Origin of the sequence: Sphingomonas qilianensis (assembly GCF_039614825.1) — a bacterium.
Classification (GTDB): Bacteria; Pseudomonadota; Alphaproteobacteria; order Sphingomonadales; family Sphingomonadaceae; genus Sphingomonas; species Sphingomonas qilianensis.
This window is the reverse complement of record NZ_JBDIMF010000006.1, coordinates 1-55959: the sequence shown is the minus strand read 5'-3', so window position 1 is coordinate 55959 and position 55959 is coordinate 1. Positions and strand designations below refer to the sequence as shown.

Below are 55959 nucleotides of genomic sequence, written 5' to 3'. Positions count from 1 at the left end.
CGCGCATCGGGGCTGAGCCGCCCGGGGCTGATCCGCTCAGGGCTGAGCCGCCCCACACGCCGTCACCCCGGACCTGTTGCGGGGTCTGCCGAGCCGGCATGCACTAGCGGTGAGGAGGGCAATCCGCCCACCGGACCATTCCATACACTGTAGCGCAGGCGTCCGCTCGATCATCAGCCGCCATTTTTGCCGCGCGGCAGACCCCGGACCAAGTCCGGGGTGACAATGTGGCTGCAGGTGACCGGCGTAAATTGAAGGCGACCGCGATTCGCCCGACCGACCACTTGGGGATCGGCGAATGTTGACAAAGTTGACCCGCTGACGCGGGTTTTTGCCGTATGCGCCGGTGACGCGCCTGCGACGCATCACTAAAGCACCACCTTCGCGACAGTGACGCTCCAGCGGCGCACGGCTCCGCGCGGTCTGCTACACTTGCCCTGCAACGTGCGCCACGATGCACCGCAACAGCGAGCGCCGTGCGTGGCGGTCCGGCGGCAGGAGCCGACAGAGCTGACGATATCAAAGACCGCCTAAGAACATTTCAGACGAAATCCAACATTGCAAGCAATGTCGTGTTCTGGGTGGACTGCGGACTGGCGGTTTCGGAAGGCGATTGGCTGGAAAGCAGACCTTGTCGCCCTATCGATCAGACGCGATGGCGACAACATAGCCCTGCTGTGGAACGACGATCAGCGTGCGCCCTCCTGCTGTCTGGTAAAAGCCACCCGCCCGCTGAACAGCCTCTGGTATACCTGTTGGCCACCTCCAGCTTCGATCCATTGCGCAGTGCATGAGGTACAAAGATCCATCAGGCTTAATCGCGTCTGAAATCGGTGTCTTCTGCCACTTGCCCCCAAAGTATTTGTGACGCGCACGGTTGGCAGGTGTGTCGATGTCGTCGAAGAAGCTTAACCCTCTAGATTTCAGGGCGGCAACTGTGCGTGCCTTCAAACTGAAGACCTGAGCTCCTTGATAGCTTAGGATGTCCCCGCAGCTACCTTCCGCATAGAACAGCCCCGTCTCAAGCTTGGCAGGGATCGCCCTGCGTTGCCATTCCATGTTGGCAATCGCACAACCGCCACGGGCAAGAAGAACACAGGCGATTGACGCGCCTATGACTTTCACGACGCGGTTCATTCACTTAGCTCCTCAACGCCATCATGTCTTAGCAGGCGGCAGCTTACGAAGAGTGAAGAAGAAGCCAAAACGGCGACAAATGGGCGATTTGCGACCGGCAGCTTTACCGCCTGATAGCGGCCAGTCGGCTTTCAGGCGCTCCGCGCGCCTTGGCCGGTCGTGAACGGCGATAGAAGGTGAAAACCGGAATAGCCCTTTTTGGCACTCGATTGGCGAAAGGGGACGCTCCTTAGGTTAGATCACGACGGCAGCTACGAATCTACGACGAACTTCCACGGCGATAACACAGGAAAGTCAGCGATGGAGAATGCCCGATAGGGCGCAACCGCTTCCACCTCCGGCCCGAACGGTCGACCCAACTGATCCGAGATTTCCGCAAGCAGCGGGTCTGCACCGTTCTCGGCAGTGATCCCGTAAATTGTCATGGCCTCGTGCATACGGAGCCGGACTGCCATAGTGCCTTGGTCGCGTAGTGCTTGGTACTTGAGGTTCATTTGATCGCGGAGGTCTTCGCCGCCATGATAAACAGGTTCAGCCTTGATACCGACACCTTCGAACATCGCATCCCATTCTGGATCATGATGCCCGTTCGGAACCAGCCATGCGAGCAATCGGCCAAATGGTCCAAGCGGGCGCCCCATGAAGCGATAGTGCATCGCCAGCGTTAGTTTCAGCGCCAGCATGGTAAAGTGTGGACTCCAAACATTGGGGTCCAGCGTGATAAAGTCCTCGCCGGTATAGCCGGGAGGTGGCGCGCTGATCTGCGAACGAAGCCCAGCAGCCAATTCCTCGCTGGGAACGACATCAGAGAGCAGGGCGGGACGGTTGGCGTTGGCGGAATTCACACGGGTGAGCCATGCAGCATGATCGGCTTCCATCATCGCAACGGGCAGAACAACCAACGACATCGCTTCCTCCGCTGACCGCGATATATCTTGGCAAGATTCACAGGATGGAAACAGTGAATCGTCGGGCATCCGCTTGCCGCGAAAAAATACACGCGCCGGCTGATGATCGATCGATGTGGACGCCTCCCTGCCACCACAGAAGCAGCACAAGGGATGGGCTCTAAGAAACGCAGCTCTTGTTTTGGCCTTCACGTCCTACGTCCTGTTGTTGGTCCTACTCCAAATAAGCAAAGGCGATCGAGGCGTGCGCGCCTGCACCTTGGATGGCGCCCCCCCCCTCTCATGGTAGGGAACGATTTAATATCCGGGATCGGGCGTCGTGGTTCAACCTTTCACCCCCTCACACAAAAGCGCGCCGCACGGCGAGCGCACCCGCGCTTACCTTGCCAATTCTCCCTCCTTGCGCTACCAACGCCTCCGTCCGGCGGGCTTTGCTCTCGGAGGAAGGCGCCGAGTCTCGTCTCGTGCGCCCTTTTCGCATAGGCTGCGATCTCCTCCCTCATCGTCCGAACGGATGCTGCGATCGGCACTCGGCCGCCGTGGCGCTTTGGCCAAGACCGCCGGACACAACCGGCTGGCCGGAAACTGAACTTAGGACGATCCCTCTTTATGGCCACTCAGGCACATCCTACCCGCGACGATTTCGCCGCCATGCTCGATGAACAGTTCGGCGGCGCCGACAGCTTCGAAGGCCGCGTCGTCAAGGGCACCGTTACCGGCATCGAAAACGACCTCGCCGTCATCGACGTCGGCCTCAAGTCCGAAGGCCGCGTGCCGCTGCGCGAATTCGCCGCGCCGGGCCAGAAGGCCGATCTCAAGATCGGTGACGAAGTCGAAGTCTATGTCGACCGCGTCGAGAACATCCACGGCGAAGCGATGCTGTCGCGCGATCGCGCGCGCCGCGAAGCCGCCTGGGACAAGCTGGAAACCGAATTCGCCAAGACCGCGCGCGTCGAAGGCACGATCTTCGGCCGCGTGAAGGGTGGCTTCACCGTCGACCTCAACGGTGCCGTGGCCTTCCTGCCCGGTTCGCAGGTCGATATCCGCCCGGTGCGCGACGTGACCCCGCTGATGGACATCCCGCAGCCGTTCCAGATCCTCAAGATGGACCGCAAGCGCGGCAACATCGTCGTCTCGCGTCGTGCGATCCTCGAAGAGACGCGCGCCGAGCAGCGTTCGGGCCTGATCCTGAGCCTCGCTGAAGGCCAGATCATCGACGGCGTGGTCAAGAACATCACCGATTATGGTGCGTTCGTTGATCTGGGCGGCATCGATGGCCTGCTGCACGTCACCGATCTCAGCTACAAGCGCGTCGGTCATCCGAGCGAAGTGCTGAACATCGGCGATGTCGTGAAGGTGCAGATCATCCGCATCAACAAGGACACGCAGCGTATCTCGCTCGGCATGAAGCAGCTCGAGAGCGATCCGTGGGATGGCGCGATGGCCAAATATCCGATCGGCGCCAAGCTGTCGGGCCGCGTGACCAACATCACCGAATATGGTGCGTTCGTCGAACTGGAGCCGGGCATCGAAGGCCTGGTGCACGTGTCCGAAATGTCCTGGACCAAGAAGAACGTCCATCCGGGCAAGATCGTGTCGACCTCGCAGGAAGTCGAAGTCATCGTGCTGGAAGTCGATTCGGACAAGCGCCGCATCAGCCTCGGCCTCAAACAGGCACAGGCCAATCCGTGGGATGCCTTCCTGGAAGCGCATCCGATCGGCTCGACCGTCGAAGGCGAAGTCAAGAACGCGACCGAATTCGGTCTGTTCATCGGCCTCGACAACGATGTCGACGGCATGGTCCACATGTCCGACATCGCCTGGGGCGTATCGGGCGAGGACGCGCTCAACCTGCATCGCAAGGGTGAGACGGTTCAGGCCATCGTGCTCGATATCGATGCCGAGAAGGAGCGGATCTCGCTGGGCATGAAGCAGCTCGAGCGTGGCGCTCCGGCGGCCGGCGGCGTTGCCGCAGGCGGCACGGCAGCGGCGGGTTCGGGTCTCAACAAGAACCAGATCGTCACGGTCACCGTGCTCGAAGTCCGCGATGCGGGTCTCGAAGTGCAGGTCGGCGACGATGGCGCGACGGGCTTCATCAAGCGCACCGATCTCGGCCGCGATCGCGACGAGCAGCGCCCCGAGCGCTTCCAGGTCGCGCAGAAGTTCGATGCGATGGTCACCGGCTTCGATCGCTCGAAGAAGCCGACCTTCTCGATCAAGGCGATGCAGATCTCGGAAGAGAAGCAGGCCGTGGCACAATATGGCTCGTCCGATTCGGGCGCATCGCTGGGCGACATCCTGGGCGCAGCGCTGAAAGCACAGGGCGGCGACGCCAAGAAATAAGGGTCTGGTCGACTGACCGGCCCATCGGGGCGGGAGGGGCAACCCTCCCGCCCTTTTTTTTGTGCCAAAACGGCCCTACACTGCTGCTATCACATTGACCCTGATCAAGTTATCGTTACGCATACTCTATATTCCGCCAGATATTCTGGTGTTCCCGGGCCGCATGTAAGCGGGCCGGTTGCCAGAAATGGGGGGCGCATCATGATCCGATCCGAGCTTGTCGAAACGCTGTCACAGGACAATCCCGATCTCGCGCTGCGCGACATCGAGGCGATCGTCAGCACGTTCTTCGATGAAATCGTCAAACGACTGGCGCAGGACGGTCGTGTCGAGCTGCGCGGGTTCGGCGCTTTCTCGACCCGCGCGCGCGATGCGCGCACCGGTCGCAACCCGCGGACCGGCGAGACCGTCGAAGTCGAGGCGAAACGCGTGCCCTATTTCAAGCCGGGCAAGGAGATGCGCGCGCGGCTCAACGTCGAGTAGCGCCAAGCACGGTTGACGGCGCCCCCCTGTCCGCGCCACGAGGCGCGCAGTGCGGACGTGGCGGAATGGTAGACGCCGGAGACTTAAAATCTTCTGCCCTTCGAGGCGTGCGGGTTCGAGTCCCGCCGTCCGCACCACGGTCTGCCCGCTGCCCGCTGCCCGCGATATTGATCAACTTTATCAATCCGTCAGGCCGGCAGCGGTGGCGCCCCCGGGCTGCGGGTGGCAGGATGCGCCGATGATGCGCGCCGCCCCATTCGACCGACCGTGATCCCCCGCGCCGCCCTGCTGATCGCCGCGCTGCTGCTGGCAGCGTGCGACGCGCGACGCGACGCCGGACAGATCGTGGTCAGCGCGATCGGCGGTGATCTGCGCGTCGACCAGCCGGAGCCTAAAGATCCGGACTTCGCCCGGCGGGTAATGCTCGACGCCACCGCGCAAGGGCTGGTGCGCTTCGACGCCGCAGGGCAGGTCGAACCCGGCATCGCCGAGCGCTGGATCGTGATCGACAACGGCATGAGCTATATCTTCCGGCTGCGCGACGCGACCTGGCAGGATGGCAAGCCGGTCACCGCGGCGCAGGTGGTGACGCTGTTGCGCCGACGCCTGGCGGGATCGGGCAATGCACTGCGCCCGTTCCTCAGCGCGATCGACGAGATCGTCGAGATGACGCCGCAAGTGATCGAGGTGCGGCTGAACCGGCCGCGTCCCGATCTGCTCAAGCTGTTCGCGCAACCCGACATGGCCATCTTCCGCGCCCGCCCGCCCGGCGGCAGCGGCCCGCTGCGGGTGATCAGCATGGCGCGCCAGCAGACGGTGCTGCGCGCCGACGTGGATCTCACGCGCTCGCCCGACGATGTTGCCCCGCCCGATGCCCGCAACGACGTCCGGCTGAGGGCCGAGCGGGCGGCGCTGGCGGTGGCGCGCTTTGCCGCGGGCAAATCCGATCTCGTCAGCGGGGGGAGCTTTGCCGATTGGCCGCTGCTCGCCACCGTCGATATCGCGCCGATCAACCGCCGGCTCGATCCCGCGGCGGGGTTGTTCGGGCTGGCGGTGACCGAGCGCAGCGGTTTTCTGGCCGAGGCGGCGCACCGCGCGGTGATCGCCGCGGCGATCGATCGGCCGGCGGTGTTGGCGGCGTTCACCCCGGCCTGGCTGCCCGTCAACCAGTTGCTCCCCGAACAGCTCGACTCCGCCGCGCTGCCGGTGGCGCCGGCCTGGGCCAGCATCCCCGCCGACGCGCGGCTGGCCAATGCGCGGCGCATGGTGGCGGCGTGGCAAGCAACGCATCCGGGCCAGTTGACGTTGCGCATCGCGCTGCCCAGCGGGCCAGGCGCGACATTGTTATACGGCCGGATCGGCGCCAGCCTTCGCGCGATGGGCATCCAGCCGGCGCGCGTCGGGCACAAGGATCCGGCCGACTTGCGGCTGATCGACGCAGTGGCGCCGTATGACAGCGCGCGCTGGTATCTCGCCACGGCCTGCGCGCCCTGCGGCACGGAGGCGAGCGACGCGATCGAGTCGGCGCGCCTGGCCCCCGATGCCGCCACGCGGGCGCTGCGCATCGCCGCAGCAGACAGCGCTTTGGCCGCCGACAGCGCCTTTATTCCGCTCGCCCGACCGTTGCGCTGGTCGCTCGTCGCGGTGCGGCTTGACCGCTGGCAAGGGAACGCCCGCGCCTGGCATCCGTTGAATCACCTGCGTAACGACACCAAGTGAGTTCCATGGCCAACACAACCCGCATCAATTCCGACCCCGCCAGCAAGATCGCCGGCATGATTCCCTTTGGCACCGATGCCGCGTCGGTCCGTCAGCGTGTCGTGGCGCTGGAACATCTGCTGGAAGGCCTGTTCACCATTCCCGGCACCAACCGCAAGGTGGGGCTCGACGTGATTCTCAATCTGATCCCGATCGGCGGCGGCGCGATCGCCTCGGCGATGGGCGCCTATATGGTGTGGGAAGCACGCAATCTGGGCATGTCGAAAATGCAGATCAGCCGCATGTTCGGCAATGTCGGGGTCGATTTCATGCTCGGCTTGGTGCCGTTTATCGGCGCCGTGCCCGATTTCTTCTTCCGCTCCAACACGCGCAACCTGCGCATCATCAAGAAGCATCTCGACAAGCATCACCCGGCCACCGCGACGATCGAGAACTGAGCAAGCGCGCTAGCGCCGCCCGCGCCAGATCTTCAGCGCGGCGTTGCGGCTCAGCCCGCCCGAATTGGCGCGGCAGCGATCATAGCGATAGGCTTTGTCGAGACACAGCCACAACTCGTCGAGCCAGCCCTGTTTGGTCGCGGTGACACGGATCGAGCTCGCCGGCAGGCCGGGATTGGCCCGCGCCATCGCGGCGGCGAATTGCCCCGCGGTCAGCGGCTGGCGCGACAGGGCATCCATGTCGGGATAGCGCAATTTGGCGAACAGCCGCGTCGAGGCGCGGAAATAGGCCGCCGGCGTGGTGCGCATGCAGGTGCCGTGCTTGGCCCATTCATGCTGGATCAGTTGCGCCGACGGCGTCGAACAGATCGTGTCACGGATCACCTTGCGCGGCACGATCGGCGTCGCGGCGCAATATTGCGGCCACTGCGCCCCCACCCCGTCGGGCCACAGGCCGTGCAGCGTAAAACCGAAGCGATTGCCGCCGCCGCACTGGAACCGCGCCGAGCGCTCGCCGGCATTGCCGCGGCAATATTCCGGCGCCCAGGTGATCGCCAGCGTATAGCTGCCGATCGGCAACACGCGCCTGGGCTGACTCGCCGAGGGCAGATCCGGGCGCGGCGTGGGCAGATTGCGCGGGATGGCGCATTGATAGGCCTGCGCGTCCGCCTCGGACGCCGCGCCTGCCGCGATCAGCGCCGCCGCGATCCATGTCCGTTTCATCCCCAACGCCTCCCCTATGCCGTCACGCCCACCATCCTAACGATTACGCCGCAGCGAAATCCAGCCCGATATCGGCGGCCGGCGCCGACTGCGTCAGCCGCCCGACGCTGACATAGGTGACGCCCGTCTCGGCGATGGCGCGGATCGTATCGAGGCGGACACCACCCGAGGCTTCGGTCGGCACGCGCCCGCCGACCAGGGTAACCGCGCCGCGCAGCATCGGCGGCGCCATATTATCGAGCAACAGATGCGTCGCGCCCGCCGCCAGCGCCGGCTCGATCTGGTCGATCGAATCGACCTCGACGATGATCTGCGCGATTCCCGCCGCCTTGGCGCGCGCCACCGCTTCGCCCACGCCGCCGGCCACCGCGACGTGATTGTCCTTGATCATCGCCGCATCCCACAGCCCCATGCGGTGATTGGTCGCGCCGCCCATCTGCGTGGCATATTTCTCGAGCAAGCGGAGCCCTGGAATAGTCTTGCGCGTGTCGAGCAGGGTGGCGCCCGTGCCGAGGATCTTATCGACATAGCCGCGCGTCATTGTGGCGATGCCGGAAAGATGTTGCACAGTGTTGAGCGCCGAGCGTTCGGCGGTGAGCATGGCGCGCGCGCTGCCCTCCAGCCGCATCAGATCGTTGCCGGCGGCGACCCGCTGCCCGTCCTCGACCAGCAGGTCGATCCGCACGTCCGGATCGAGCGCGCGGAAGAAGGCTTCGGCGATGCCCAGCCCGGCGACGACGATCGCATCGCGGCTGTCCATCGCGCCGGTAAAGCGTGCGTCCGCCGGGATGACGGCGGCGGAGGTGATGTCGCCGATCGTGCCGAGATCCTCGGCCAGGGTGGCGGCGACGAAGGCATCGAGATCGAAGCCGGGGAGCGAAAAGGTCATGCGACGCCCCCGAAAGTCGCAAAAGTCGCACGCTCACGCGCGCGCGCGCGGAGCGCGGCGGTTCGGGCGGTGGGCGACGGGCGGGCGGCAGCAAAGGGGCGGTTCGGCATAAGTGGGCTGTTGCACAAATCCGGGTTTGTAGGACAGCGCGAATCGACGCGCGGTGGCCTGCTTATCTGTTCTTCCTCCCGGCTCAGATAGCGCAGGGCGGGCTAGCGATTTGATCTGCTGAAAACCCCGTCTAGGGTACCGCAAACCCTGATTGCGAGACAAACCGATGCGCCTGATCCCTGCCCTGCTGCTTGCCACCGTAGCGCTGCCCACCCTGCCCGTCTTCGCCACCGCGAAAACCGCCGCCGCGGCGCCGCGCGGCACCAACGAGCAGCGCTTCGCGGCGCTGTCGCAGCGTTATATCGACGGCATTGCCCGGTTCGCGCCGACCTATGGCACGGCGCTTGGCGATCATCGCTTCGACGATCGCATCGGCGATGTCTCCGCCGCCGGCCGCGCCGCGGCGGTGGCGCATGATCGCGCGCTGCTCGCCGAATTGGCGACGATCGACCGCAAACAGCTGGGCCGCGAGGCGCAGGTGGATGCCGCGTTGCTCGATAACGCGCTGCGCTATGAGCTGTGGCAGATCGAGGTGCTGAAGAACTGGCGCTGGGATATCCAGATCTACAACGATCAGGCCGGCGGCGCGCTGTACGGCCTGGCGGCACGCGATTTCGCGCCCTGGCCGCAGCGGCGAAGGCGGCAACCGCGCGGATGGAGCGCATGCCCGCCTTCCTCGCGCAGGCGCGCGCCGAGATCGTGCCGGCTTTGGTGCCGCAAATCTACGCCACCACCGTCGCCAAGCAGAATGGCGGTATGATCGAGATCGCCCAGGGCATGCTCGCGCCGCATCGCGGCGAACTGAGCGCCGCCGACGCGAAGCGCTTCGATGCCGCGCTCGTCACGCTAAAGGCTGCCGTCGCCGAGCATCAGCAATGGCTCGACACGGTGCTGGTGCCGCAGGCCAAGGGCGATTTCCGGCTCGGTGCCACGCTGTACGACCAGAAGATGAAATATGCGCTCGTCTCGGATCTGACGCGCCCGCAGATCAAGGCGCGCGCCACCACGGCGCTCACCGAGACGCGCGCGCAGATGTATACGCTGGCGCGCCAGGTGCTGGCCGGCAAGCCGGGCGCGCCCGCGCTGCCCGAACGGCCCAGCGCAGCACAGCAGCAGGCAGCGATCGAAGCCGCGCTGCAGCTCAGCTACGCGCAGCGCCCGGCGCGCGACGGGCTGATGGCCAAGGCCAGACAGACGCTGACGCAGGCGACCGATTTCGTCCGCGCGAAGAACCTCATTTCGATGCCCGATGCGCCGGTGAAGATCATCACCATGCCCAAATTCCAGCAGGGCGTGGCGGTGGCCTATTGCGACAGCCCCGGGCCGCTGGAGACCTCGCTGCCCACCTTCTACGCCATCTCGCCCATCCCCGACGAGTGGACCGACGCGCAGGCGACCTCGTTCCTCAACGAATATAACGATTACATGATCCAGGATCTGAGCATCCACGAAGCGATGCCGGGCCATTATCTGCAGATCGCGCATGGCAACCAGTACAAATCCGTGCTGCGCGCGGTGCTGTCCTCCGGCCCGTTCGTCGAAGGCTGGGCAGTGTATGCCGAGGGCATGATGATGGATGCCGATTACATGAACGGCGATCCGCTGTTCAAGCTGACCGTGCTGAAAATGCGGCTGCGCTCGATCACCAACTCGCTGCTCGATATCGGCATCCAGACCGAGGGGCTGAGCCGCGAGCAGGCGATGCAGATGATGATGCAGGGCGCGTTCCAGCAGGAGCGCGAGGCGGCGGGAAAATGGGTCCGCGCCAGCCTGGGCTCGACGCAGTTGCTGAGCTATTTCACCGGCTATGCCGAGCATGTCGCGATGCGCGACGAAGCGCGCACGCGGCAGGGCGCGGCGTTCGACCTCAAGGCCTATAACGACGCGGTGCTGGCGCATGGCTCGCCACCGGCGCGATTCGTGCGCCAGTTGATGTTCGGCCTGCCGATCGCGTGATGGCGCGGCGCCCGGGCTCAGCGCAGCCCGAGCGACCGGCGCAGATCCAGGGTGATCGTCGGCAGCGGCGGCAATTGCCGGGCGGCGCGATACGCCAGGATGGCCGCGCGCGTACGCGGGCCGACGATGCCGTCGGGCGCGCCGCTGTCGAAGCCCGCGGCGATCAGCGCGGCTTGCACCTGCCAAGCGGTGGCGTTTTCGGCGGGCGGCGCACCGATCACCAGCCGCCAGACGCGGGCGAACCAGCGCTGGCGATCCTCCAGCCCGATCTGGCCGCCGTTGATACAGCGTGTGACGCGCGCGATATCGTTGTGATCGGCGGCCTCGTTGCACTTCTTGTCCTGCCATTCACCCAGCGCTGGCTTCAGCGCATGAGCGGGCGCACGCACCAGATCCGGCTCCTGCTCGAAGGGCACGCCCCATCGTTCACCAAAGCGGCGATAGGCGCCGCGCCCCGTGGTCTGCAGCAGCCCGCGGCCGCGATAGGTCCAGCCGTCACGCGTCTCCGGCGGGCCATTGCCCATGCGGTTGCCGTAGACGAGGCTGAACAGCGCCACGCCGTGATCGATCCGGCATTGCCCGGCCATCGCCACGCAAGCGGCGCGATCGGCGAAATAGCGCCGCCAGTTGCCGCTGTCCCACATCCGGCCCAGCGCCTTGGCGCTATAACGCCCGCTTTCGATGCTGAGCGTGAGGCCTGCAGTTTCGTGCAGCACCTGCGCCATGAAATGCGCCACCCGCAGCGGCGTGCTGACGCCTGCCGCCGCCAGCAGCGCCTCCGGATCGGCGAACGCCGCGACATAAGCATCGTCGGCATCCGGCGCTGCTCGAAGCACGATATCGTGTGGCGTAACCATGATCTGCCCCCCGGCCTGGTGGTCCCAAGACGGATGTGAGGGCGATCATGATCAGAACAAGTGGAGAACGATGGGCCGCGGTCGATTGTTGGATCGGCTATCGTCCGCGCCGGGATCAGTCGCAGGTCACGCGCAGCGGCCCCAGATCCCCCATCCCGACGGTGCCACTGGCCATGGCCAGCATCGCATCGAGGCTCTTCTTGGCCTGCAGCCGCAAGCCTTCTTCGATCTCGATGCGGGGCTGCAGATCGCGCAGTGCGACGTACAGTTTCTCCAGCGTATTGAGCGCCATGTACGGGCAGATATTGCAGTTGCAATTGCCGTCGGCGCCGGGCGCGCCGATGAAATTCTTGAGCGGCGCGGCCTTCTGCATCTGGTGCATGATGTGCGGCTCGGTGGCCACGATCAGCGTGTCGCCCGCCATCGCATCGGCATACGCAAGAATGCCGCTGGTCGAGCCGACATAATCGGCATGATCGAGGATATAGGGTGGGCATTCGGGATGCGCGGCGACCGGCGCGCCGGGATGCTGCAGCTGCAGCTTGAGCAATTCCGTTTCGCTGAACGCCTCGTGGACGATGCACACGCCGGGCCATAGCAGCATCTCGCGCCCGGTCTTGCGCGCCAGATAGCCACCGAGATTCTTGTCCGGCCCGAAGATGATCGGCTGATCGAGCGGGATCTGGGCGAGGATCTTTTCTGCCGAGCTGCTGGTCACGATCACGTCGCTGAGCGCCTTCACCTCGGTCGAGCAATTGATATAGGTCAGCGCGATGTGATCGGGATGCGCCTCGCGGAACGCCTTGAACTGCGCGGGCGGGCAACTGTCCTCCAGCGAGCAACCGGCATTCATATCGGGCAGCACGACGATCTTGTCGGGGCTGAGGATCTTCGCCGTCTCGGCCATGAAGCGCACGCCGCAAAAGGCGATGACATCGGCATCGGTCGCCGCCGCCTTCTTGGACAGATCGAGGCTGTCGCCGACGAAATCGGCGAGATCCTGAATCTCGGGCTTCTGATAATAATGCGCGAGGATCACCGCGTTCTTCTCGGTGCGCAGCCGATCGATTTCGGCACGCAGGTCCAACCCCGTCAGCGTGCCGCCGATACCGTTTCGTGCGTCCATCATGCGTTCCTTGTCGCGACCGTTGCCGGTCACATGGACGCGTGCCGCCCGGTGATCAAGGGCGTGCCGGGAAACGGGGGATACACATCGGGCGCGACGCTGGCACCCGGCGAGCCCGCCGCGACGACGCGATAGATGGCCGTGCCGACAGGCGAATAGGTGATCGCTTGCGTCAACAGCGCGGAGCCGAGCACCAGGCTGGTGCCCCAGGCAAAGCCCGGATGAACCGATCCGCGCTGGCGCACATCGCGGAGGATCCCCAGGAGCGGAAAGATCAGTACGGCGAGGAACGTCGTCTCATAGGCATAAGGGATCAGCAACGGCATCGGCAGCAGCCGCCCGAAGGCCGGCTCCAGCAGCACCGCCATACCGCAATAATGCAGCCGCCGGTGCCACTCCGTCTGCCGCCGCTTGGCGATCGCCGCCGCCGTCAGCGCGGCAAAGGTAAATACGCTGAGCGGATTGAAGATGAGGAAATGCACCGGTGTGAAAAAGAACGGCGCGTTGCCGGCACGCACCATCCGCACCGTGACCACACACCCCATCACCACCATCGCAAGGGCCCAGCCGGCGGCGATCCAGCCGAGCCGGCGATGCAGCGCCATCGACTGCGTGGCGACGAAGACGTTCTGCAGCACGTAGATCGCCACCCAGCCCATGAACACCACCGCATGGACGTGCACGATCGGCGGTGCACCGAACGAAGATCGCCCCATGGCGAATTGCAGCGAGAAGCCGGCCAACACGACCGCGGCCATGGCGATGCTGGTGGTAAGAAAAAACCGCTCCGGCTGGATGCCGCGTGGTACCGGCGCGACTAACGTGGCCAATGTTCATCCCCCGATGACATTAATCATGCACCGGAACGATGTATCACAGCCGGAGCGGAGAATCCAGTTCAGTAGCGATTGGCGAGCACGTCTTGCGGCCTATTGCTGGTATCCCAGCGATCATTTGAGCCTTGCCGCTCGAACGGAAAGACGATTGCCACGCGGACATCACCGATGCCTGCCGCCTGCAGCGGCCCGCCGAGCAATCTGGCCAGCGCCCGCCTGGCATTTTCGCGCGCCGCGGCGATCCGTTCGGGCTTGCGCGCCTCGGTCTGCGCGGTGCGACGCGCGCCGATCGACACCTGCCGCGCCAGCGCCTCGGCGGCCGCGCGCGTCACGAACAGCCCGCGCGTTTCGCTGACGCTGGTCGCGCCTTCATTGACATTGGGTGCGGCGACCGTCACATCGGGCGTCATGATGGTCAGCACGCGCGCCTGTTCGTCCCAGCGATAATCGCGCCCGCCGAGCGCGGACACATCGACGAAATAATCGACGCTGAACGGTGCCTTCACCACCTTGTCCGACGCCAGCATGCCGAACCCGCGCACATCGGACGCGGTGCTCTGCACCGTGCCGGTCAGCGATCCGACCTTCAGCGCGCTCGCGCCCGTAAACGTCGCGCGCACCACGCGATCGACCGCGGCACCATCATCGCGACGCTCGACGACATATTTCTCGTTATATTTGTCATAGCCGATCTTGGCGATGACCAGCGCGACGAGGATCGCGATCACTGCCGCGACGATCGAGGCAATCGGGCGATTGGGTTGCGGCTGGGGTGCCAGTTCGGCCATCAGACGTTCGCCTCCGCCAGCGGCGACCAGATATCGCCCTCAGCCATTGCCAGCCCGCGCTGCGCCAGATCGATCAGATGCGCCAGCACCGATCGTTCCGCCGCCGGGAACAGCCGCGGATCGATGCCGACATACATGCGCTCGACCATCGCCGGGACTCCGCGCGGCTTCTCGCGCAGCAACCGCAGGATCTGCCCCTCGCGCTGCTTGCGATGCCCGATCATGCCACGCACCAGCCGCTTGGGATTGTCCACCGGATCGCCATGCCCGGGATAATAGATGCGGTCGTCGCGCGACTGCAGCTTCTCCAGGCTGCGGATATAATCCCCCATGTCGCCGTCGGGCGGGGAGACGATGCTGGTCGACCAGCCCATCACGTGATCACCGCTGAACAGCGCCCCCGTCTCGGGCAGCGCGAAGCAGAGATGGTTGGAGGTATGGCCCGGCGTTGCGATCGCGGTCAGCGTCCATCCGACGCCGCTGATGAACTCTCCATCCGCCAGTATGCGGTCGGGCGCATAATCGTGATCGAACGACGCATCGGCGCGCGGCGCGTTGTCGTCGAGCGCGAGCGGCGCGCAACCGATGATCGGCGCGCCCGTCGCGGCGTGCAGCGCGCGCGCGCCGGGGCTGTGATCGCGGTGCGTGTGCGTGATGACGATCGCGCGCAGCGGCCGGCCGGCAATCACCGCCAGCATTGCCTGCAGGTGGGCCGCATCCTCCGGGCCGGGGTCGATCACCGCGAGGTCGCTGGCACCAACCAGATAGGTCTGCGTGCCGGTATAGGTGTAGGGCGAGGCATTGCCCGCAAGCACCCGCACGACCAGCGGCTCAAGCGTTTCAGGCACGCCGGGAAGTTGCTCGCTCATACCGTCGAAATGGCGTGTTGGTCCGCGCGACGCAACCCATTCCGCCACCCCGCGTCCCTCGCCCGCCTGCGCGCGCGGGCCGGACACGAGGCTCATTCAGGCTTGGCGATCTCGCTTTCCACCTCGGCCATGCCCTTGGCAATCCCGTCCAGTGCGTGGCGCCGTGCCGTTGCCGTCATTTCGCGATTGGCCTCGATCCCGGCACGCGCGGCATGCAGCCCAACGAGCGCGGCGTTTAGCGCGTTGCGCTGGATCGCGCGCTCATCGAATGCCATCGCCCGCGCCTGTGCCGCCATCGCGCGGCCGTGCGCCGCCATCACCCGCCCCTGCGTCGCCATCGCCGTGGCATGCGCCACCGCCGCATCGATGCGGTCGCGGCAGATGGTCAGCCGGCGCTTGCCGTGCTTCACATCCTCGACCACCATGTTCTTGCCGCTGGCCGCGCCCGGGCAGGTCCCGCGGGATATTTCGGCGATGTCGGCGGGTTCGTCCCATTGGTCGGTGCGGACCGCGCCGTTCTTGTCGCGCACCACGACCTTGATCCGGGTCACGGTCTTACCATCGTCACCCGTCACGCGCGTGGTCGTGACGTCGCGGCGCTCACCGTGATGGACGGACGGCACGGCCGGCGCAGGGGGCGCGGGGGGCGCCGGTGGCTCGGGGAGTTCAGCCACTTCCGCCGCGCTGATCGGAGCGGGAATCGCAGGAGGCGCGGGAGGCACCGGAGCGGCCGGCGGGATGACGTCCAGCGCGGCGAGATCGACGCCGGTGGTCGCCTCGACCCGGTCCCGCACCGTTTCCGCCGCCAGCGTACCGGAGGCAGTGAGCCCCAGTCCGACGATGGTCAGCGCGGCGACAGCGACACCGCCGCCGATGAGACGCGAGCGGCTGGTCCGGTCCGTGGTCAGCATCCTCAATCTCCCTTTCAGATCATCGATCGTGTGCAGATGGCAGGCGGCGGAGACGGCACCGCCATGCGCTGATTTGACGATCGCGCAGGCATAGGAATGCCGCGCCACCGGGCCAAGCCCGGCGAGCACGCGCGCGTCGTTGGCGATTTCCTGATCGGCGCGAAACGCGCGGAAGGCGCGCCAGGCGATCGGATTGAACCAGTGCAAAGCGAGCACCGCGAGCGCCAGCCAATTGGCGATCAGATCGCCGCGATCGTGATGGCCAATCTCGTGCGCCAGCGCGAGATCGCGCTCCTCCTGATCGTAGCGCTCGACGAAATCGCGCGGGAAGGCGACATATTTGCGCAGGATGCCAAAGGCGAGCGGGCCGCTTGCCGCCTTGGTTTCGATCAGATGGATGCCACCCTCGATCTCGCTGCCGCGAATCTGGTGTCGCAACATGCGGCGGCAGAAGCGCATATGATGGGTCGTATGCCAGATCAGGAAGGCGGCCGCGCCGGCGGCCCACAGGCCGGTTACGATCAGTGCAAGCGGCAAGCTCCCGTCGATCGGGGCTGCCGCGGCGCTGCCACCCAGCGGCTGCACGACATACAATGTGATCGTCTCGCCTGCCGCGCTGATCGGGGCGACGGCGATCTCGCGCCAGGCCGCCGGCAGCGGCGGCAGCAACAGCCGCAATACCGGTAACGCCCACAGCGCATAGGCGACGTCCGGCCCGAAGGCCCGGCGCACCGGGCCGCGCAGCGCAAGCACCAGCGCCATCAGCATGGTGGAGGCGACCAGCGCCTCGACCAGCCAGCCGACGAAACCGGCGCTCACGCCTTGAGTCCTTTGAGCAGCGCCTCGATCTCGGCAATGTCGCTATCGGTCAGCTCATCGCGCTCGGCGAGATGCGCGACAAGCGGCGTGAGTTTGCCGCCGAACAGCCGATCCATCAGCTTGCGCGATTCGCCTGTGACATAATCGCCGCGTTCGACCAGCGGGCGATACAGATAGCGCCGCCCCTCTTCCTGATGCGCGATGATATTCTTGGCCAGCAGCCGGCCAAGCAGGGTCTTCACCGTATTGGCGCTCCAGTCGCGCTCCGGAATACGGTCGCCGACATCCTGCGCGGAGAGCGGGCTCTCATCCCACAGCACCTCCATCACGGCATGCTCTGCATCACTGATCCGCTCGGCCATTTCGAATCGCTCCCGTACTGACTACGGATGTAATCGCCTTGATTACGGCTGTAGTCAATAGCGTCTCCGCGCCGCCCGCGGCGACGGGGCGCAAGTTGCGGTTGAGCAACGACGCGAGCCGTATAACCTGCCCATAAAAACAGGAGAGGCCCGTGACTGAATTCACTACCATCGCCAGCGGTTTGCGCTTCCCGGAAGGCCCCGTCGTCCTGCCCGACGGCAGCATCATTCTGGTGGAAATCGAAGCCGGCCGTATTACCCGCGTGGCCCCCGACGGCGCGGTGGACATCGTCGCGCAGCCGGGCGGCGGACCCAACGGGCTGGCGATCGGGCCGGATGGCAAATTGTATTGCTGCAATAATGGCGGCTTCGCCTATCACGATCATGGCGGCTTGCTGGTGCCAGGGGGGCAACCGGACGATTATTCAGGCGGGCGGATCGAGCGGATCGATCTGGTCACCGGTGCGGTCGAAATCCTTTACCAGAGCGGCGATTTCGGCTGCAGCTTGCGCGGCCCCAACGACATCGTGTTCGACGCGCACGGCGGTTTCTGGTTCACCGATCACGGCAAGACGCGACCGCGCGAACGCGATGTTACCGGGATTTTCTACGCCAAGGCCGATGGCAGTTATCTTGAAGAAGTGATTTTCCCGAGCGAGAATCCCAACGGAATCGGCCTCTCGCCCGACGGCTGCACGTTGTATGCGGCGGAGACCTACACCTGCCGGCTGATGGCGTTCCGCATTACCGCGCCGGGCAAGATCGATGCCACTGCCGGGCTCGGCGGCGCGGGCATTCCGCTCTATCGGCCGGCGGGATACAAATTCTTCGATTCACTGGGTGTGGAAGCGGGCGGCAATATTTGTGTCGCGACGATCGGGGAGTGCGGGATTTCGGTGATCTCGCCCGCCGGCGAGCTGATCGACTTCGTCGCCACCGACGATCCCTTCACGACCAATATCTGCTGGGGCGGCGCCGATATGATGGACGCCTATATCACCCTTTCCGGCACTGGCCGGCTGGTGAAGACGCGCTGGCCGCGACCGGGGCTGGCGCTCGCTTACTGACGCCCGCGCGCGGCCGCGGCGGGACGTTGTCGTTGACCCAAACCCCGCCGCCCGCGTATTCGCTCGCCACCACCGCCGGAGGATGCGCCATGAAAAAGATCTTTCCCGATGCCGCTGCGGCGCTGGAGGGGGTGCTGTTCGATGGCATGACGATCTGCGCGGGCGGGTTCGGCCTCAGCGGGATTCCCGAGCGCCTGATCGATGCGATCCAGGCGGCGGGCACCAAGGATCTGACCATTGCCAGCAACAATGCCGGCATCGACGGCGAGGGCCTCGGCAAGCTGCTGCGCACGCGCCAGGTGAAGAAGATGATCTCGTCCTATGTCGGCGAGAACAAGGAATTCGAGCGGCAATATCTGAGCGGTGAACTGGAGGTGGAATTCTGCCCGCAAGGCACGCTGGCCGAGCGGTGCCGCGCGGGCGGCGCGGGGATCCCCGGCTTCTACACCAAGACCGGCGTCGGCACGCTTGTCGCCGAGGGCAAGGAAGTGAAGCAGTTCGACGGGGAAGACTATATCCTCGAACGCGGCATCCGCGCCGATCTGGCCATCATCAAGGGCTGGAAAGCCGATGAGAGCGGCAATCTGATCTTTCGCAAGACCGCGCGCAATTTCAATGCGCCGATGGCCACGGCGGGCAAGATCTGCGTGGCGGAGGTGGAGGAGATCGTGCCCGTCGGATCGCTCGATCCGGACTGCATTCATCTGCCCGGCGTGTACGTCAACCGGCTGATCCTCGGCAGCCCTTACGACAAGAAAATCGAATTCCGCACCGTGCGCGAGCGGCCCTTATGACCATGTTCGCGCGGCGATATTCCTGCGCAAGCATGGGCCGAGCGGACCAGGCGGCGCGCCTGGCCCCCGCCGCCCGCCGCGCCGCAACGCTCGCACCGGAGATCGCCATCAAATGGGGCGCCGGCTGGTTCGTCCTGCCCAACCCCGTTTATGGCAGCGGCCTCAAGGGCAGCTTCGACGACGTCTTCCCGACCGACAAACGCTGGGCGCCCGCCCTTCCGGAGAAATAACATGCCCTGGACCCGTGACGAAATGGCCGCGCGCGCCGCGCAGGAGCTGCAGGACGGCTTCTACGTCAATCTCGGGATCGGCATTCCCACGCTGGTCGCCAATCATATCCCGGACGGCGTGAGCGTTACGCTGCAATCGGAAAACGGCATGCTCGGCATCGGTCCGTTTCCCTATGAGGGGGAAGAAGACGCCGATCTGATCAATGCCGGCAAGCAGACGATCAGCGAATTGCCGCAAAGCGCCTATTTCGGTTCCGATCAAAGCTTCGCGATGATCCGCGGCGGGCATATCGATCTGACCGTGCTGGGCGCGATGGAGGTGAGCGAGAATGGCGACATCGCCAACTGGATGATCCCGGGCAAGATGATCAAGGGCATGGGCGGGGCGATGGATCTGGTCGCCGGGGTCAAGAAGATCATCGTCGTGATGGAGCACAATTCCAAAGCCGGCGACCCCAAATTCATTCCCGCATGCACGCTGCCGCTGACCGGCCGGAACGTGGTCGACATGGTGATCACCGATCTGTGCGTGTTCCAGCGCCCCGATCACGACAGCCCGTTCAAGCTGATCGAATGCGCGCCCGGGGTGACACCCGCGGATGTCGCGGCGAAAACCACCGGGCATTATGTAAACTGAGCCTCGCGCCACACCCGTCATCCCGGACTTGGTCCGGAATCCACCAAGCGGCTGGAGAAGCGACAAGCACTTTGCGCGCTGCATGCGCGGCGCAGTGGACCCCGGACCAAATCCGGAGTGACGATTAGGACAAAATGAATGACCCTCACCCTGATCACCGCCAACCGCAATTACTCGAGCTGGTCGCTGCGCCCCTGGGTATTGATGAAAGCGCTCGCCATCCCCTTTGACGAGCGCATCGAGCCGTTCACCACGCCCGACAATTACGATGCTTTCCGCGCTTTCTCCCCCACCGGCCAAGTGCCGGTGCTGATCGACGGCGAGCGCACGATCTGGGATTCGCTGGGCATCGTCCTGTACCTCGCCGAGCGCTTTCCGGGCGTTTGGCCCGCGGACGAGGCCGCGCGCGCCTGGGCGATGAGCGCCACCTGCGAGATGCATGGCGGGTTCGCCGCGCTGCGCAACGATTGCACGATGAACGTCGGCGTCCGCGTCCAGCCGCGCCCCGCCTCGCCGGCGCTGGAGCGCAACCTCGCCCGCCTGGCGGAACTGTGGGCCGAAGGGGTCGACCGCTTCGGCGGGCCATGGCTCGCCGGCCCCGACTTCACCGCCGTCGACGCCTTCTACGCGCCGGTTGCCTTCCGCATCCGCACCTATGGCCTCGATGTCGGCGCTGCCGGGCAGGCGTGGGTCGAGCGCATGCTTGATCACCCGGCGATGCGCGACTGGCAAGCGACCGCGCTCACCGAAACGTGGCGCGAAGATGCCCACGAAGCCGAGCTCGCCGCCGCCGGCACGATCACGGCGGATTACCGCGCCGGCTGATGCGCGTCCTGCTCACCGGATCGAGTGGCTGGCTCGGCCGGTTTCTCGCGCCGCGATTGCGCGGGGCCGGCCATATGGTGACCGGGCTGGATATCGCCCCCGGCGCGGACACCGATGTGATCGGCAGCGTCGCTGACCGCGCGCTGATCGACCGCGTGTTTGGCGCGCACGGCATCGAGGCGGTGATCCACGCGGGGGCGCTGCACAAGCCCGATATCGTGCGGTATCCGCGGCAGACGTTCATCGACGTCAACACCAGCGGCACGCTGGGCCTGCTGGAGGCGGCGGTGGCGGCGAAGGCCAGCCGCTTCGTCTTCACCTCGACCACCTCGCTGATGATCTCGCAGTCGATCCGCGCGGGGGCCAGCGACGAAGCGGCCTGGATCGATGAGACGCTGGCGCCACTCGAACCGCGCAACATTTACGGCGTGACCAAGCTGGCGGCGGAGCAAATATGCCGGCTGATCCATGCTGAACACGGCCTGCCGGTGGTCATCCTGCGCACGTCGCGTTTCTTCCCCGAGGACGACGACACGCACGCCCAGCCATCGGGCGAGAACATGAAGGCCAATGAACTGCTGCACCGCCGGCTGACGGTGCACGATGCAGCTGCCGCGCATCTCGTCGCGCTGGAGCGCGCCCCCGCGCTCGGCTTCGGCACCTTCATCGTCTCCGCCGCGACGCCGTTTGCACGCGACGAGACGGCCGAGCTCAAGCGCGATGCGCCCGCGGTGATCGCCCGCCACTTCCCCGATGCGGCGGCGCTCTACGCCACAGCCGGCTGGACGCTGCCCGCCAGCATCGACCGGGTCTATGATGCCGCGCTGGCCGAGCACGTACTGGGTTTCCGCTGCACCACCGGCTTTGGCGACGTGCTCGCCGCGCTGCGCGATGGCCGCCCGCTGCCGGCGGCGCACGATCCAACCTACGTCTCGCCGAAGGAATAACGCCCACCCCAGGGAGACCCCGGCCTGCGCTGGGGCGACGGCAACGGCGATACGCCACCCTTGCCCCGCTCCGCAAACAGCGTAAATGCGCAACTATCATGGCCCATAACCCCCAAACCCTGTACGAAAAGATCTGGGCGAACCACGTCGTCGAGCGGCGCGATGATGGCACGTGCCTGATCTATATCGATCGTCACCTCGTCCACGAAGTGACCAGCCCGCAGGCGTTCGAAGGGCTGCGCGTCGCCAACCGCCGGGTGCGTCGCCCAGATTTGACGCTTGCCGTGCCCGATCACAATCTGCCCACCAGCGCGCGCGTCGATGCGCAGGGCCGCGAGCTGCCGATCGCCGACAAGGAAAGCGCTGCGCAGCTCGATGCGCTGCGCCGCAACACCGCCGAGTTCGGCATCGACTATATCGATGCCACCGCCGCAGCGCAGGGCATTGTCCATGTCGTCGGCCCCGAACAGGGCTTCACATTGCCCGGTACCACGCTCGTCTGCGGCGACAGCCATACGTCGGCGCACGGCGCGCTGGGCGCGCTGGCGTTCGGCATCGGCACCAGCGAGGTCGAGCATGTGCTTGCCACGCAGACGCTGCTGCTCACCCCGGCCAAGACGATGGAGATCCGCGTCGATGGCACGCTCGGCTTCGGCGTGTCGGCCAAGGACGTGATCCTCAGCATCATCGGCAAGATCGGCGCGGCGGGCGGCACGGGCCACGTCATCGAATTCACCGGCGAGGTGATCCGCAACCTCTCGATCGAGGGCCGGCTGACCATCGCCAACATGTCGATCGAGGCGGGCGCGCGCGCCGGGCTGATCGCGCCCGATGACAAGACCTTCGCCTACTTGAAGGACCGCCCCATGGCCCCCAAGGGGGTGGATTGGGATGCGGCGGTAGCGTATTGGCGCACGCTGCCGAGCGATGCCGGTGCAGCGTACGACCGCGTCGTCACGCTCGACGCCAGCCAGATCGCGCCCGCGCTGACCTGGGGCACCAGCCCCGAAGACGTCGTGCCGATCACCGGGCATGTCCCAGATCCGCAAAGCTTCGCCGATCCCGCCAAGCGCGTCGCGGCGCAAAAGTCGCTCGATTACATGGGGCTGACTCCCGGCACCGCGATGCAGGATATCGGCGTCGATTATGTGTTCATCGGCAGTTGCACCAACAGCCGGATCGAGGATATGCGCGCCGCCGCCGCCGTCGCCCAGGGACGCTCGGTGGCGGAAGGCGTGCGCGCCCTGGTCGTCCCCGGCTCGGGGCTGGTCAAGCGCCAGGCCGAGGCCGAGGGCCTCGATCGCATCTTCACCGCCGCCGGATTTGAATGGCGCGAGCCCGGCTGCTCGATGTGCCTGGCGATGAACCCCGATAAAGTACCGCCCGGTCTCCGCTGCGCTTCCACATCCAACCGCAATTTCGTAGGTCGGCAGGGGCCAGGTGCGCGGACGCATCTGGTATCGCCCGCCATGGCCGCCGCCGCCGCGGTGACCGGGCGGTTGATCGACGTTCGCGATCTGATGGGAAATGCCGCATGAAACGTGTTTTGGTTGTTCTGATCGCCGGCACCGTGATCAGTGGCGTCGCCGCTTATGCTGCGACCGCTTATGCGCCGGCACCGACAGTAGCCGCGACGCGCTAGATCATGCAGCCGGTCAAACAGGTTTCCGGGCGCGCCTATCCGTGGGGCGCGAAGAATATCGATACCGATGTGATCATCCCGGCACATTGGCTGAAGACGATCACGCGCACCGGGCTGGGCAAAGGCGCGTTCGAGACGGTACGCGCCGATCCCGGCAACATCTTCGATGATCCGCGCTACGCTGGTGCCCCCGTGCTGATCGCGGGCGACAATTTCGGTTGCGGATCGAGCCGCGAACATGCCGCCTGGGCGCTCGCCGATATGGGCATCACCGCGGTGATCGCACCGAGCTTTTCCGACATCTTCTCGGGCAATGCATTCAAGAACGGCATCATCCCCGTGGTGCTGCCGCAGGACGCGGTCGACCGGCTGGTGGAGGTCGCCAAGACGGACACCGTGACCGTCGATCTCGAGACGATGACCGTCACCACCCCGTTCCAGGACCGCTTCCCGTTCGAACTCGACGCCTTTCGCCGCCAATGCCTGATGGAAGGGCTGGACGAGATCGGCCTGACGCTGGCAAGAGATACCCAGATTTCGAAATACGAAGCCGGGGTAAACGAGCACCGGCCGTGGATGAGCGGAGAACGGGCACATGCGAGCACTTTTGTCGACGGCGCCGGGCGGACCTGAAACTCTAGTTCTGGATGAGCTGCCCGATCCGGTGGCCGGGCCGGGCCAGGTGCTGGTCACCGTGAAGGCCTGCTCGATCAATTATCCCGATGTGCTGATCATCGAGGACAAATATCAGTTCAAGCCGCAGCGCCCGTTTGCGCCCGGCGGCGAGATTGCCGGCGTGGTCGCGGCGCTTGGCGAAGGCGTAACGCAGTGGCAGATCGGTGATCGCGTGATCGGCATGGTCGGCCATGGCGGGCTGGTCGAGAAAGTGGTCGTCCAGGCCGACAAGCTTTATGCGCTGCCCGAAGGCCGCAGCTTTGCCGAGGGCGCGGCGCTGATCCTCACCTATGGCACGACGATCCACGCGCTGCTCGATCGCGGGCATCTGAAAGAGGGCCAGACGCTGCTCGTGCTGGGCGCCGCCGGCGGCGTCGGGCTGGCGGCGATCGAGCTCGGCAAGGCATTCGGCGCGCGCGTCGTCGCCGCGGTGTCCTCGGACGAGAAAGCAGCGGTCGCGAAGGACGCCGGTGCCGACGAGACGATCGTCTATGCCCGCGCGCCGTTTGACCGCGATCAATCCAAGGCGCTGGCCGAGCAATTCAAGGCCGCCTGCGGCAAGACCGGTTATAACGTGATCTACGATCCGGTCGGCGGCGATTATGCCGAGCCGGCGTTGCGCTCGATCGGCTGGGAAGGCCGCTATCTCGTCGTTGGCTTCCCCGCCGGCATTCCCAAATTGCCGCTCAACCTGACCCTGCTCAAGAGCTGCGATGTCTGCGGCGTGTTCTGGGGCGCCTTCGCCGCGCGTGATCCGCATGCCAACGCCGCGCATATCGACACGCTGTTCCGCCTGTGGGCCGAGGGCAAGATCGCGCCGCGCGTGACGGAGACCTTTGCGTTCGAGGATGGCGGCAAGGCCATCGCCAAGATGGCGGCACGCGCGGCGATTGGGAAATTGGTTGTGACGGTCGCCGACTGAGCGAACTGTCGCTTCGCATCTGGTCCGAGGTAGCGGACTGGGGGTGGCACATGCCCGCGGCCTTTAGGTTGCGCCTCCGGCCGCCCCGCCCTATCTCCAGCAGCAGAGCTTGAGACCCAGGGGACGCACCACATGACCACGTTCGATGATCGCGAGCGCGCGTTCGAAACCAAATATGCCCGTGATGAGGAAATGCATTTCCGAGTCACGGCGCGGCGCAATCGTTTGCTTGGGCAATGGGCCGCGGAGCAGATGAAGCTCACCGCGGAAGAAACCGACGCCTATGCCAAGGCGGTCGTGCAGGCCGATTTCGAGGAAGCCGGCGACGAGGATGTGATACGCAAGCTGATCAGCGATCTGACCGCCGCCGGGGTCGAGATTGACGAAGGCGCGGTGCGCCTGGCGATCGACGAAAAGACCGTCGATGCGCGTCGCCAGCTCATGCAGTCGGAATAGCATCATGACGATGGCGGCAGCAGAAATCGAAGCGTTGATCGTCGGCGGCATCCCCGATGCGCAGGTGGTGATCACCGATCTCGCCGGCGACGGCGATCATTATGCCGCGCGCGTGACGGCAGAGAGCTTCCGCGGCACCTCACGCATCAAGCAACACCAGGCGGTCTATGCCGCGCTGGGCGGCCGGATGGGTGGCGTGCTCCATGCGCTGCAGCTCACCACCGCCCTCCCTGAATAGTTGGAGTTTCCCACATGACCCCCGTACCGAACGATGACGCTCAAGCCCGTATCGCCGCCCTGGTCGCGCAGAGCGATGTCCTGCTGTTCATGAAGGGCAGCCCGCTGTTCCCGCAGTGCGGCTTCAGCAGCCGCGCGATCGCGATCCTCGATCATCTGAACGCCAAATATGACAGCGTGGACGTATTGCAGGATCAGGGCGTGCGCCAGGGCATCAAGGAATTCTCCGACTGGCCGACCATCCCGCAGCTCTATGTGAAGGGCGAATTCGTCGGCGGATCGGACATCATGATGGAAATGTACGAGAGCGGCGAGCTTGCGCAGCTGTTCAAGGATCAGGGTATCAGCGCGGCGTAAGGCCGGCTGCGCTCCTGACCCCATCGTCATCCCAGCGAAAGCTGGGATCTCGTGCACCCGGCGCGGGACACGAGTCACTTGAGACTCCCCCGGCGTGACGTAAACTGCATGCTTGCAAGGCATGCCTGAGTTCGGTGCGCGTTGGTATTGGTATATCGCAAAGAAGCCGGGTGCGGGCGGGTCTGCTCGACACCGTGGTGAAGCTGGCCCGCCCTGCTGAAGCGTGGAAACGCTCGGCTGCTCAGTACCTTGCAGATCACATGCCAATTATCAAGCGGCACGGGTTTGCAGCGTTCACAATGGTTAACGTAGCGGCTCGTCTTCACGATATGTAAAATATCCCGACATTCCGCTCCCCTACCCAAGCGCCGATCGTGCGACTAACATCGCCGCATGAACACTCCCCGTACCGGCGGCCGCATCCTGGTCGATCAGCTCGTCGCACAAGGCTGCGATCGCCTCTTCACCGTGCCGGGGGAAAGCTTCCTCGCCGTGCTCGATGCACTGCATGACACGCCCGCGATCGATCTCGTCGTGTGCCGCCAGGAAGGCGGCGTCGGTTTCATGGCGTGCGCGGATGGCGCGCTGACCGGGCGCCCGGGCATCGCTTTCGTCACGCGCGGCCCGGGCGCGACCAACGCCTCGATCGGCGTGCATGTCGCCATGCAGGACAGTCAGCCGATGATCCTGTTTATCGGCGATGTCGATCGCGGCACCAAGGATCGCGAAGCCTTTCAGGAAATCGATTTTCCCGCGATGTTCGCGCCGATCGCTAAATGGGCCGCCAAGGTCGATGACGCGGCGCGCATCCCCGAATATGTCGCGCGCGCTTATGCCACCGCGATGAACGGGCGGCCTGGCCCCGTCGTGCTGGCGTTGCCCGAAGACATGTTGCTCGACGTGGTCGAAGCGATCGACCGCCCGCGCGTCAACCGCGTCGAGCAGGACGCACTGATCGAAGCAGCCAGTACCGCCAACGATATGCTGAAGGCGGCCAGGCGCCCCGTCGCCATCATCGGCGGCGCCGGCTGGAGCGCGCATACCGCCACGGCGGTCGAAGCCTTTGGTGTAGGGTCGGGTATCCCGCTGGTCGCCGCGTTCCGGCGCCAGGACGCCGTCGCCAACGATTGCCCGGTTTATGCCGGCAATCTTGGCTATGGCCCCAATCCCCAGTTGGCGGCGCGGGTGCGCGAGGCGGACCTGCTGATCGTGCTCGGCGCGCGCCTGGGCGAAGCGACCACCGATGGCTATACGCTGGTCACGCCCGATCATCCCGGCCAGTCGCTGATCCACGTCCATCCCGATCCGGTTGAGCTCAACAGCACGTTCCGCGCCGATCTGTCGATCTGCGCCGATATCGAGCGCTTTACCAATCTGATGGAAATGCTGGGGGCCGAGCACCCCGCGATCACCGCGGGCGACGAAGCGCACGCCGAGTATCGCGCCTGGTCCACCCCCGCCCCGCGGGACCTGACGCTCGATCTCGGCCCGTGCGTCGCCGCGATGCGCGAGATGCTTCCCGCCGACAGCATCATCTGCAACGGCGCGGGCAATTATAGCGGTTGGTGGCATCGTTATTGGCGCTATGCCGGCCCCGGCACGCAACTTGCACCCACCGCCGGCGCGATGGGCTATGGCGTCCCCGCCGCCACTGCCGCCGCGCTGCGCCACCCCGGCCGCACCGTCGTTGCGCTGGCCGGCGACGGTTGCTTCCTGATGAACGGGCAGGAACTCGCCACCGCGGTCGCGCACGGCGCGGACATGCTCGTCCTGGTGATCGACAATGGCTGGTACGGCACGATCCGCATGCACCAGGAACGCGAATTCCCCGGCCGGGTCAGTGGCACGCGGCTGCACAATCCCGATTTCGCGGCGCTCGCCCGCGCCTATGGTTGCTGGGCCGATACCGTCGAAACCACCGCCGCCTTCGCCCCCGCGCTCGATCGCGCGATGACGGAGAAAGGCGTGCGTCTGCTGCATCTCAAGACCGACGTGGAGGCGATCACTGCGGGCATGACACTGAGCAAGGTGCGAGGTGTCTAAAGGCTAAAGGCATTCGCAGATCCGTTACAACATTGTGGTAACGGATCAGGTGTGATAGGCGAGAGCCATGCAGACAGCGCTCCGCAAAATGGGTAACTCGACCGGCATGATCGTGCCGCGCTCCATCCTCGGCGAGATCGGGGTAGCGGCCGGTGCCGCGATGGATCTGCGCGTAGAGGACGGGCGGCTGATCGTCACCCCGATCACGACGCCAACGCGCGCCGGTTGGGCCACCAGCGCAGCAGCAATGGCACTCTCGGACGGTTCGGAAGAAGCGGACTGGCAGGCGTTCGGCAATCAAGGTGACCACGATCTGCAATGGTGAGGCGCGGCGAGATCTGGCTGGCCGCGCTTGACCCTACCGTGGGCGGCGAAATTCAGAAAACCAGACCCTGCCTGATCATCTCCCCGGACGAGCTCAACGCCCATCTGCGGACGGCAATCGTTGCACCGCTCACTACCGGCAGTCACCCAGCCCCATTCCGCCTCGCGGTCAATTTCAAAGGCAAAGACGGGCTGATCCTGCCGGATCAGATGCGCACGATCGACCGCGCACGGCTTGTCAAGCGCATGGGCAAGGTAAACAATCCTACCCTTGGTGAAGTTCTACGCGTCCTGACCGAGATGTTCGCCGCCTGACTAGAAACCCGGCAGCGAACATCACTCGATCAATAAACCCGCTTCTTCGGCTTGATATACTCGACATCGTCGGTGAGCGTGTAGTCGTGCACCGGGCGCAGCCCGAGCGTCGAGGTGCCGCCCTTCCCGCCCCAGCCATCGAACGTCACCGTCGAATGCTTCATCCAGTTCGCATCGTCGCGATCGGGGAAATCCTCGTTGACGTGCGCGCCGCGAGATTCCTGGCGATTGGCGGCCGACTCCATCGTCACCACCGACTGGGCGACCAGGTTATCGAGCTCAAGCGTTTCGACCAGATCGGTGTTCCAGATCAGCGAGCGATCGACGATCCCGACATCGCCGAGCTGCTGATAGATCGCCGCAATCTTGCTCTGCCCTTCGGCGAGCAAGGCATTGTCGCGGAACACCGCGCAATGCTTCTGCATCGTGCGCTGCATCTCCAGGCGGATCCCCGCCGTCGGCGAACCGCCCTTGGCGTTGCGGAAATGATCGAGCCGGCCGAGCGCGAACTCGTCCGCGGCCTTCACCACAGGATCATGCGCCGTGCCCGGCTTCATGATCTCGGCAATGCGCTTGCCCGTTGCGCGGCCGAACACCACGAGATCGATCAGCGAGTTGGAGCCCAGGCGGTTGGCGCCGTGGACCGAAACGCATGCCGCCTCGCCCACCGCGAACAGGCCCGGCACCACGGCATCGGGATCGCCACCGCGCATCTGCACGACTTCGCCGTGATAATTGGTCGGGATGCCGCCCATGTTGTAATGCACCGTCGGCGTCACCGGCAGCGGCTGGCGCGTCAGATCGACACCAGCAAAGATCTTGCCCGTCTCGGTGATGCCCGGCAGCCGCTCGTGCAGCACCTTGGGATCGATATGATCGAGATGCAGCCAGATATGGTCGCCATTCTTGCCCACGCCGCGGCCTTCGCGCATCTCCATCGCCATCGAGCGCGAGACGACGTCACGGCTGGCGAGATCCTTGGCGCTTGGCGCATAGCGCTCCATGAAGCGCTCGCCTTCCGAATTGGTCAGATAGCCGCCCTCGCCGCGCGCGCCCTCGGTGATCAGCACGCCCGCACCGTAAATGCCGGTCGGGTGGAACTGCACGAACTCCATGTCCTGCAGCTGCAGCCCGGCGCGCAGCACCATGGCGTTGCCATCGCCGGTGCAGGTATGCGCCGAGGTCGCCGAGAAATAGCAGCGACCATAACCGCCGGTCGCCAGCACCACCTGATGCGAGCGGAAACGGTGGATCGAGCCATCGTCCATGCACAAAGCGATCACGCCCTTGCACACGCCATTTTCCATGATCAGATCGAGCGCGAAATATTCGACGTAGAAATCCGCGTCATACTTCAGGCTCTGCTGATACAGCGCGTGGAGCATGGCGTGGCCGGTGCGATCGGCCGCCGCCGCGGTGCGCTGCACGGGGGGGCCTTCGCCCATATTCTGCATGTGCCCGCCGAACGGGCGCTGATAGATCGTGCCGTCCTCGTTGCGGCTGAACGGCACGCCGGCATGTTCCAGCTCGTAGACGGCGGCCGGGGCCTCGCGCACCATATATTCGATCGCATCCTGGTCACCCAGCCAGTCCGACCCCTTGACGGTGTCGTACATGTGCCAGGTCCAGTGATCGGGCGAATTGTTGCCCAGGCTCGCGGCGATTCCGCCCTGTGCCGCCACAGTGTGGCTGCGCGTCGGGAACACCTTGGTGATGCACGCGGTCTTCAACCCGTTCTGCGCGCATTCCATCACCGCGCGGAGGCCCGAGCCACCCGCACCGACGACGACGGCGTCATAGACGTGGTCAATAATCTTATACGCTTCGGCCATTACTTGGGCACCCCGGTGAACGCGATCTTGAGGATCGAGACGATGGCGACCGCGGCGGTCGCAAAGGTGAAGAAGTTGAGCAGGATCATCAGCAACACGCGGCTTTCGCCATGCTGATAATCCTCGATCACTACCTGCAATCCAATGCGGAAGTGATAGAAAACGGAAACGATCAGCAGCACGAGCGGCATCGCCACCCAGGCCGACGACATCCACAAGCGGATACTATCGAAATCATAGCCCGGCGCCTGCGCGATGGCGAACAGGAACCACAGCGTCAGAAACAGATTCGCCGCTGCGGTGAGCCGTTGATGCCACCAATGCTGCGTGCCTTGCTTCGCGCTGCCGAGGCCGCGCACGCGGCCGAGAGGGGTGCCGTGCCGCATCTTACTTCCCCATCGTCACATAGGCCCAGTACAGCACGGTCACGGTCACCGAGAAGGCGATCGTGGCCCAAGCGCTCGTCTTGTTGCCCTTGAGTTCATAATTCGCCCCGACATCCATCACGAAATGGCGCACGCCGGAGGCCATATGCTGGAACAGCGACAGCGTGAGACCGACCGCGACGACATAACCCAGCACCGCCCAATCGCCGGTGAACCACGACATGAAATAATCGTAGCTTTCCTTGCCCGCCGCCAATGCCGCCAGCCACCAAACCAACAGCGCCGTCCCGACCGTCGCCATCCCGCTGCCGGTGGCGCGGTGGACGATCGAGACCATCATGTTGATCGGCCAGCGCACATGCATCAAGTGCGGGCTGAGCGGGCGGTTCGTAGCTTTGCTGGCCAAGGTTTAGTCCTCACGCGGGCCCAGACACGGGCGTCGCCGCCGTATTAGTCGGCATCTGCGGTGATGCAAGGGCGTGCACGCGCTTCGTCCCTTACTCGGCCTTAATCAATCCGCGCTATTTCGGTTGCGCAACGGCCCAAAGCCACACTGCCTACCGGAGTCTAGACTTGCACCACACATCCCCTCCCGTTCCCCTGCCCCTCCCCGGCGCGATCGCCGCGACGATCGACATGCAGGCCCGGCTGCGCGCCTTCGATGCCGAACGCACGCTGGAAGCCGGCGGGCGGGCGGCTTGGGAGATCCTCGAGCCGCACGCCCCGGCGCTGGCCCGCGCCTTCTGGCAGCAATGGCGCCTGGCCAATCCGGGTGAGCCCGAGTGGCAACCGCATCATGAAGAAAAGATGCTCGAATTGGGTGTCGCTTATCTGCGCCATCGCTTTTGCCATGTCAGCGGCCACGCCTGGGTCGAATCGATGGAGCGGTCGGTCGCCTCGGGCTATGCCGCCGGGGTTTCGACCATGGCGCTGCTCTCGATGACCTGCGCCAGTGACCGCGCGGCGATGCAGATCCTGCTGCAGGAAGTGCCGACCAGCGATCCGCGCCTGCCGAGCTTGATCGATACCGTGCTGCGCCTCAGCGGTTTGGAAAGCGACATCACGATCGAAATCTATAACGCGTTTCGCCAGCATTCGGCGCAGCGCGAGCGCGATCAGCTGGCCAGCGACTTTCGCGATGGCATTGCCACGATGGTCGAGGATGCCACCGAAGAAGGCGCTGTGTTGCGCGGCCAATCGTCGCGCACGTCCAGCGCGGCGCGCGGCATGCTGGGCAAAACCAGCGAAGTCGCCGCCGCCGCCGAGCAGTCTGCCGTTGCGATGCGGGAAGCCGCGCATACCGCCGCCGGGCTGATTCGCGCGATCGAGGATGCCCGCAGCGAAGTGGAAGCCGCGCGTGAGATCGCCACGCGCGCGTCGGGCCAGGCCGGCATCGCCGTCGGCATGTCGGAAACGCTGAGCGATCACGCCAAATCGATCGAATCGATCCTTGGGCTGATCCGCAATATCGCCGGGCAGACCAATCTGCTCGCGCTGAACGCCACGATCGAGGCGGCGCGCGCCGGCGATGCCGGGCGCGGCTTTGCGGTCGTCGCGCAGGAAGTGAAATCGCTCGCCAGCCAGACGGCGCGCGCCACCGACGACATCGCCGCCAAGATCGCCGCGATCCAGTCCGCCACCCGCTCGACCGTCGACACCAATGCCAGCATCAAGACGATAGTGGCCGAGGTGCAGGAAAGCGCCGACCGCATTCGTAATGCGATGGAGGCGCAGGCACAGACCGTGACGGCCATCACCGCGGCGGTCGACGAAACCGCGCTCGCGGCGGATTCGATGTCCAATACGATCGCCGCGATCCGCGAGGACACCGAAACGGTCGCCTCCGAAATTGACCTTGTCGGCAGAGGCTTTGATACGCTGGCGGGACGGCTTAGCATGCTGAAAAACAGCGCGGGCGAATTCGTCGCCAAAGTCGCGGCATGACACGGGCGAGGGGATAGACATTGTGCGACGCGAGCGGCGAATGACAGAGGACCGTGGCGACCTGCTGGGCGGCTGGAGTGGCGGCGCGCGCACGGCCGCTGAGCGTATCGCCGATTATGATTGGGATGGCACGGTGCGCGCCGCGAGCGCGGAAATTTCCGCGCTGATCGCGGGATCCGAAGCCGTCATCTCCGCCGCCTTCTGGCATCACTATATCGCGCTACCGTCCACCAGCCATGTGCGCCATGTGTTCGAGCCCGAGATACTGGCGCGGCGCATCGCCAAAAGCGCGCGCTACAGCTATGCCAAATATGCCGATCCGTTCGGCGATGGCTGGCGCACGATGGCGGTGAGCCACGCCACCGAAGCCTATGAGGCCGGGGTGCCGCTGCCCGCCTTGCTTTCCGCGCTCAGCGCGGCGCACAGCAAAACGCTCGCGCTGCTCGCCGAACGGCTGAATGATCGCGCGCGGCTCAATCATCTCGCCGATATCGTCCAGCGCCTGGCCTTGGTCGAAGCCGATGTGATGGCGACGCATCTCGGCCAATGCGATGCGGCGCACTTGCGCGAGGAACGGCAGGCGCGCTCGGCCGCGTTCAGCGAGAATATCGCGCAGTCGATCGACGGCACCGCGCGGCTCGGCACGCATATCCGCACCTCGGCGCGCGGCGCGGCGCTGTCCACGCGTAGCGTGCTGGGCAAGACATCCGATGTCGCCTCGGCAGCGGAACAGTCCGCCGTCGCCATGCGCGAGGCTGCGCATACCGCCGCCGGGCTGATCCGCGCGATCGAGGAAGCGCGCAGCGAAGTGGATGCTGCCACCGATATTGCCGAGCGCGCGGCGGTGCAGGCGGGGCACGCCGTCGGCATGTCGGAAACGCTGAGCGGGCATGCCCAGTCGATCGAATCGATCCTCGGGCTGATCCGCGAAATCGCCGGGCAGACCAATCTGCTCGCGCTGAACGCCACGATCGAGGCGGCGCGGGCGGGCGATGCCGGGCGCGGCTTCGCGGTCGTTGCGCAGGAAGTGAAATCGCTCGCCAATCAAACGGCGCGCGCCACCGACGACATCGCCGGCAAGATTGCCGCGATCCAATCCGCCACACGCTCCACGGTCGCCACCAATGCCAGTATCAAGGATACCGTCGTCGAAGTCTGCTCCAGCGCGGACCGCATCCGCGTTGCGATGGAGATGCAGGCGCTCACTGTCACGGCGATCACTGCCGCGGTCGATGAAACCGCGCTGGCGGCGGATTCGATGTCGGGCACGATCGCGATCATTCGCCAGGACACCGAAAACGTCGCCAGCGAGATCGACGCGCTGGAACGCGACTTCGCCGAGGTCAACGATCGCCTCGACACGCTGAAAACTGCCGCCAACCAGTTTTCGGAGAACGCCGCCTGACCAATTCCCTCTCCCGTCGGGAGAGGGAGGGAGCACGCAGCGCGGAAGAGTGAGGGCGAAGCACCGATCTTGGAGAACAGGCGTCAGCGCCCACCATCCCGACCCCGGCTATGCCCTTCCCGACACTGCGCCTCCGCCTCACCAACCTCGGCGCTACTCGACTTCGCGCCGCGTGACCGGATAGGGGTGCCCCATGACCAACATCCTCCTGACCGGCAGCAGCCGCGGCATCGGCGCCGCGATCGCCGCCACGCTCGATCAGCCCGGTGTAACCGTGATCGGCCACGGCACCGCCAGCGGCATCCCGGCCGATTTCAGCGATCCCGCCGCGCCACAGACGCTGTGGCACGCCGCGCTCGACCAGGGCGGCGGCACGATCGACGTGCTGATCAACAATGCCGGCATCTTCGACGCCAACCCGATCGATCGCCCGCATGACGACTGGGTCGCCGAATGGGAGCGCACGATGCGCATCAACCTCACCGCCTCGGCCGAACTGTGTCGCCTCGCAGTGGCGCACTGGCAAGAGCGTGGCGCATCCGGTCGCATCGTCAACGTCGCCAGCCGTGCCGCCTATCGCGGCGATTCCCCCGCCCACTGGCATTATGCCGCCTCCAAGGCGGGGATGGTGGCAATGACCAAGAGCATCGCGCGCGGCTACGCGGCCGAGGGCATTCTCGCCTTTGCGGTATGCCCCGGCTTCACCATGACCGGCATGGCCGAGGAGTATCTGTCCAGCCGCGGCGGCGACACATTGCTGGCCAACATTCCCCTGGGGCGTGTCGCGCAACCGGACGAAGTGGCCGCGGCGGTCAGGTTCCTCGCGCTCGACGCACCACCCTCGATGACCGGCGGCGTGATCGACGTGAACGGAGCATCCTATGTCCGTTGAGTCGTGGAAAGTGACCCTGCCCTGCACGCGGGCCGAGGCCGAGGCGATCGACGCGGCGGATGATCTCGCCATCGATGCGGTGATCATGACCACCGAGACGGTCGAGGACGATGTCGAGACCTGGCGGCTCGACGCCTATAGCGAGCACGAACCCGGCGCGGCGATGATCGCCGCACTCCAGGCGTTGGTGCCGAGCGCCGCCGGTGCCGCGCCGCAGATCGAACCGCTGATGGCGGAGGATTGGGTGACGCTCAGCCAGGCCGGGCTGGAGCCGATCGCGGAGGGTCGCTTCGTCGTCCATACCAGCGCGCATCCGGTGGCCCCACCCGCCGGCGGCCGCGCCTTCCTGATCGATGCCGGCAACGCCTTCGGCACGGGGCATCACGCCACCACCAGCGGCTGCCTCAAGATGCTCGATGGCCTCGCCGACCAGCGCTTCGCCAACATCATCGATATCGGCACCGGCACCGGGCTGCTCGCCTTCGCCTCCGCGCATCTGTGGCCCGACGCGCGCATCATGGCCACCGACATCGATCCCGCGGCAGTCCACGTTACGCAGGAAAATGCGGTCACCAACGACATCGCCCGCATCGACCTGATCGTTGCCGATGGCACGCTCGACGATGCGATCACCGCGCGCGCGCCATACGATCTGATCATCGCCAATATCCTGGCCGGCCCGCTCGTCTCGATGGCACCGGAACTCGCCGCGATCGCCACGCCGGACGCGACCGTTATCCTCGCCGGGCTGCTCGACACGCAGCGCGACGCCGTGGTCGCCGCGTTCGAGGCCTGTGGTTGCGCGCTGGAAGCGCTGGACCGCCGCGGCGACTGGACCATCCTGCACCTGTCGGCCGGCGCGACACGCTATGTGCCGATCGCACCGATCGACCCCAGGGGCCGCGACGGCTGGGCGCTGGATCTGTAAACCGCCCGTCATCCCAGCGAAAGCTGGGATCTCAAGCGGCGAATGCAGAACGGGGGCCGCAGTAGACCCCAGCATGCGCTGGGGTGACGCATGCGAAGACCGTCAAGCCTTGGCCAGCGCGTACGCCTGCGTCCCCCGCGTCACCAGTTGGTCCTCGGGCAGCACCGTCGCCACCGCGATATCCGGCTGCGTCTTCAGCTCTTCATACAGCGGCGCGAAATCGGTCTCGACGGTCAGCCGCAGCAATTCATCGAAGCTCGGAATCACGAAGTAATTCTGCTGAAAATCGTCGATCCGGTACTCGGTGCGCATCACCCGCGCGAGATCGAACACGATCCGGTCGGGGCTGGCATCATCCAGCGCAAAGCGGGATTCGGCAAAGCTCGACACGATCCCCGAGCCATAGATGCGCAACCCTTCCGGCTCCGCAATCAGCCCGAATTCCACCGTATACCAATAGAGCCGCCCGAGATACTTCAGCGCCTCCAGCCCCAGCGCGCGTTGTCCGCCGCGGCCATAGGCCTCGAGATAATCGGCGAACACCGGATCGGCGAGCATCGGCACATGCCCAAACACGTCGTGGAAAACGTCCGGCTCCTGCAGATAATCGAGCTGATCGGGCCGACGGATAAAATTGCCCGCCACAAAACGCCGATTGGCCATGTGATCGAAGAACACATCGTCCGGCACCAGCCCGGGCACCGCCACGACCTGCCACCCGGTCAGCTTCATGAGCCGCTCGGAAAGCTCGGCAAAGTCAGGGATGCCGGGCTTGCTGAGCTTGAGCACATCGAGCCCGCGCAGATAGGCGTTGGATGCGCGCCCGGGCAGCAGTTTCGATTGCCGCGCGAACAAGGTATCCCAGGTCGCATGGTCCTCGGCCGTGTAATGCGACCAATCCTGCGGGATCGTCCAATCGGCAGCGGGGGAAGCGTCTAGAACATGCGTATCGTTGGCCATCAATGTGTCATATCACAGCAAGGATGCCGCAGGAAATGACCGTATGTCCGACCTGCCTCCCTCTAAAGCGATCTGGGCAGCCGAGCTGCCGCGCGCCGCGTTGACGATCCTGTCGCTGCTCGGGTCGCGGGCTGGTGTGGCGCGAGCGCGGAGGTCGCCGCGCCGCTTCCCGTCCGCTCGACCGCGATCGGGAGCCGCAGCTAATTTCGTCATCCCGGACTTGGTCCGGGATCCAACAAGCGGCTTGGTGTTGCCGTCAGGGGGTTGGCGCATCGCGTGCGGCGCGTTGGATCCCGGATCAAGTCCGGGATGACGGAAGACCTACTGCCCCGCGCGATACCCGTCATATGGCCGGCACTCATCCGGATTCTTGCGACACGCTTTCTCCGCCGCTTTGCGCTCCTTGCCTTCGCGCTCCTCGGCCTTGCGCATCTTCTTGCCGTAATTGCGATCCGCTTCGGACTGGCTCGTGGTGGTCCAGTCGACGCCCTTGCTGACGATCCGGACCGGCGCGGTCACCACCTTGCCGACGGTGCTGATGCAGCCCCCAGCGAGCAACGGCAGCAGGGCGACGAGCAGGGATTTGCGCATGATCATTGTTCCTTGGCCGCAGCGGCGCGGGCAGCCACCCCTATAGCGGGAAAATCGGTGAAATATCCATCAACACCCGCGTTGATCGCCTGCGCGATTTCCTCCTCGACCCGGCCATGCGCCCGCGGGTTGATCCCCGACCAATATTTCGCCGGCAGGAAATAATTCTCCGCGCGGAACGTCCAGGGATGCACGCGCAGGCCCGCGCCATGCGCCGCGGAAACCAGCGTGCCATCGACCACCATGTCCTTGCTCGGCCCAATGCCGTACGCATAAGCCGCGATCGCCTGCAGCCCCGCCGGCGTGATCATCGCCTGATAGCTTGCCGCCGCGCCATCCGCCGGCCCGCCGCTCGACGCCATCAGCTGGATCAGCTTGACCGTGGTCATGCCCTTCAGCCGCTTGAGATTATCGACTTCGAACGACTGGATGAACACCGGTGCATCGGCATTGTCCCACCCGGCCTTTTTCAGTTCGGTGACGAGGCGCGCCTCCATCGGATGCCCGATCGACGCGAAATAGCTCGGATGCTTGGTTTCGGGGTAGATCCCCACCTTGTGCTTCTTGGCCAGCGCGATCACCTCGTCCAGTGTCGGCACAGTGAACTGGCCGTCATATTTGGCGCTGTCGGGGCGCAGCAGCGGCAGCCGCTCCTTGGCGCGCAGCGTCTTTAGCTCGGCAAGCGTGAAATCCTCGGTAAACCAGCCGGTATGCTTTTCGCCATCGATCGTCTTGCTGGTCTTGCGATCGGCAAACTCGGCATGCCTGGCAACATCCGTTGTCTCGGTGATATTATTCTCGTGCCGCGCGACGAACACATTGTCCTTGGTCAGCACCAGATCGGGCTCGATGAAATCCGCGCCCTGCTCGATCGCCAGCGTATAGCCGGCAATGGTATGCTCAGGCCTCAGCCCGCTCGCGCCGCGATGCGCGATGACGATCAGCGGAGACAGGCGCGGTTGCTTGACGATCGGTTGTTTGGCCATCGTCGCTTCCTGCGCCGGGGCGGCCCCCGTTGCCAAGAGCGATGCCAGCAATACCATCGCAAGCCTGTTGATAACGATTGTCATTTGGAAACCATCCTAGTCGAACGCGTTAGGGTCAAGAATTCCGGAAAATACAGGGGCATCCGCCATGCACTTCACCATCAACGGCCAGTCGCATGAGGTTGAGCCGGATATCCGCACCTCGCTGCTCGATCTCCTGCGCGAACATGTCGGGCTGACCGGCAGCAAGAAGGGGTGCGACCATGGCCAGTGCGGTGCTTGCACCGTGTTGGTCAACGGCCGCCGGGTCAATTCCTGTCTCACGCTCGCCGTGATGCATCAGGATGATGACATTATAACGATCGAAGGCCTTGGCAGCGTGGATAATTTGAGCCCGATGCAGGCCGCCTTCGTCAAGCATGATGGTTATCAGTGCGGATATTGCACGGCGGGGCAGATCTGCTCGGCGATGGGCATGCTCGATGAGGTCAAGAAAGGCTGGGGCAGCCATGTCAGCGCCGATCTGACCAACCCCGAACTGACCGACGAAGAGATTTCCGAGCGGATGAGCGGCAACATCTGCCGCTGCTCGGCTTATCCCAACATTGTCGATGCCATTCGTGAGGTTGCCGGGCTTACGCCCGCTGGCCGCGACGTCGCGGAGGCGGGCGCATGAAGACCTTCGATTACGCCAAGGCGGACAGCCCCGAAGCCGCCGTCTCCGCAGTCGGTGCGGGCACCAAGTTCATCGCTGGTGGCACCAACCTGCTCGATCTGATGAAGCTGCAGATCGAAACGCCCGACAAGCTGGTCGACATCTCGCGCCTCGATCTCGCGCAGATCGAGGAGCGCGAGGATGGCGGGCTGACGATCGGCGCGCTTGTTCCCAACAGCGATCTCGCCGCGGATCGCCGCGTGGTCGAACAGTATGCCGTGCTCAGCCGCGCGCTGCTCGCCGGCGCTTCGGGCCAGTTGCGCAACAAGGCCTCGACCGGCGGCAACCTGCTGCAGCGCACCCGCTGCTATTATTTCTATGACACCGCGATGCCGTGCAACAAGCGCGAGCCGGGCACGGGCTGCTCGGCGATCGGCGGGTTCAACCGCATCCTGGCGGTTCTCGGCACGAGCGAGCATTGCATCGCCACGCACCCCAGCGACATGGCCGTGGCGATGCGCGCGCTGGATGCCACCATCGTCACGCTCAAGGCCGATGGCGACCGCCGCCGCCTCTCGATCCACGATTTCTATCGCCTGCCGGGCGACACCCCGCATATCGAAACCGTGCTCGAAGCCGGCGAGCTGATCGCGCATATCGAGCTGCCCGCGCCGCCCAAGGGCAACCAGCTCTACCGCAAGGTGCGCGATCGCGCGTCCTATGCGTTCGCGCTCGTGTCGGTCGCCGGCGTCGTGTCGATCGAGGATGGCAAGATCGCCAGCGCGTCGCTCGCCTTTGGCGGGCTGGGGCCCATGCCGTGGCGCGACCCCGCGGTCGAAGCCGCCCTGATCGGCAAGGCGCCGTCGGACGCCGTGTTCGAGGCCGCGGCCACCGCCCTGCTCGCCGACGCGCAAGGCTATGGCAGCAACGATTTCAAGCTCCCCCTCGCCCGCCGCGTGCTGATCGCGTGCCTGCGTGACCTGACCGGAACCGCATCATGAGCCATTCCACCAGCCTCAAGATGAGCAAGCCGGTCGAAACCAGCCTGCTCGATAGTGGTGCGCAGGGCATTATCGGCCAAGCGCTCACCCGTACCGAAGGCCCGCTCAAGGTCTCCGGCAGCGCCACCTACGCCGCCGAATATGACATTGACGGGCTGTGCTATGGTGTCCTGGTCGGCAGCGATTTCGGTCGCGGCAAGATCACCAAGGTCGATGCCGACAGCGTGCGCGACATTCCCGGCGTGATCGATGTGGTTACCGATTTCAAGAATTTCGCCCGCAATCCGCAGCAGGGCGGCGAGACCAAGGCGCCGACGCAGGGCGTCGAGGACGTACACTATTTCGGCGAGATCATCGCCATCGTCCTTGGGGAAAGCCTAGAAGCGGCGCGCGATGCGGCGCGGCGTCTGGTTGTCGAACATGAACCCGCCGAGGGCCGGTTCGATTTCGAAACGCTCAAGCATCAGAAGGAAAAGCCGTCCTCGGGCGACACCGATCCGCATTTCAGCCAGGGTGATATCACGCAGGCGATGGCCGAAGCGCCGGTGTTCGTAGATGAAATCTGGACCACGCCGAGCCAGAACAGCGCGGCGATGGAACTGCACGCCAGCATTGCGCGGTGGAATGATGATGGGTCGCTCGACGTCTGGGGGTCGTACCAGATGCCATCGTCGGACAAGCAGCAGCTGGCCCAGGCGCTCGGCGTCAACAAATCCAAGGTGCGCATCGTCGCGCGCTATGTCGGCGGTGGGTTCGGCTCGAAGCTCGGCATCGCGCCGGAAGCGATCGCCGCCGCGATCGCCTCGCGCCAGCTCAAGCGCCCGGTAAAATGCGTGATGGAGCGCTTCCAGGTGTTCGACGCCACCGTGCGCCGCACCAATACCGAGCAGCGCATCCGCCTGGGCGCGACCAAGGATGGCAAGCTCACCGCGATCGGCCACGATACCGTGATGAGCCAGCTGCCCGATGAGAGCTTTTTCGAGCCCACCGGCGTCTCGACGCACTTCCTGTACGACGCCGAGAATCGCCAGATCAATCATGATTTCGTGCGCATGGATCAGTTGCTCGCCGGCTCGATGCGCGCGCCGGGCGAAGCGGTTGGCATGCTGGCGCTCGAAAACGCGATGGACGAGCTGGCCGAAAAGCTCGGGCTGGATCCGATCGAATTGCGCCGCATCAACGAGCCCGAGCAGGATCCGGAACAGGACGTGCCCTTCTCTTCACGTCAATTGATCCGCTGCCTCGATGAGGGGGCGGAAAAATTCGGCTGGGACAAGCGCGCCGCGCCCGGCACGGTGCGCGATGGCGAGTGGCTGATCGGCATCGGTGTCGCTGCCGCCGCGCGCAGCAACACGCTCAAGCAATCCGCCGCGCGGGTTTCGATCGACGCCACGGGCAGGGCGACGGTCGAAACCGACATGACCGATATCGGCACCGGCACCTATACGATCCTCGCGCAGATCGCCGGCGAATTGCTTGGCCTCCCGCTCGATCATGTCGAGGTTAAGCTGGGTGACACCGATGCGCCGCCGGGCGCCGGTTCGGGCGGCTCCTGGGGTGCCGCGTCGAGCGGGTCCTCGGTCTATCTCGCCTGCGAAAATCTGCGCGAGCAGATCGCCAGGCAGATGGACGTCGATCCGCAGGCGATGACGCTGAAGGACGGCTATGTCACTGCCGACAATCGCCGCGTGCCGCTCGCCGATCTGGTCGGCGAGGGGCTCAGCGCCGAGGGCGAAATCGCCCCCGGCTCGCAGGAAAAGGACACGCGCCAGGCCAGCTTCGGCGCGCATTTCGCGGAAGTCGGCGTCAATGCGACCACCGGCGAAGTCCGCGTGCGCCGCATGCTCGGCGTGTTCTCCGCCGGGCGCATCCTCAACGCCACCACCGCGCGGTCGCAATATCTCGGCGGCATGACCTTCGGCATCGGCGCCGCGCTCACCGAGGAGCTGATCCACGATCCGCGCAACGGCAAGCTCGTCAATCACGATCTCGGCGAATATCATGTGCCCGTGAACGCCGATGTGCCGCAGATCGAGGTGATCATGCTCGAGGAGCGCGATGTTCATGCCAATCCGCTGCACGCCAAGGGGCTGGGCGAGCTCGGCACGTGCGGCGCGGGGGCGGCGATCGCCAATGCGGTGTACAATGCCTGCAAGGTCCGCGTGCGCGATTACCCGCTGACGCTCGACAAGATCCTGTCGGGCTTGCCGGCAATGTAGCTGGTGCTCCTGCGCACGCAGGAGCCCAGGGTTTCACGCACCGCGCTGGTGGCCCTGGGCTCCCGCTTTCGCGGGAGATCAAGGCAGCGTATATGCCGGCCGCAACACTGACGTCGGGGGAAACTGAGCCATGGCCGACTATAAAATGGATGCCGATCACCCCGGCACGGCAATGGCGCGCGGCGTGCAGGGCGTGCTCGGCAAGGGCCTGGATCGCGTTGAAGGTGCACTGAAAGTCACCGGCTCCGCCACTTATGGCTATGAACATCAGATCGAAAACGTCGCCTATGGCTTTCTGATCACCGCCCCCGCGGCCAAGGGCAAGGTCACCGGCTTCGACACGCAGGCGGCGCGCATCATGCCCGGGGTGCTCGACATCATCGTCGACGACCCCCGCATTCCGCGCCAGGCCGCCGCGTTCGGCCCCGCGCGTGCCGGCAACGAGGCGGTCGATCATTACGATCAGGTGCTCGGCGTCGCGGTCGCCGAAAGCTTCGAGGCTGCCCGCGCCGCCGCACAGGCGGTGATCGTCCATCTCGGTCGCGAACAGGGCACGTTCGATACGATGGCCAATGTCGCCTCGGCCAGCGGCCCGCCCAAGGATACGCGGCTGCAGGATATCGCCAAGGGCGATCTCGACCAGGCAATGGCCGCGGCCGTCGCCAGCATCGATCAGGTCTATACCACCCCCAACCAGGTCCACGCCGCGATGGAGCCGCACGCCTCGATTGCGTGTTGGGATGGCGACCAGCTGACACTCTATTCCAGCTTGCAGATCCTCAAGGTCGCCAAGCAGGTGCTGGCCAAGGCGATCGGCATCGCTGCCGATCGGGTGCGGATATATTCTCCCTATGTGGGCGGCGGTTTCGGCGGCAAGATGCTCGGCCCCGATGCTGTCCTGGCGGCGATCGCCGCGCAGCGCATCGGCCGCCCGGTCAAGATCGCGATGGCGCGCCAGCAACTGTTCCACAACGTCTATCGCCGCACCGATACGCACCAGCGCCTGCGGCTCGCTGCCGATGAGCATGGCAGGCTCACCGCGATTGGCCATGACAGCATCGTCAGCCAAGGCCCCGATGGCGGCATGATGGAGCCCGTCGCCTTGGGCACGATCTCGCTGTACGACGCCCCCGTCCGCCACATCAGCCACAAGATCGTCACGCTCGATATGGTCATGGCCGGCGCGGTGCGCGCGCCGGGCGAGGCGGTCGGCATGCTCGCGCTGGAAACCGCGATCGACGAGCTGGCCGAGGAATGCGGCCGCGATCCGATCGACTTCCGCCGCTTGAACGAACCCAAAGTCGATCCGATGACCGGCGCGCCGTTTTCGACCCGCGCGCTGATCGACTGCCTCGATTGGGGCGCGGAGCATTTCGGCTGGACGCATCGCTGCCCGACGCCCGGCCAGACGCGCGACGGCGAATGGCTGATCGGCATGGGCGTCGCCGCCGCGGTACGCATCAATCTGATGATGGATTCGGAAGCGCGTGTCACGCTCCGGCCCGATGGTCGTGCGCGTGTCGAAACCGATATGACCGATATCGGCACCGGCAGCTACACGATCCTTGCCCAGATCGCCGGCGAAGCGCTCGGCCTGCCGCTCGACTGTATCGATGTGGTGCTCGGCGATACCGATCTGCCCCCCGCCGCGGGCTCGGGGGGATCATTCGGCGCGGCCAGCGCGGGCTCGTCGGTGGCGCTCGCCTGCGAGGATATCGTCGCCACGCTCGCTGAGCGGATGGACACGGCGCCAGAGGAGATGACGCTCAAGGATGGCCATGCCATCGCCGGTAATCGCCGCATGCCGCTCGGCCAACTGGTCGGCGACGCCCCGCTGATCGGCAACGGCAAGATCCGTCAAGGCAGCAACGCGAAAACCTACAGCCAGGCGGCGCACGGCGCGCAGTTCGCCGAGGTCGCGGTCAACGCGATCACTGGCGAAGTGCGCATGCGCCGCATGCTCGGCGTGTTCGAAGCGGGCCGCATCCTGAACGCCAAGACCGCGCGCAGCCAGGCGATCGGCGGGATGATCTGGGGCATCGGCTATGCGCTGATGGAAGATGCCGTGCTCGATCAACGCACCGGCCAGTTCGTCAATCACGATCTCGGCGAGTATCACGTGCCGGTCCATGCCGATGTGCCGCATCTCGACGTGCATTTCATCGAACGGATCGACGAACATGCCAACCCGATCGGCGTCAAAGGGCTGGGCGAACTCTCGATCTCCGGCGCGGGGGCGGCGGTGACCAATGCAATCTACAATGCCTGCGGGGTCAGAGTGCGCGATTTCCCGCTGACGCTCGACAAGATTTTGGCGGGCTTGCCCCCCGTCTAACCGTCACCCCGGACTTGTTCCGGGGTCACCAAGCCTCAAATCCACCAGCGGCAGAACATGCGGCGCGGTGGACCCGGAACAAGTCCGGGGTGACGACCTTAGGATTTTTATGGCCGATAACGACACCGTCCTCGCCGCCGCCCAGCAATGGCAAGACGCCCCGCTGGCCATCGCCACCGTGGTCAGCACCTGGGGATCCGCCCCCCGCCCGCGCGGCAGCCATATGCTGATCCATGCCGATGGCCGCTTCGAAGGCTCGGTGTCGGGTGGCTGCGTCGAAAGCGATATTCTCGCCACCGCCGCCGAGGTGATCGCCGGCGCGCCGTTCGTGGTGAAGAATTACGGCGTGGCCGATGCCGCCGCCTGGGAAGTCGGCCTGCCATGCGGCGGCGAGATCGCGGTGATGGTCCAGCCCGTGTCGGCCGAGGGCTTCGATCCCGAACTGTTCGATCGCATCGCCGAGGCGCGCGATGCGGGCCAGGCGCTCACCGTCACCACCGATCTCGATACCGGCACCAGCTCCTTGCGCGAAGCCGAGGGCGCGGCGTTCATCAACCGCTATGATCCGCCGCGCCGCCTGCTGATCGTGGGTGCGGTGCAGATCGCGCAGCCGCTCGCCGGGCTGGCGCGCGAACTGGGCATCGCCACCGTGGTGATCGATCCCCGCGCGCGCTTCCTGACCGAGGAGCGCTTCCCCGGCGTCACGCTGGACGATCGCTGGCCCGACGAAGCGGTCGCCGCCTATGCCCCCGGCCCGTCCACTGCGGTCGTCACGCTCAGCCACGATACCAAGATCGACGATCCCGCGCTGATCGCGGCGCTTGCCACCAACGCCGCTTATGTCGGCGCGCTGGGCTCGCGTCGCAGCCATGCCGCCCGGCGCGAGCGCCTGACGGCCGAGGGCGTCAGCGAGGCCGATCTCGATCGCATCGATGCCCCCGTCGGGCTGGATATCGGCGCGATCGGGCCGGCCGAGATCGCCTTGTCGATCGCCGCGGCGATGGTCGGCGCGTTCAACGTGCGCGAGGCGCGCAAGGGCAAATGATCGCCGCCGAGCGGACCGCGCTGATCCTGCTCGCGGCGGGCCGCTCGCAACGCTTCGGCGCGGCGGACAAGCTGGCGCAGGAATTCCTCGGGCAGCCGCTCGCCTTCCACGTCGTCACCGCGCTGGAAAGCGTGCCGTTCCTCGACCGCATCGTCGTCAAGCACGGCACCGCGCTCGACTTTGCCGCCCGCGGCTACCGCGTGATCCATAACGCGCAGCCGGAAATCGGCATGTCCAGTTCGGTCAAGCTCGGCGTCGCGTGCGCCCGCGACCAGGGCGCCGACGCGGTGATGATCGCGCTCGCCGACATGCCGCGCGTCACCGCCGCGCATGTCCTGCGCCTGCTCGACGCCGCGGATGGCCGCGACGCGGTGGTCGCGTCAAGCGATGGCGTGAAACCCTGCCCGCCCGCCGTCTTCGCCGCCGATCGGTTCGACGCGCTGCTCGCGCTGCACGGCGACGAAGGCGCGCGCGCGATGATCGCCGGCGGCAAGCACGTCATCGCGCCGACCGCGGAATTGCTGGATATCGACCGGCCGGAAGATCTCGAACGGCTCCGCGCGCTGCTCTAGCCGCCGGGTGGCGCTATTCCATCTCCAGAATGACCGCGTCGACCGCCAGGCTATCCCCCGGCGCGGCATTGACGGATTTCACCGTGCCCGCTTTCTCGGCGCGCAGGATATTCTCCATCTTCATCGCCTCGACCACGGCAAGCGGCTGCCCCGCCTCGACCGTGTCGCCCGCGCCGACATCCAGCCGCATCAGCAGCCCCGGCATCGGGCACAGCAGGAATTTGGACAGATCGGGCGGAATCTTGTCGATCATATGCAGCGCCAACGGGGCGATATACGCGGGCAGCACGCGCGCGACATGGCTGCCCCCGCGCGTGGTGAGCGTGAAGCCGCCCCGCGTCCTGGCGATGCGCACGGTCAGATCGTCGTCGCCCAGTTCGGCCTGCACGGTCCGGTCGCCCGGCGTATATTCCAGCGCGATATCCAGATCCGCGCCGTCGACGATGATGCCATCGGTGGAGATCGATACGTCGTGCAGCAGATCACCAATGCGCACCGACCATTCCGCCGGGGGCCGCAGCCTTTTGCCCAATTGCCCGTCGATGCGCCGCGCGCGATCCGCCTCCGCCGTCGCGGCAAAGGCGGCGATCGCGGCCAGGCTGCGGATCAGCACGGCATCGGCCGGCGCGCCGTGGAAGCCCTCGGGATATTCCTCGGCGATAAACCCGGTGGTGATCGCGCCCGAGCGGAAGCGCGGATGCTGCATCAGCGCCGAGAGAAAGTCGATATTGTTGCCCGGCCCCTCGATCTCGAACTGATCGAGCGCCGCGATCTGCAGATCGATTGCTGCCGTGCGCGTCGGCGCCCAGCTGATCAGCTTGGCGATCATCGGATCGTAGAACATGCTGACCTCGCCGCCCTCGAGGACACCGTCATCGACGCGGATATAGCCTTCTTGCTCCCCTCCCGCTTGCGGGAGGGGTTGGGGGAGGGCCTGGGCGGTGGGCGTATCGCTTGTCAACACGCCCTCCCCTAGCCCCTCCCGCAAGCGGGAGGGGGATGCATATGGCGTCTCGCTGCTTTCCGGCGGCGCATAGCGCACCAGCCGCCCGATGCTCGGCAGGAAGCCACGATACGGATCCTCGGCATAGACGCGGTTCTCGATCGCCCAGCCGGTCAGCGTCACATCATCCTGCGTGAAGCCCAGCGGCTCCCCCGCCGCCACACGGATCATCAGCTCGACGAGATCAAGCCCGGTCACCGCCTCGGTCACCGGATGCTCGACCTGCAGCCGCGTGTTCATCTCGAGGAAGTAGAAGCCCTCGCCGGTCGTATCGGCGCCCGACACGATCAGCTCGACCGTTCCCGCGGAAAAATACCCCACCGCGCGCGCCAGCGCGACCGCCTGCTCGCCCATTGCTTGTCGCATCTTGGGCGTCACGAACGGCGATGGCGCTTCTTCCACGACCTTCTGATGCCGCCGCTGGATCGAGCATTCGCGCTCGCCCAGATAGACGATGTTGCCGTGCTGATCGCCCATCACCTGGATTTCGATATGGCGCGGGCTTTCGATAAATTTCTCGATAAACACGCGGTCATCGCCGAACGACGCCAGCCCCTCGCGCTTGGTCGCCTCGAAGCCCTCGCGCACGTCCTGTTCGCTATAGGCCAGCCGCATGCCCTTGCCGCCGCCCCCGGCCGAGGCCTTCATCATCACCGGATAGCCGATCTCGCCGGCGATGCGCACCGCGTCATCGGTATCGGCGATTTCGCCCAGGAAGCCCGGCACGACATTGACGCCCGCGGCCTTGGCCAGCTTCTTCGATTCGATCTTGTCGCCCATCGCCGCAATGGCCTCGGGCGGCGGCCCGATAAAGGCGATCCCCGCCTCCGCGCAGGCGCGCGCGAAACTCTCACGCTCGCTGAGGAAGCCATAGCCCGGATGGATGCAATCCGCGCCGGTCTCCTTGGCGGCGAGCAGGATCAGATCGGCGAGCAGATAGCTCTCGCCGGCGGGCGGCGGCCCCAGCCGCACGCTCTCGTCCGCCATCAGCACATGCGGGCTGCGCGCATCGGCATCGGAATAGACCGCGACCGTCGCGATCCCCATCTTCTTGGCGGTGCGCATCACACGGCAGGCAATTTCGCCGCGATTGGCGACCAGGATCTTTTTGAACATCACTCGTCCCAATTCTTTTTGTCACCCCGGACGTGTTCCGGGGTCCACTCCTCCACCCGCCATGCCGTGCCTAGTGGCACGGTGGATCCCGGAACACGTCCGGGGTGACGGTGGTTACCTAGGCCATATCAGCGCCTTCAACTGCATGGTGCGTTCTCGCGTCAGCCGCGCTTTGCACGTGGCCATCGCCATGCCCTGCGCCGATCCGCCCGCAAATTGGCCGCCCGCGATGACGCACTGCGTGTCGCGAAACTTGAGCCACGCGCGCTGGCTCTCCAGCAGCGCCGTGGCAAAACCGAAACCGCCGCCGCGCGACGTGTCCTGCGCATCACGGCGCTTCATGTACGCATAAGTCCGCTTCCACTGCGCGGTCATCGCGGCGTCCGCCTGCACATAGCTGGCGGTGGTCGTGCGGTTCATGTCCGCCTGCGTTTGCACCGGCGCGGCGGCGAGCAGCAAAGCGATCAGCATGACGCGCAGCCTTTGCGCATCGGCTCTTCGCCGGTCATCGCGCGCAACCCCAGCTTCGCCAGCAGCGCCGCATCCTGATCCTCGCCGGCATTGCCGGTGGTGAGCAGTTTGTCGCCGGTGAAGATCGAATTGGCCCCGGCCATAAAGCACAGCGCCTGCGTCGCCTCGGACATGCTCTCGCGCCCGGCCGACAGCCGCACCATGCTCAGCGGCATGGTGATGCGCGCCACCGCCACGGTGCGGACGAATTCGATGTCGTCGATCTTGGCGAGCGGCGTATCCGCCAGCATGTTGCCCAGCACCGTGCCCTTGACCGGCACCAGCGCATTGACCGGCACGCTTTCGGGATGCCGCGGCAGCGTGGCAAGCGCATGGACGAAACCGACCCGGTCGGCGCGCGTCTCGCCCATCCCGACGATCCCGCCGCAGCACACGTTGATCCCGGCCTCGCGCACATTCTCCAGCGTGTCGAGTCGATCCTGGAAGCTGCGCGTGGTGATCACCTCACCATATTTCTCCGGCGAGGTATCGATATTGTGGTTGTAATAATCGAGCCCCGCCTCGGCCAGTTGCTGCGCCTGATGCGGCTCCAGCATGCCGAGCGTCATGCACGTTTCCAGCCCCATCTGCCGCACGCCGCGCACCATCTCGATGATGGCGGGCATATCGCGCTCCTTGGGGTTGCGCCAGGCGGCGCCCATGCAGAAGCGCTGGCTGCCTGCATCCTTTGCCTGCGCCGCCGATTGCAGCACGGCGCGCACGTCCATCAGCTTGGTCGCCTTCAGCTCGGTATCGGCGCTCACCGACTGGTTGCAATACCCGCAATCCTCGGGGCATCCACCGGTCTTGATCGACAGAAGCGTGCACAGCTGCACCTCACCCGCGGCATGATGCGCACGGTGCACGGTCTGCGCCTGAAACATCAGCTCATCGAACGGCAGATCGAACAACGCGGCGATCTCGGCGCGCGTCCAGTCGGTGCGTACGCTCTCCCTCTTGCTGCCGTCATGCTGAACTTGTTTCGGCATCCACCCATCAGCTTGCCCGGACTGCCCCTGCGGCGCAGTGGACCCTGAAACGAGTTCAGGGTGACGATGGGGGGTGGGGTGACTCTGGGGCGAAGGCCGCTGGGTCAAAGTCTCATTCATCACACAACCTCTTCGACCGGCGGCATATTATGCCCCAGCAATGTCAAAACCTCGCCCGCCGCGTCGACCAGATTGGTCCCCGGCCCGAAAATCCCCTGAACGCCGGCGTCTCGCAGGAATTGATAGTCCTGCGCGGGGATCACCCCGCCGGCAATCACCTTGATGTCGCTGCGCCCGGCGTCGCGCAAATGCCCGATCAGCTCGGGGATCAGCGTCTTGTGCCCGGCCGCCAGCGACGACGCGCCGACCACGTCGACATCTTTCTCGATCGCCAATGCCGCGGCCTCGGCCGGCGTCTGGAACAACGGCCCCGGCACCACCTCGAAGCCCAGATCGCCAAACGCCGAGCTGACCAGATTGGCGCCGCGGTCATGCCCGTCCTGCCCCATCTTGGCGACGAACAGCCGCGGCTTGCGCCCCTTGCGCTGCCCGATCGAGTCCACGCCCTGTTTCAGCCCCAGCCACTTGGCATCGAATTCATGCGCGCCGCCATAAATGCCCGACACCGGCGTGGGGGTTGTGCCGTAGCGCCCGAACACATCCTCCATCGCCAGGGAAATCTCGCCCAAAGTCGCGCGCTGCCGCGCGCACTCCACGGCCAGCGCGAGGAGGTTCGTCTCAAATCCTCCCCCAGCGGGGGAGGAATACCGCGCGCCGTCGCGCAACGCATCCAGCGCCGCCTGGCACTTGCCCTCGTCGCGGCCCGCCTTGGACGCCTTGATCCGCGCGATCTGCGATTCCCGCACGGCCACGTTATCAACGTCGAGAATGTCGATCGCGTCCTGCTCGGCCAGCTTGTATTTGTTGACCCCGACGATGACCTGCTCGCCCTTGTCGACGCGCGCGGCCTGCCCCGCCGCGGCTTCCTCGATCATCGCCTTGGGCCAGCCATGCGCCACCGCCTTGGCCATCCCGCCATCCGCCTCGACGCGCTCGATGATCTCCCACGCCTTCTCGACCAATTGATTGGTCAGGCTCTCGACATAATAGCTGCCGCCCAGCGGATCGACGACCTTGGTCATCCCCGTTTCTTCCTGCAGCACGATCTGCGTGTTGCGCGCGATCCGCGCCGAAAAGTCGGTCGGCAGCGCGATCGCTTCGTCGAGCGCGTTGGTATGCAGGCTTTGCGTGCCCCCCAGCATCGCCGCCATCGCCTCGATCGTCGTGCGGATCACGTTGTTGTACGGATCCTGCTCGGTCAGCGACACGCCTGACGTCTGGCAATGCGTGCGCAGCATTTTCGAGCGTTCGTCCTTGGCGCCGAGGTCCGTCATCACGCGGTGCCACAATTTCCGCGCCGCGCGCAGCTTGGCCACTTCCATGAAGAAGTTCATGCCGATCGCGAAGAAGAACGACAGCCGCCCGGCAAACGCATCCAGATCGAGCCCGCTCGCCATCGCCGCCTTGGCATATTCGCGCCCGTCCGCGATCGTAAACGCCAGCTCCTGCAGCTGCGTCGCGCCGGCTTCCTGCATATGATAGCCGGAAATCGAAATGCTGTTGAACTTCGGCATGTACGCCGAGGTGTAGCCGATAATGTCCGAGATGATCCGCATCGAGGGTTCGGGCGGGTAGATATAGGTGTTGCGGACCATGAACTCCTTGAGGATGTCGTTCTGGATCGTGCCATCGAGCAGATGCTGCGGCACCCCCTGCTCTTCGCCCGCGACGATGAAGAAGGCGAGGATCGGGATCACCGCGCCGTTCATCGTCATGCTGACCGACATCTGATCGAGCGGAATACCGTCGAACAGGATCTTCATGTCATCGACCGTGTCGATCGCCACGCCCGCCTTGCCGACATCGCCGGTGACGCGCGGATGATCGCTGTCATAGCCACGATGCGTCGCCAGATCGAACGCCACCGACAGGCCCTTCTGCCCGGCGGCAAGGTTGCGCCGGTAAAAAGCGTTCGAGGCCTCCGCCGTCGAGAAACCGGCATATTGCCGGATCGTCCACGGCCGCCCGGCATACATGCTCGCGCGAACGCCGCGCGTGAACGGCGCGAATCCCGGCAGACCGGGGTCGATGCCCGCCACGTCCTCGGCGGTATAGAGCGGCTTGACGTCGATCCCCTCCGGCGTCGGCCAGGTGAGATCGCGCCCCTTCACTTCCTTGGCGGCAGCGGCCTGCCACTGCTCGAGCGTTGGTTTGTCAGTCATGAACCCAGCCCAACCTCGTGCCCTGAGCCACCAGCGTCACCCCAGCGAAAGCTGGGGTCTCCTGCGGCTCCCGCGCCGCGCCATCCGCTTGAGATCCCAGCGTCCGCTGGGATAACGGTTGTTGGCAGTCGAACATCATCACGCGCCCTTGAACGCCGGCTTGCGCTTCTGCAAAAACGCCATCCCGCCTTCCATCGAATCCGCCGAGCCGCGCGCCGCGCGCTGATTTTCTGCCTCGCGCAGCATCGCGGTCGGATAATCCGCCTCCAGCGCATGTGCCAGGCCGCGCTTCATCAGCCCGAGCGCCACCGTCGGCCCCGCCGCCAGCCGCTCGGCCAGCGCCAACGCTGCCGCATCCAGCGCCTCGTCCGCCACGATCTTGTGGATCATGCCCCACTCGAGCGCCTTGGCCGCCGGCACCTTTTCGCCCAGCATCATCATCTCGGTCGCGCGCGCCCGCCCGATCAGCCGCGGCAGCATCCAGCTCGCGCCGCCATCCGGCACCAGCCCGATATTGACGAACGCCTGCAGGAAATACGCCGTCTCGCTCGCCACGCAAAAGTCCGCCGCCAGCGCCAGCGAACAGCCGATCCCCGCCGCCGGCCCGCGCACCGCGCTCACCACCGGCACCGCGAGATCGGCCAGCGCCGCCATCGTCGCATTATAATGTTCGGTCAGCGCCACGAACGTCGCATTGCCTGGATCATCGCTGCCCAGCGCCCCGCCAGCGACGTCCGCGCCGGAACAGAAGGCCCGGCCCGCGCCCGCGATGAGCACGGCGCGCGCGCCATCCAGAGTCCCGATCGCGGCGCGCAGTTCATCGAACAGCTGCGGCGGCGCGGCATTCAGCCGCTCGGGCCGGTTGAGCGTCAGCATCAGCACATCGCCGTGCCGCTCATGCAGGATCATCTCATAGCTCATGCGTGATCCTCTCGCGGCGTTTCCATCAACTCGACCAACATGCCGCCGAAATCCTTCGGGTGAACGAACACGATCGGCGTGCCATGCGCGCCGATGCGTGGTTCGGCCAGCACGGTCGCGCCCTTGGCGCGCAGATCGGCCACCGCTTCGTCGATATCGGGCACTTCGAAACACACATGATGCTGCCCGCCCGCCGGATTCTTGCGCAGAAACCCGGCAATCGGCGAACTCTCGTCATACGGCTCGATCAGTTCGATCTGCGTATTGGGCGCATCGATAAAGCACACTTTCACGCCCTGCGCCGGCAGGTCGAACGGCACGCCGATCGCGGTCGCGCCCAGCAGGGTGCGATACGTCTCGATCGACGCCGCGATCGACGGCGTCGCCACGCCGACATGATTAAGCCGCCCGAGCGTCATTTCGCGGGCACCGGTGCCGGCATCACCGGCACTTGCCCCAGCACATACCCGCAGGCCTGCAGCACCTGCCGGATCGGCGCGTCGCCCGGCGGCCCATCGAACACCGCCTCGAAGCGGAAATTGCTGGCATTGGTCGTCTCGACCTTGATCTGCTTGGCCTTGGCCAGCTGCAGCGTCAGCGATGTCACCACTGTATCGTTGCTGGTAAACGCCGCGAAGGCGCGAAACTGCCAGTCATATCCATTGGCCGCGCCGTTATCGAAGCGCAACGCCACCGCTTTCGACGCAAAACTGCCGTCGTCGCCCGCCATCTGCAGCGGCTGCTTGGCGAAGAACTGCACCGAGACCAGCGCCTCGGTCGCCCGGTCGCATTTCACCACCAGCCGCGACGATCCATCACGCGCGATCGTCGACGTGCTGGTCGACGCGACCCCGCCAGCGCTGCTTGTGCGCACGGTCCACGGCGTGGGCGTCGTTGGCGTCGGCGTCGGCGCAGCAGCCTGCAGCAGCAGCAATATCGGGATCATCGCACCACCTCGTTCGTCACTGGCCTTCGATCCTCGGCACCGACCCGCCGCTCGCGCGAGACATATCGATCATGGTCTCGATGCGGATAACGCGCTCGTTCAGTCCCTGCACCTTCCCCGTCACCGCACGAAGATCGTCTGCAATCCGCGACATGTCGCCGCGCAGCCCATCGATCCGCTCCTGCATGAGCATCACGTTCTTCAGGCCGATCATGGCGTCGCCGAACGCGCTCACTCTCTAACGCCCATCTCGCGCAACATCTTGTCCACCGTTGCATGCGTTTCCTGCAAGGTGCGGCTCATCGAGTCGATCGATGCATGCATCTTGGGGATCGCTTCGTTCACCTGCTCGACCAGCGCGGCAAGCTCGGCTTCTTCATCAGCGGTCGGCTGTGCGATATACTGGCTCGATGCCTCACGCAGGACATGACCAACCGATCTGCCGCTTTTGACCGCGAACGCATCCAGCGCGGCTTTATGATCAGGCGTGGTGAGGAAAGTGACACGTTCGGTCTGCATGGCAAGGCTCCTTCACATCACCTTATAATGTGCAGGTGCCGCACCCGCAACGTGTCGACGGGCCAGCGTCGGCGGCCTGGTCACAGCGGGATATTGTCGTGCTTCTTCCAAGGATTCTCCAGCGCCTTGCCGCGCAGCTTGCGCAGGCCCAGCGCGATCCGCCGGCGCGTCGAATGCGGCTGGATCACCTCGTCGATAAAGCCCTTCGCCGCGGCCACGAACGGATTGGCGAAGCGCGCCTCATATTGCGCGGTCTGCTCGGCGATCTCGTCCGGCGTGCGCCCGCGGAAGATGATCTCGACGGCACCCTTGGCGCCCATCACCGCGATCTCCGCCGTCGGCCAGGCATAATTGAGGTCCCCGCGCAGATGCTTCGACGCCATCACGTCATACGCGCCGCCATAGGCCTTGCGCGTGATCACGGTGATCTTGGGCACGGTCGCCTCGGCATAAGCGAACAGCAATTTCGCGCCATGCTTGATGATGCCGTTCAGTTCCTGGCTCGTCCCCGGCAGGAAGCCCGGCACATCGACGAACGTGACGATCGGAATATCGAAACAATCACAGAAGCGCACGAAGCGCGCCGCCTTCTTCGATGAATTGATATCGAGGCACCCCGCCAGCACCATCGGCTGGTTGGCCACGAACCCCACGGTGCGCCCCTCGATCCGCCCGAAGCCGACGATGATATTGCCCGCATGCGTCGGCTGCACCTCGAAGAAATCGCCTTCGTCGACGACCTTCCGGAGCAGCTCGTGCATGTCATACGGCTGGTTGGCGCTCGCCGGGATCAGCGTGTCGAGACTGTCCTCGATCCGGTCCCACGGATCGGACGACGGCCGTTCCGGCGCTGGCTCGCGGTTGGAAGCGGGCAGGAAGTCCACGAAGTCGCGGGCCGCGAGCAGCGCCTCGATATCGTTCTCGAAGGCCACGTCAGCGACCCCCGACTTCGTGGTATGCGTCACCGCTCCACCCAGCTCCTCCTGCGTGACGATCTCGTTGGTAACGGTCTTCACTACATCTGGGCCGGTGACGAACATGTAGGACGAATCCTTCACCATGAAGATGAAGTCCGTCATCGCGGGGGAATAGACTGCGCCACCGGCGCAGGGCCCCATGATCAGGGAAATCTGCGGCACGACGCCGCTCGCCAGCACGTTGCGCTGGAACACTTCGG

At 65.4% G+C, this 55959-nt stretch carries 58 protein-coding genes, 1 tRNA gene and 1 pseudogene (1 of these 60 only partly in view); 33 read left to right on the top strand and 27 right to left on the bottom strand.

Annotated elements, in window-relative coordinates; all coding sequences use genetic code 11:
* Positions 1 to 16, top strand: the final stretch of a protein-coding gene (locus ABC969_RS13295; RefSeq protein WP_345865538.1) for a (d)CMP kinase. Its footprint begins 635 nt before the window's first position; 16 of the gene's 651 nt are visible here — the last part of the coding sequence; its start codon lies beyond the left edge, outside the window; it ends in the stop codon at positions 14 to 16.
* A gap of 623 nt (positions 17 to 639) precedes the next feature.
* Here the strand turns inward: ABC969_RS13295 and ABC969_RS13290 are convergent.
* Together ABC969_RS13290 and ABC969_RS13285 are read right to left on the bottom strand one after the other, a co-directional pair.
* Positions 640 to 1137, bottom strand: a complete 498-nt coding sequence (locus ABC969_RS13290; protein WP_345865537.1) for a hypothetical protein — start codon at positions 1135 to 1137, stop codon at positions 640 to 642.
* Positions 1138 to 1388: 251 nt separating this feature from the next.
* Positions 1389 to 2237 (bottom strand): hypothetical protein, encoded by an 849-nt coding sequence (locus ABC969_RS13285; protein ID WP_345865536.1) that lies wholly within the window; start codon positions 2235 to 2237, stop codon positions 1389 to 1391.
* A gap of 417 nt (positions 2238 to 2654) precedes the next feature.
* On the opposite strand from ABC969_RS13285, the gene rpsA reads away from it, so the two are divergent.
* The 5 genes from rpsA to ABC969_RS13260 all read left to right on the top strand — a co-directional run bounded on the left by rpsA (position 2655) and on the right by ABC969_RS13260 (position 7027).
* Positions 2655 to 4388 carry a 30S ribosomal protein S1 gene (rpsA, locus tag ABC969_RS13280; protein ID WP_261295954.1) on the top strand — a complete coding sequence of 578 codons (1734 nt, stop codon included), beginning with the start codon at positions 2655 to 2657 and terminating at the stop codon, positions 4386 to 4388.
* 201 nt (positions 4389 to 4589) lie between these two features.
* Positions 4590 to 4871 (top strand): integration host factor subunit beta, encoded by a 282-nt coding sequence (locus ABC969_RS13275; RefSeq protein ID WP_345865533.1) that lies wholly within the window; start codon positions 4590 to 4592, stop codon positions 4869 to 4871.
* A 51-nt stretch (positions 4872 to 4922) separates the two neighbouring features.
* A tRNA-Leu gene (locus ABC969_RS13270) sits at positions 4923 to 5008 on the top strand.
* Positions 5009 to 5138: 130 nt separating this feature from the next.
* Positions 5139 to 6590 carry an ABC transporter substrate-binding protein gene (locus tag ABC969_RS13265; RefSeq protein ID WP_345865532.1) on the top strand — a complete coding sequence of 484 codons (1452 nt, stop codon included), beginning with the start codon at positions 5139 to 5141 and terminating at the stop codon, positions 6588 to 6590.
* A gap of 5 nt (positions 6591 to 6595) precedes the next feature.
* Positions 6596 to 7027, top strand: coding sequence for a DUF4112 domain-containing protein (locus ABC969_RS13260; RefSeq protein WP_345865531.1), 432 nt, complete (start codon positions 6596 to 6598; stop codon positions 7025 to 7027).
* Between the two features lie 9 nt (positions 7028 to 7036).
* On the opposite strand, the gene ABC969_RS13255 is transcribed toward ABC969_RS13260, so the two are convergent.
* Both ABC969_RS13255 and nadC read right to left on the bottom strand, forming a co-directional pair.
* Entirely contained in the window at positions 7037 to 7750 is a 714-nt protein-coding gene (locus ABC969_RS13255) for a ribonuclease T2 family protein (RefSeq protein ID WP_345865529.1), read from the bottom strand.
* A gap of 43 nt (positions 7751 to 7793) precedes the next feature.
* Positions 7794 to 8639 (bottom strand): carboxylating nicotinate-nucleotide diphosphorylase, encoded by an 846-nt coding sequence (nadC, locus tag ABC969_RS13250; protein WP_345865528.1) that lies wholly within the window; start codon positions 8637 to 8639, stop codon positions 7794 to 7796.
* A 277-nt stretch (positions 8640 to 8916) separates the two neighbouring features.
* Between nadC and ABC969_RS13245 the strand changes: the two genes are divergently transcribed.
* The gene (locus tag ABC969_RS13245) at positions 8917 to 9510 is read left to right on the top strand and encodes a DUF885 family protein (RefSeq protein ID WP_345865527.1); all 594 of its coding nucleotides are present in this window, start codon (positions 8917 to 8919) and stop codon (positions 9508 to 9510) included.
* Entirely contained in the window at positions 9414 to 10706 is a 1293-nt protein-coding gene (locus ABC969_RS13240; RefSeq protein WP_345865526.1) for a DUF885 domain-containing protein, read from the top strand. Before ABC969_RS13245 ends, ABC969_RS13240 begins: the two co-directional genes overlap by 97 nt.
* A gap of 17 nt (positions 10707 to 10723) precedes the next feature.
* On the opposite strand, the gene ABC969_RS13235 is transcribed toward ABC969_RS13240, so the two are convergent.
* From ABC969_RS13235 to ABC969_RS13205, 7 genes are all read right to left on the bottom strand, one after another.
* The gene (locus ABC969_RS13235; protein WP_345865525.1) at positions 10724 to 11563 is read right to left on the bottom strand and encodes a peptidoglycan-binding protein; all 840 of its coding nucleotides are present in this window, start codon (positions 11561 to 11563) and stop codon (positions 10724 to 10726) included.
* A gap of 115 nt (positions 11564 to 11678) precedes the next feature.
* Positions 11679 to 12689, bottom strand: a complete 1011-nt coding sequence (gene nadA / locus ABC969_RS13230) for a quinolinate synthase NadA (RefSeq protein WP_345865524.1) — start codon at positions 12687 to 12689, stop codon at positions 11679 to 11681.
* A gap of 29 nt (positions 12690 to 12718) precedes the next feature.
* Entirely contained in the window at positions 12719 to 13519 is an 801-nt protein-coding gene (locus tag ABC969_RS13225) for a hypothetical protein (RefSeq protein ID WP_345865523.1), read from the bottom strand.
* 68 nt (positions 13520 to 13587) lie between these two features.
* Complete coding sequence (locus tag ABC969_RS13220) at positions 13588 to 14313, bottom strand: DUF4230 domain-containing protein (protein ID WP_345865521.1); 726 nt, start codon at positions 14311 to 14313, stop codon at positions 13588 to 13590.
* Positions 14313 to 15182, bottom strand: a complete 870-nt coding sequence (locus tag ABC969_RS13215) for an MBL fold metallo-hydrolase (RefSeq protein WP_345865858.1) — start codon at positions 15180 to 15182, stop codon at positions 14313 to 14315. Before ABC969_RS13215 ends, ABC969_RS13220 begins: the two co-directional genes overlap by 1 nt.
* Before the next feature lie 92 nt (positions 15183 to 15274).
* Positions 15275 to 16912 carry a M56 family metallopeptidase gene (locus ABC969_RS13210; RefSeq protein ID WP_345865519.1) on the bottom strand — a complete coding sequence of 546 codons (1638 nt, stop codon included), beginning with the start codon at positions 16910 to 16912 and terminating at the stop codon, positions 15275 to 15277.
* Positions 16909 to 17274, bottom strand: coding sequence for a BlaI/MecI/CopY family transcriptional regulator (locus tag ABC969_RS13205; protein ID WP_345865517.1), 366 nt, complete (start codon positions 17272 to 17274; stop codon positions 16909 to 16911). Before ABC969_RS13205 ends, ABC969_RS13210 begins: the two co-directional genes overlap by 4 nt.
* A 152-nt stretch (positions 17275 to 17426) precedes the next feature.
* On the opposite strand from ABC969_RS13205, the gene ABC969_RS13200 reads away from it, so the two are divergent.
* The 15 genes and pseudogenes from ABC969_RS13200 to ABC969_RS13130 all read left to right on the top strand — a co-directional run bounded on the left by ABC969_RS13200 (position 17427) and on the right by ABC969_RS13130 (position 28745).
* The gene (locus ABC969_RS13200) at positions 17427 to 18341 is read left to right on the top strand and encodes an SMP-30/gluconolactonase/LRE family protein (RefSeq protein ID WP_345865515.1); all 915 of its coding nucleotides are present in this window, start codon (positions 17427 to 17429) and stop codon (positions 18339 to 18341) included.
* An 89-nt stretch (positions 18342 to 18430) separates the two neighbouring features.
* Entirely contained in the window at positions 18431 to 19135 is a 705-nt protein-coding gene (locus ABC969_RS13195) for a CoA transferase subunit A (RefSeq protein WP_345865513.1), read from the top strand.
* A 71-nt stretch (positions 19136 to 19206) separates the two neighbouring features.
* A pseudogene (locus ABC969_RS13190) lies at positions 19207 to 19365 on the top strand (acid phosphatase); the annotation flags it as partial.
* A 1-nt stretch (position 19366) separates the two neighbouring features.
* Entirely contained in the window at positions 19367 to 20002 is a 636-nt protein-coding gene (locus ABC969_RS13185) for a CoA transferase subunit B (protein WP_345865512.1), read from the top strand.
* Between the two features lie 138 nt (positions 20003 to 20140).
* On the top strand, positions 20141 to 20827 hold the full coding sequence (locus tag ABC969_RS13180; RefSeq protein WP_345865511.1) for a glutathione S-transferase family protein: 687 nt from the start codon (positions 20141 to 20143) through the stop codon (positions 20825 to 20827).
* On the top strand, positions 20827 to 21774 hold the full coding sequence (locus ABC969_RS13175; protein ID WP_345865510.1) for an NAD-dependent epimerase/dehydratase family protein: 948 nt from the start codon (positions 20827 to 20829) through the stop codon (positions 21772 to 21774). The genes ABC969_RS13180 and ABC969_RS13175 overlap by 1 nt, the downstream gene beginning before the upstream one ends.
* 98 nt (positions 21775 to 21872) lie before the next feature.
* Positions 21873 to 23312, top strand: coding sequence for a 3-isopropylmalate dehydratase large subunit (gene leuC / locus ABC969_RS13170; RefSeq protein WP_345865509.1), 1440 nt, complete (start codon positions 21873 to 21875; stop codon positions 23310 to 23312).
* A gap of 107 nt (positions 23313 to 23419) precedes the next feature.
* Positions 23420 to 24049, top strand: coding sequence for a 3-isopropylmalate dehydratase small subunit (gene leuD / locus ABC969_RS13165; RefSeq protein ID WP_345865508.1), 630 nt, complete (start codon positions 23420 to 23422; stop codon positions 24047 to 24049).
* On the top strand, positions 24012 to 25013 hold the full coding sequence (locus ABC969_RS13160) for an NADPH:quinone oxidoreductase family protein (protein ID WP_345865507.1): 1002 nt from the start codon (positions 24012 to 24014) through the stop codon (positions 25011 to 25013). Before leuD ends, ABC969_RS13160 begins: the two co-directional genes overlap by 38 nt.
* Before the next feature lie 132 nt (positions 25014 to 25145).
* The gene (locus ABC969_RS13155) at positions 25146 to 25469 is read left to right on the top strand and encodes a DUF1476 domain-containing protein (RefSeq protein WP_345865506.1); all 324 of its coding nucleotides are present in this window, start codon (positions 25146 to 25148) and stop codon (positions 25467 to 25469) included.
* Between the two features lie 4 nt (positions 25470 to 25473).
* The gene (locus tag ABC969_RS13150) at positions 25474 to 25707 is read left to right on the top strand and encodes a BolA/IbaG family iron-sulfur metabolism protein (RefSeq protein ID WP_345865505.1); all 234 of its coding nucleotides are present in this window, start codon (positions 25474 to 25476) and stop codon (positions 25705 to 25707) included.
* Positions 25708 to 25721: 14 nt separating this feature from the next.
* Positions 25722 to 26063: a Grx4 family monothiol glutaredoxin gene (grxD, locus tag ABC969_RS13145; protein ID WP_345865504.1), complete on the top strand. Its 342-nt coding sequence runs from the start codon at positions 25722 to 25724 to the stop codon at positions 26061 to 26063.
* Between the two features lie 393 nt (positions 26064 to 26456).
* The gene (locus tag ABC969_RS13140) at positions 26457 to 28106 is read left to right on the top strand and encodes a thiamine pyrophosphate-binding protein (RefSeq protein WP_345865503.1); all 1650 of its coding nucleotides are present in this window, start codon (positions 26457 to 26459) and stop codon (positions 28104 to 28106) included.
* 67 nt (positions 28107 to 28173) lie between these two features.
* Positions 28174 to 28431, top strand: coding sequence for an AbrB/MazE/SpoVT family DNA-binding domain-containing protein (locus tag ABC969_RS13135; RefSeq protein ID WP_345865502.1), 258 nt, complete (start codon positions 28174 to 28176; stop codon positions 28429 to 28431).
* Positions 28425 to 28745 (top strand): type II toxin-antitoxin system PemK/MazF family toxin, encoded by a 321-nt coding sequence (locus ABC969_RS13130; RefSeq protein ID WP_345865501.1) that lies wholly within the window; start codon positions 28425 to 28427, stop codon positions 28743 to 28745. The genes ABC969_RS13135 and ABC969_RS13130 overlap by 7 nt, the downstream gene beginning before the upstream one ends.
* Before the next feature lie 29 nt (positions 28746 to 28774).
* Here ABC969_RS13130 and sdhA read toward each other — a convergent pair whose 3' ends face one another.
* From sdhA to sdhC, 3 genes are read right to left on the bottom strand one after another with little or no spacing between them, the layout of a single operon-like run.
* Positions 28775 to 30577, bottom strand: coding sequence for a succinate dehydrogenase flavoprotein subunit (gene sdhA, locus ABC969_RS13125; RefSeq protein ID WP_345865500.1), 1803 nt, complete (start codon positions 30575 to 30577; stop codon positions 28775 to 28777).
* Positions 30577 to 30963, bottom strand: a complete 387-nt coding sequence (gene sdhD / locus ABC969_RS13120) for a succinate dehydrogenase, hydrophobic membrane anchor protein (protein ID WP_345865499.1) — start codon at positions 30961 to 30963, stop codon at positions 30577 to 30579. The genes sdhA and sdhD overlap by 1 nt, the downstream gene beginning before the upstream one ends.
* 1 nt (position 30964) lies before the next feature.
* A complete protein-coding gene (gene sdhC / locus ABC969_RS13115; RefSeq protein WP_345865497.1) occupies positions 30965 to 31369 on the bottom strand; it encodes a succinate dehydrogenase, cytochrome b556 subunit in 405 nt (134 codons plus the stop codon).
* 230 nt (positions 31370 to 31599) lie between these two features.
* On the opposite strand from sdhC, the gene ABC969_RS13110 reads away from it, so the two are divergent.
* The 4 genes from ABC969_RS13110 (at position 31600) to ABC969_RS13095 (ending at position 36132) form a co-directional block, all read left to right on the top strand.
* Positions 31600 to 32907: a methyl-accepting chemotaxis protein gene (locus tag ABC969_RS13110; RefSeq protein WP_345865857.1), complete on the top strand. Its 1308-nt coding sequence runs from the start codon at positions 31600 to 31602 to the stop codon at positions 32905 to 32907.
* Between the two features lie 40 nt (positions 32908 to 32947).
* A complete protein-coding gene (locus ABC969_RS13105) occupies positions 32948 to 34312 on the top strand; it encodes a methyl-accepting chemotaxis protein (RefSeq protein ID WP_345865495.1) in 1365 nt (454 codons plus the stop codon).
* 193 nt (positions 34313 to 34505) lie between these two features.
* Complete coding sequence (locus ABC969_RS13100; protein WP_345865493.1) at positions 34506 to 35204, top strand: SDR family NAD(P)-dependent oxidoreductase; 699 nt, start codon at positions 34506 to 34508, stop codon at positions 35202 to 35204.
* Positions 35194 to 36132, top strand: coding sequence for a 50S ribosomal protein L11 methyltransferase (locus ABC969_RS13095; RefSeq protein WP_345865492.1), 939 nt, complete (start codon positions 35194 to 35196; stop codon positions 36130 to 36132). The genes ABC969_RS13100 and ABC969_RS13095 overlap by 11 nt, the downstream gene beginning before the upstream one ends.
* Before the next feature lie 102 nt (positions 36133 to 36234).
* Here the strand turns inward: ABC969_RS13095 and phhA are convergent, their stop codons facing one another.
* The 3 genes from phhA to ABC969_RS13080 form a co-directional block, all read right to left on the bottom strand.
* The gene (phhA, locus tag ABC969_RS13090) at positions 36235 to 37092 is read right to left on the bottom strand and encodes a phenylalanine 4-monooxygenase (RefSeq protein ID WP_345865491.1); all 858 of its coding nucleotides are present in this window, start codon (positions 37090 to 37092) and stop codon (positions 36235 to 36237) included.
* A 321-nt stretch (positions 37093 to 37413) separates the two neighbouring features.
* Positions 37414 to 37689, bottom strand: a complete 276-nt coding sequence (locus tag ABC969_RS13085) for a hypothetical protein (protein WP_380807891.1) — start codon at positions 37687 to 37689, stop codon at positions 37414 to 37416.
* Positions 37686 to 38753 carry a glycerophosphodiester phosphodiesterase gene (locus ABC969_RS13080; RefSeq protein WP_380807893.1) on the bottom strand — a complete coding sequence of 356 codons (1068 nt, stop codon included), beginning with the start codon at positions 38751 to 38753 and terminating at the stop codon, positions 37686 to 37688. The genes ABC969_RS13085 and ABC969_RS13080 overlap by 4 nt, the downstream gene beginning before the upstream one ends.
* 64 nt (positions 38754 to 38817) lie before the next feature.
* On the opposite strand from ABC969_RS13080, the gene ABC969_RS13075 reads away from it, so the two are divergent.
* The 6 genes from ABC969_RS13075 to ABC969_RS13050 all read left to right on the top strand — a co-directional run bounded on the left by ABC969_RS13075 (position 38818) and on the right by ABC969_RS13050 (position 46496).
* On the top strand, positions 38818 to 39345 hold the full coding sequence (locus ABC969_RS13075) for a 2Fe-2S iron-sulfur cluster-binding protein (protein ID WP_345865489.1): 528 nt from the start codon (positions 38818 to 38820) through the stop codon (positions 39343 to 39345).
* Positions 39342 to 40325: an FAD binding domain-containing protein gene (locus ABC969_RS13070; protein WP_345865488.1), complete on the top strand. Its 984-nt coding sequence runs from the start codon at positions 39342 to 39344 to the stop codon at positions 40323 to 40325. The genes ABC969_RS13075 and ABC969_RS13070 overlap by 4 nt, the downstream gene beginning before the upstream one ends.
* On the top strand, positions 40322 to 42544 hold the full coding sequence (locus ABC969_RS13065) for a xanthine dehydrogenase family protein molybdopterin-binding subunit (RefSeq protein WP_345865487.1): 2223 nt from the start codon (positions 40322 to 40324) through the stop codon (positions 42542 to 42544). Before ABC969_RS13070 ends, ABC969_RS13065 begins: the two co-directional genes overlap by 4 nt.
* Positions 42545 to 42674: 130 nt before the next feature.
* Positions 42675 to 44879, top strand: coding sequence for a molybdopterin cofactor-binding domain-containing protein (locus ABC969_RS13060; protein WP_345865486.1), 2205 nt, complete (start codon positions 42675 to 42677; stop codon positions 44877 to 44879).
* A 109-nt stretch (positions 44880 to 44988) separates the two neighbouring features.
* A complete protein-coding gene (locus tag ABC969_RS13055) occupies positions 44989 to 45924 on the top strand; it encodes an XdhC family protein (RefSeq protein ID WP_345865485.1) in 936 nt (311 codons plus the stop codon).
* Complete coding sequence (locus ABC969_RS13050; RefSeq protein WP_345865483.1) at positions 45921 to 46496, top strand: nucleotidyltransferase family protein; 576 nt, start codon at positions 45921 to 45923, stop codon at positions 46494 to 46496. Before ABC969_RS13055 ends, ABC969_RS13050 begins: the two co-directional genes overlap by 4 nt.
* Positions 46497 to 46509: 13 nt before the next feature.
* Here the strand turns inward: ABC969_RS13050 and ABC969_RS13045 are convergent, their stop codons facing one another.
* The 10 genes from ABC969_RS13045 to ABC969_RS13000 all read right to left on the bottom strand — a co-directional run.
* The gene (locus ABC969_RS13045; protein ID WP_345865481.1) at positions 46510 to 48618 is read right to left on the bottom strand and encodes an ATP-binding protein; all 2109 of its coding nucleotides are present in this window, start codon (positions 48616 to 48618) and stop codon (positions 46510 to 46512) included.
* Positions 48619 to 48729: 111 nt separating this feature from the next.
* Positions 48730 to 49086, bottom strand: coding sequence for a lysozyme inhibitor LprI family protein (locus tag ABC969_RS13040; RefSeq protein WP_345865479.1), 357 nt, complete (start codon positions 49084 to 49086; stop codon positions 48730 to 48732).
* Positions 49080 to 50114, bottom strand: a complete 1035-nt coding sequence (gene bioB, locus ABC969_RS13035; protein ID WP_345865477.1) for a biotin synthase BioB — start codon at positions 50112 to 50114, stop codon at positions 49080 to 49082. The genes ABC969_RS13040 and bioB overlap by 7 nt, the downstream gene beginning before the upstream one ends.
* Before the next feature lie 119 nt (positions 50115 to 50233).
* A complete protein-coding gene (scpA, locus tag ABC969_RS13030) occupies positions 50234 to 52396 on the bottom strand; it encodes a methylmalonyl-CoA mutase (RefSeq protein WP_345865475.1) in 2163 nt (720 codons plus the stop codon).
* A gap of 138 nt (positions 52397 to 52534) precedes the next feature.
* Positions 52535 to 53317 carry an enoyl-CoA hydratase-related protein gene (locus tag ABC969_RS13025; protein WP_345865473.1) on the bottom strand — a complete coding sequence of 261 codons (783 nt, stop codon included), beginning with the start codon at positions 53315 to 53317 and terminating at the stop codon, positions 52535 to 52537.
* Positions 53314 to 53736, bottom strand: a complete 423-nt coding sequence (mce, locus tag ABC969_RS13020) for a methylmalonyl-CoA epimerase (RefSeq protein WP_345865471.1) — start codon at positions 53734 to 53736, stop codon at positions 53314 to 53316. Before mce ends, ABC969_RS13025 begins: the two co-directional genes overlap by 4 nt.
* Positions 53733 to 54263 (bottom strand): hypothetical protein, encoded by a 531-nt coding sequence (locus ABC969_RS13015; RefSeq protein WP_345865470.1) that lies wholly within the window; start codon positions 54261 to 54263, stop codon positions 53733 to 53735. The genes mce and ABC969_RS13015 overlap by 4 nt, the downstream gene beginning before the upstream one ends.
* Before the next feature lie 16 nt (positions 54264 to 54279).
* Positions 54280 to 54498 carry a hypothetical protein gene (locus ABC969_RS13010; RefSeq protein WP_345865469.1) on the bottom strand — a complete coding sequence of 73 codons (219 nt, stop codon included), beginning with the start codon at positions 54496 to 54498 and terminating at the stop codon, positions 54280 to 54282.
* Complete coding sequence (locus ABC969_RS13005; RefSeq protein WP_345865468.1) at positions 54495 to 54782, bottom strand: hypothetical protein; 288 nt, start codon at positions 54780 to 54782, stop codon at positions 54495 to 54497. Before ABC969_RS13005 ends, ABC969_RS13010 begins: the two co-directional genes overlap by 4 nt.
* A gap of 80 nt (positions 54783 to 54862) precedes the next feature.
* A partial coding sequence (locus ABC969_RS13000; protein WP_345865467.1) for an acyl-CoA carboxylase subunit beta occupies positions 54863 to 55959 on the bottom strand: 1097 nt, incomplete at its 5' end.

Excerpts from the sequence above, each read along its gene's own strand:
- ABC969_RS13275 (WP_345865533.1), top strand. The coding sequence starts at position 4,590 with ATGATCCGATCCGAGCTTGTCGAAACGCTGTCACAGGACAATCCCGAT.
- ABC969_RS13060 (WP_345865486.1), top strand. The coding sequence starts at position 42,675 with ATGGCCGACTATAAAATGGATGCCGATCACCCCGGCACGGCAATGGCG.
- ABC969_RS13185 (WP_345865512.1), top strand. The coding sequence starts at position 19,367 with ATGCCCTGGACCCGTGACGAAATGGCCGCGCGCGCCGCGCAGGAGCTG.
- ABC969_RS13205 (WP_345865517.1), bottom strand. The coding sequence starts at position 17,274 with ATGGCCGAGCGGATCAGTGATGCAGAGCATGCCGTGATGGAGGTGCTG.
- nadA (WP_345865524.1), bottom strand. The coding sequence starts at position 12,689 with ATGGACGCACGAAACGGTATCGGCGGCACGCTGACGGGGTTGGACCTG.
- leuC (WP_345865509.1), top strand. The coding sequence starts at position 21,873 with ATGGCCCATAACCCCCAAACCCTGTACGAAAAGATCTGGGCGAACCAC.
- ABC969_RS13245 (WP_345865527.1), top strand. The coding sequence starts at position 8,917 with ATGCGCCTGATCCCTGCCCTGCTGCTTGCCACCGTAGCGCTGCCCACC.
- mce (WP_345865471.1), bottom strand. The coding sequence starts at position 53,736 with ATGACGCTCGGGCGGCTTAATCATGTCGGCGTGGCGACGCCGTCGATC.
- ABC969_RS13080 (WP_380807893.1), bottom strand. The coding sequence starts at position 38,753 with ATGACAATCGTTATCAACAGGCTTGCGATGGTATTGCTGGCATCGCTC.
- ABC969_RS13025 (WP_345865473.1), bottom strand. The coding sequence starts at position 53,317 with ATGAGCTATGAGATGATCCTGCATGAGCGGCACGGCGATGTGCTGATG.
- ABC969_RS13130 (WP_345865501.1), top strand. The coding sequence starts at position 28,425 with ATGGTGAGGCGCGGCGAGATCTGGCTGGCCGCGCTTGACCCTACCGTG.
- ABC969_RS13075 (WP_345865489.1), top strand. The coding sequence starts at position 38,818 with ATGCACTTCACCATCAACGGCCAGTCGCATGAGGTTGAGCCGGATATC.
- ABC969_RS13195 (WP_345865513.1), top strand. The coding sequence starts at position 18,431 with ATGAAAAAGATCTTTCCCGATGCCGCTGCGGCGCTGGAGGGGGTGCTG.
- ABC969_RS13290 (WP_345865537.1), bottom strand. The coding sequence starts at position 1,137 with ATGAACCGCGTCGTGAAAGTCATAGGCGCGTCAATCGCCTGTGTTCTT.
- sdhA (WP_345865500.1), bottom strand. The coding sequence starts at position 30,577 with ATGGCCGAAGCGTATAAGATTATTGACCACGTCTATGACGCCGTCGTC.
- ABC969_RS13150 (WP_345865505.1), top strand. The coding sequence starts at position 25,474 with ATGACGATGGCGGCAGCAGAAATCGAAGCGTTGATCGTCGGCGGCATC.
- ABC969_RS13070 (WP_345865488.1), top strand. The coding sequence starts at position 39,342 with ATGAAGACCTTCGATTACGCCAAGGCGGACAGCCCCGAAGCCGCCGTC.
- ABC969_RS13240 (WP_345865526.1), top strand. The coding sequence starts at position 9,414 with ATGCCCGCCTTCCTCGCGCAGGCGCGCGCCGAGATCGTGCCGGCTTTG.
- ABC969_RS13015 (WP_345865470.1), bottom strand. The coding sequence starts at position 54,263 with ATGATCCCGATATTGCTGCTGCTGCAGGCTGCTGCGCCGACGCCGACG.
- ABC969_RS13095 (WP_345865492.1), top strand. The coding sequence starts at position 35,194 with ATGTCCGTTGAGTCGTGGAAAGTGACCCTGCCCTGCACGCGGGCCGAG.
- ABC969_RS13235 (WP_345865525.1), bottom strand. The coding sequence starts at position 11,563 with ATGGTTACGCCACACGATATCGTGCTTCGAGCAGCGCCGGATGCCGAC.
- ABC969_RS13215 (WP_345865858.1), bottom strand. The coding sequence starts at position 15,182 with ATGAGCGAGCAACTTCCCGGCGTGCCTGAAACGCTTGAGCCGCTGGTC.
- ABC969_RS13055 (WP_345865485.1), top strand. The coding sequence starts at position 44,989 with ATGGCCGATAACGACACCGTCCTCGCCGCCGCCCAGCAATGGCAAGAC.
- nadC (WP_345865528.1), bottom strand. The coding sequence starts at position 8,639 with ATGACCTTTTCGCTCCCCGGCTTCGATCTCGATGCCTTCGTCGCCGCC.
- scpA (WP_345865475.1), bottom strand. The coding sequence starts at position 52,396 with ATGACTGACAAACCAACGCTCGAGCAGTGGCAGGCCGCTGCCGCCAAG.
- ABC969_RS13180 (WP_345865511.1), top strand. The coding sequence starts at position 20,141 with ATGACCCTCACCCTGATCACCGCCAACCGCAATTACTCGAGCTGGTCG.
- ABC969_RS13005 (WP_345865468.1), bottom strand. The coding sequence starts at position 54,782 with ATGCAGACCGAACGTGTCACTTTCCTCACCACGCCTGATCATAAAGCC.
- bioB (WP_345865477.1), bottom strand. The coding sequence starts at position 50,114 with ATGCCGAAACAAGTTCAGCATGACGGCAGCAAGAGGGAGAGCGTACGC.
- phhA (WP_345865491.1), bottom strand. The coding sequence starts at position 37,092 with ATGGCCAACGATACGCATGTTCTAGACGCTTCCCCCGCTGCCGATTGG.
- leuD (WP_345865508.1), top strand. The coding sequence starts at position 23,420 with ATGCAGCCGGTCAAACAGGTTTCCGGGCGCGCCTATCCGTGGGGCGCG.
- ABC969_RS13105 (WP_345865495.1), top strand. The coding sequence starts at position 32,948 with ATGACAGAGGACCGTGGCGACCTGCTGGGCGGCTGGAGTGGCGGCGCG.
- ABC969_RS13040 (WP_345865479.1), bottom strand. The coding sequence starts at position 49,086 with ATGCTGATCGCTTTGCTGCTCGCCGCCGCGCCGGTGCAAACGCAGGCG.
- sdhD (WP_345865499.1), bottom strand. The coding sequence starts at position 30,963 with ATGCGGCACGGCACCCCTCTCGGCCGCGTGCGCGGCCTCGGCAGCGCG.
- ABC969_RS13050 (WP_345865483.1), top strand. The coding sequence starts at position 45,921 with ATGATCGCCGCCGAGCGGACCGCGCTGATCCTGCTCGCGGCGGGCCGC.
- ABC969_RS13065 (WP_345865487.1), top strand. The coding sequence starts at position 40,322 with ATGAGCCATTCCACCAGCCTCAAGATGAGCAAGCCGGTCGAAACCAGC.
- ABC969_RS13155 (WP_345865506.1), top strand. The coding sequence starts at position 25,146 with ATGACCACGTTCGATGATCGCGAGCGCGCGTTCGAAACCAAATATGCC.
- ABC969_RS13260 (WP_345865531.1), top strand. The coding sequence starts at position 6,596 with ATGGCCAACACAACCCGCATCAATTCCGACCCCGCCAGCAAGATCGCC.
- ABC969_RS13110 (WP_345865857.1), top strand. The coding sequence starts at position 31,600 with ATGCAGGCCCGGCTGCGCGCCTTCGATGCCGAACGCACGCTGGAAGCC.
- rpsA (WP_261295954.1), top strand. The coding sequence starts at position 2,655 with ATGGCCACTCAGGCACATCCTACCCGCGACGATTTCGCCGCCATGCTC.
- ABC969_RS13175 (WP_345865510.1), top strand. The coding sequence starts at position 20,827 with ATGCGCGTCCTGCTCACCGGATCGAGTGGCTGGCTCGGCCGGTTTCTC.
- ABC969_RS13135 (WP_345865502.1), top strand. The coding sequence starts at position 28,174 with ATGCAGACAGCGCTCCGCAAAATGGGTAACTCGACCGGCATGATCGTG.
- ABC969_RS13085 (WP_380807891.1), bottom strand. The coding sequence starts at position 37,689 with ATGATCATGCGCAAATCCCTGCTCGTCGCCCTGCTGCCGTTGCTCGCT.
- ABC969_RS13100 (WP_345865493.1), top strand. The coding sequence starts at position 34,506 with ATGACCAACATCCTCCTGACCGGCAGCAGCCGCGGCATCGGCGCCGCG.
- ABC969_RS13220 (WP_345865521.1), bottom strand. The coding sequence starts at position 14,313 with ATGGCCGAACTGGCACCCCAGCCGCAACCCAATCGCCCGATTGCCTCG.
- grxD (WP_345865504.1), top strand. The coding sequence starts at position 25,722 with ATGACCCCCGTACCGAACGATGACGCTCAAGCCCGTATCGCCGCCCTG.
- ABC969_RS13160 (WP_345865507.1), top strand. The coding sequence starts at position 24,012 with ATGCGAGCACTTTTGTCGACGGCGCCGGGCGGACCTGAAACTCTAGTT.
- ABC969_RS13255 (WP_345865529.1), bottom strand. The coding sequence starts at position 7,750 with ATGAAACGGACATGGATCGCGGCGGCGCTGATCGCGGCAGGCGCGGCG.
- ABC969_RS13140 (WP_345865503.1), top strand. The coding sequence starts at position 26,457 with ATGAACACTCCCCGTACCGGCGGCCGCATCCTGGTCGATCAGCTCGTC.